This is a genomic window from Wolbachia endosymbiont of Rhagoletis cerasi (assembly GCF_018454475.1).
Taxonomy (GTDB): Bacteria; Pseudomonadota; Alphaproteobacteria; order Rickettsiales; family Anaplasmataceae; genus Wolbachia; species Wolbachia pipientis.
This window is the reverse complement of the sequence record NZ_JADCNC010000003.1, coordinates 1-57671: the sequence shown is the minus strand read 5'-3', so window position 1 is coordinate 57671 and position 57671 is coordinate 1. Positions and strand designations below refer to the sequence as shown.

At 36.4% G+C, this 57671-nt stretch carries 64 protein-coding genes and 1 pseudogene (1 of these 65 running past the window's edge); 38 read left to right on the top strand and 27 right to left on the bottom strand.

Annotation, left to right across the window (positions count from 1 at the left end):
* The 5 genes and pseudogenes from INQ25_RS01120 to INQ25_RS01105 form a co-directional block, all read right to left on the bottom strand.
* Positions 1-344, bottom strand: partial view of a cytoplasmic incompatibility factor CifB gene (locus INQ25_RS01120; protein WP_246484044.1) — the 5' end (the start) only. The gene continues 3106 nt to the left of window position 1, outside the view; 344 of the gene's 3450 nt are visible here — the first part of the coding sequence; the start codon lies at positions 342-344; its stop codon lies off the left edge, out of view.
* A gap of 53 nt (positions 345-397) precedes the next feature.
* Positions 398-1870: a cytoplasmic incompatibility factor CifA gene (locus INQ25_RS01115; RefSeq protein ID WP_213862852.1), complete on the bottom strand. Its 1473-nt coding sequence runs from the start codon at positions 1868-1870 to the stop codon at positions 398-400.
* Positions 1871-1978: 108 nt separating this feature from the next.
* Positions 1979-2149 (bottom strand): annotated as a pseudogene (locus INQ25_RS06915) (pyrimidine dimer DNA glycosylase/endonuclease V); the annotation flags it as partial.
* Positions 2150-2158: 9 nt separating this feature from the next.
* Positions 2159-2692 (bottom strand): pyrimidine dimer DNA glycosylase/endonuclease V, encoded by a 534-nt coding sequence (locus INQ25_RS01110; RefSeq protein WP_182319956.1) that lies wholly within the window; start codon positions 2690-2692, stop codon positions 2159-2161.
* A 22-nt stretch (positions 2693-2714) separates the two neighbouring features.
* The gene (locus INQ25_RS01105) at positions 2715-3611 is read right to left on the bottom strand and encodes an Rpn family recombination-promoting nuclease/putative transposase (RefSeq protein ID WP_213862851.1); all 897 of its coding nucleotides are present in this window, start codon (positions 3609-3611) and stop codon (positions 2715-2717) included.
* 400 nt (positions 3612-4011) lie between these two features.
* On the opposite strand from INQ25_RS01105, the gene INQ25_RS01100 reads away from it, so the two are divergent.
* The 5 genes from INQ25_RS01100 (at position 4012) to wmk (INQ25_RS01080) (ending at position 8749) form a co-directional block, all read left to right on the top strand.
* Complete coding sequence (locus INQ25_RS01100) at positions 4012-4236, top strand: hypothetical protein (RefSeq protein ID WP_213862850.1); 225 nt, start codon at positions 4012-4014, stop codon at positions 4234-4236.
* The gene (gene wmk / locus INQ25_RS01095) at positions 4217-5152 is read left to right on the top strand and encodes a WO male-killing family protein Wmk (RefSeq protein WP_213862849.1); all 936 of its coding nucleotides are present in this window, start codon (positions 4217-4219) and stop codon (positions 5150-5152) included. The genes INQ25_RS01100 and wmk (INQ25_RS01095) overlap by 20 nt, the downstream gene beginning before the upstream one ends.
* Positions 5153-5368: 216 nt before the next feature.
* The gene (locus tag INQ25_RS01090) at positions 5369-6046 is read left to right on the top strand and encodes a JAB domain-containing protein (protein ID WP_213862848.1); all 678 of its coding nucleotides are present in this window, start codon (positions 5369-5371) and stop codon (positions 6044-6046) included.
* Positions 6047-6414: 368 nt separating this feature from the next.
* Positions 6415-7617 carry a hypothetical protein gene (locus INQ25_RS01085; RefSeq protein WP_213862856.1) on the top strand — a complete coding sequence of 401 codons (1203 nt, stop codon included), beginning with the start codon at positions 6415-6417 and terminating at the stop codon, positions 7615-7617.
* Positions 7618-7771: 154 nt separating this feature from the next.
* Positions 7772-8749 carry a WO male-killing family protein Wmk gene (gene wmk / locus INQ25_RS01080; protein WP_213862847.1) on the top strand — a complete coding sequence of 326 codons (978 nt, stop codon included), beginning with the start codon at positions 7772-7774 and terminating at the stop codon, positions 8747-8749.
* A 53-nt stretch (positions 8750-8802) separates the two neighbouring features.
* Here the strand turns inward: wmk (INQ25_RS01080) and INQ25_RS01075 are convergent, their stop codons facing one another.
* From INQ25_RS01075 to INQ25_RS00990, 18 genes are all read right to left on the bottom strand, one after another.
* Entirely contained in the window at positions 8803-9423 is a 621-nt protein-coding gene (locus INQ25_RS01075; RefSeq protein ID WP_213862846.1) for a hypothetical protein, read from the bottom strand.
* Positions 9423-10346, bottom strand: coding sequence for a patatin-like phospholipase family protein (locus tag INQ25_RS01070; RefSeq protein ID WP_213862845.1), 924 nt, complete (start codon positions 10344-10346; stop codon positions 9423-9425). The genes INQ25_RS01075 and INQ25_RS01070 overlap by 1 nt, the downstream gene beginning before the upstream one ends.
* A 15-nt stretch (positions 10347-10361) precedes the next feature.
* On the bottom strand, positions 10362-10583 hold the full coding sequence (locus INQ25_RS01065; RefSeq protein WP_213862844.1) for a hypothetical protein: 222 nt from the start codon (positions 10581-10583) through the stop codon (positions 10362-10364).
* Positions 10584-10647: 64 nt separating this feature from the next.
* Positions 10648-11139 carry an ankyrin repeat domain-containing protein gene (locus INQ25_RS01060; protein ID WP_213862843.1) on the bottom strand — a complete coding sequence of 164 codons (492 nt, stop codon included), beginning with the start codon at positions 11137-11139 and terminating at the stop codon, positions 10648-10650.
* A gap of 35 nt (positions 11140-11174) precedes the next feature.
* Positions 11175-12122: a phage late control D family protein gene (locus INQ25_RS01055; RefSeq protein ID WP_213862842.1), complete on the bottom strand. Its 948-nt coding sequence runs from the start codon at positions 12120-12122 to the stop codon at positions 11175-11177.
* Position 12123: 1 nt separating this feature from the next.
* Positions 12124-12333 (bottom strand): tail protein X, encoded by a 210-nt coding sequence (locus INQ25_RS01050; protein ID WP_213862841.1) that lies wholly within the window; start codon positions 12331-12333, stop codon positions 12124-12126.
* Complete coding sequence (locus INQ25_RS01045; protein WP_213862840.1) at positions 12330-12674, bottom strand: phage tail protein; 345 nt, start codon at positions 12672-12674, stop codon at positions 12330-12332. Before INQ25_RS01045 ends, INQ25_RS01050 begins: the two co-directional genes overlap by 4 nt.
* A complete protein-coding gene (locus INQ25_RS01040) occupies positions 12674-15163 on the bottom strand; it encodes a phage tail tape measure protein (protein WP_458695333.1) in 2490 nt (829 codons plus the stop codon). Before INQ25_RS01040 ends, INQ25_RS01045 begins: the two co-directional genes overlap by 1 nt.
* Positions 15164-15329: 166 nt before the next feature.
* Entirely contained in the window at positions 15330-15587 is a 258-nt protein-coding gene (locus INQ25_RS01035; RefSeq protein WP_213862838.1) for a phage tail assembly protein, read from the bottom strand.
* Positions 15588-15627: 40 nt separating this feature from the next.
* Positions 15628-16134, bottom strand: coding sequence for a phage major tail tube protein (locus tag INQ25_RS01030; RefSeq protein ID WP_213862837.1), 507 nt, complete (start codon positions 16132-16134; stop codon positions 15628-15630).
* Between the two features lie 17 nt (positions 16135-16151).
* Positions 16152-17321: a phage tail sheath subtilisin-like domain-containing protein gene (locus INQ25_RS01025; protein WP_213862836.1), complete on the bottom strand. Its 1170-nt coding sequence runs from the start codon at positions 17319-17321 to the stop codon at positions 16152-16154.
* A 55-nt stretch (positions 17322-17376) separates the two neighbouring features.
* Positions 17377-17940, bottom strand: a complete 564-nt coding sequence (locus INQ25_RS01020) for a hypothetical protein (protein WP_213862835.1) — start codon at positions 17938-17940, stop codon at positions 17377-17379.
* A 6-nt stretch (positions 17941-17946) separates the two neighbouring features.
* Positions 17947-19464, bottom strand: coding sequence for a hypothetical protein (locus INQ25_RS01015; RefSeq protein ID WP_213862834.1), 1518 nt, complete (start codon positions 19462-19464; stop codon positions 17947-17949).
* Positions 19461-19646: a hypothetical protein gene (locus INQ25_RS01010; protein WP_213862833.1), complete on the bottom strand. Its 186-nt coding sequence runs from the start codon at positions 19644-19646 to the stop codon at positions 19461-19463. The genes INQ25_RS01015 and INQ25_RS01010 overlap by 4 nt, the downstream gene beginning before the upstream one ends.
* 60 nt (positions 19647-19706) lie before the next feature.
* Positions 19707-20843: an ankyrin repeat domain-containing protein gene (locus INQ25_RS01005; protein WP_213862832.1), complete on the bottom strand. Its 1137-nt coding sequence runs from the start codon at positions 20841-20843 to the stop codon at positions 19707-19709.
* 82 nt (positions 20844-20925) lie between these two features.
* Positions 20926-22101, bottom strand: coding sequence for a hypothetical protein (locus INQ25_RS01000; protein WP_213862831.1), 1176 nt, complete (start codon positions 22099-22101; stop codon positions 20926-20928).
* A gap of 13 nt (positions 22102-22114) precedes the next feature.
* On the bottom strand, positions 22115-24037 hold the full coding sequence (locus tag INQ25_RS00995; protein ID WP_213862830.1) for a DUF4815 domain-containing protein: 1923 nt from the start codon (positions 24035-24037) through the stop codon (positions 22115-22117).
* A 15-nt stretch (positions 24038-24052) separates the two neighbouring features.
* The gene (locus INQ25_RS00990; protein ID WP_213862829.1) at positions 24053-24715 is read right to left on the bottom strand and encodes a hypothetical protein; all 663 of its coding nucleotides are present in this window, start codon (positions 24713-24715) and stop codon (positions 24053-24055) included.
* A 251-nt stretch (positions 24716-24966) separates the two neighbouring features.
* Between INQ25_RS00990 and INQ25_RS00985 the strand changes: the two genes are divergently transcribed.
* From INQ25_RS00985 to INQ25_RS00955, 7 genes are all read left to right on the top strand, one after another.
* Entirely contained in the window at positions 24967-25464 is a 498-nt protein-coding gene (locus INQ25_RS00985; RefSeq protein ID WP_213862828.1) for a sigma-70 family RNA polymerase sigma factor, read from the top strand.
* Between the two features lie 52 nt (positions 25465-25516).
* Positions 25517-26320 (top strand): ATP-binding protein, encoded by an 804-nt coding sequence (locus tag INQ25_RS00980; protein WP_213862827.1) that lies wholly within the window; start codon positions 25517-25519, stop codon positions 26318-26320.
* 12 nt (positions 26321-26332) lie between these two features.
* Positions 26333-27136, top strand: a complete 804-nt coding sequence (locus tag INQ25_RS00975) for an AAA family ATPase (RefSeq protein WP_213862826.1) — start codon at positions 26333-26335, stop codon at positions 27134-27136.
* Positions 27137-27165: 29 nt separating this feature from the next.
* On the top strand, positions 27166-27666 hold the full coding sequence (locus INQ25_RS00970) for a hypothetical protein (RefSeq protein ID WP_213862825.1): 501 nt from the start codon (positions 27166-27168) through the stop codon (positions 27664-27666).
* Positions 27663-28925: an AAA family ATPase gene (locus INQ25_RS00965; protein ID WP_213862824.1), complete on the top strand. Its 1263-nt coding sequence runs from the start codon at positions 27663-27665 to the stop codon at positions 28923-28925. Before INQ25_RS00970 ends, INQ25_RS00965 begins: the two co-directional genes overlap by 4 nt.
* A 35-nt stretch (positions 28926-28960) precedes the next feature.
* Positions 28961-31114, top strand: coding sequence for an AAA family ATPase (locus tag INQ25_RS00960; protein WP_213862823.1), 2154 nt, complete (start codon positions 28961-28963; stop codon positions 31112-31114).
* 1443 nt (positions 31115-32557) lie between these two features.
* Positions 32558-33409, top strand: coding sequence for a BRO-N domain-containing protein (locus tag INQ25_RS00955; protein WP_213862822.1), 852 nt, complete (start codon positions 32558-32560; stop codon positions 33407-33409).
* A 521-nt stretch (positions 33410-33930) separates the two neighbouring features.
* On the opposite strand, the gene INQ25_RS00950 is transcribed toward INQ25_RS00955, so the two are convergent.
* Complete coding sequence (locus tag INQ25_RS00950) at positions 33931-35037, bottom strand: hypothetical protein (RefSeq protein ID WP_213862821.1); 1107 nt, start codon at positions 35035-35037, stop codon at positions 33931-33933.
* Positions 35003-36235, bottom strand: coding sequence for a hypothetical protein (locus INQ25_RS00945; RefSeq protein WP_213862820.1), 1233 nt, complete (start codon positions 36233-36235; stop codon positions 35003-35005). Before INQ25_RS00945 ends, INQ25_RS00950 begins: the two co-directional genes overlap by 35 nt.
* Before the next feature lie 226 nt (positions 36236-36461).
* Between INQ25_RS00945 and INQ25_RS00940 the strand changes: the two genes are divergently transcribed.
* The 26 genes from INQ25_RS00940 to INQ25_RS00820 all read left to right on the top strand — a co-directional run bounded on the left by INQ25_RS00940 (position 36462) and on the right by INQ25_RS00820 (position 55769).
* Entirely contained in the window at positions 36462-36929 is a 468-nt protein-coding gene (locus INQ25_RS00940) for a crossover junction endodeoxyribonuclease RuvC (protein WP_213862819.1), read from the top strand.
* Between the two features lie 134 nt (positions 36930-37063).
* A complete protein-coding gene (locus tag INQ25_RS00935; protein WP_213862818.1) occupies positions 37064-38290 on the top strand; it encodes a DNA modification methylase in 1227 nt (408 codons plus the stop codon).
* Between the two features lie 7 nt (positions 38291-38297).
* Entirely contained in the window at positions 38298-38795 is a 498-nt protein-coding gene (locus INQ25_RS00930; RefSeq protein ID WP_213862817.1) for a hypothetical protein, read from the top strand.
* A gap of 142 nt (positions 38796-38937) precedes the next feature.
* Positions 38938-40758: a phage terminase large subunit family protein gene (locus INQ25_RS00925; RefSeq protein WP_213862816.1), complete on the top strand. Its 1821-nt coding sequence runs from the start codon at positions 38938-38940 to the stop codon at positions 40756-40758.
* Entirely contained in the window at positions 40758-40973 is a 216-nt protein-coding gene (locus INQ25_RS00920; protein WP_213862815.1) for a gpW family head-tail joining protein, read from the top strand. The genes INQ25_RS00925 and INQ25_RS00920 overlap by 1 nt, the downstream gene beginning before the upstream one ends.
* Complete coding sequence (locus INQ25_RS00915) at positions 40970-41551, top strand: glycoside hydrolase family 25 protein (RefSeq protein WP_246484041.1); 582 nt, start codon at positions 40970-40972, stop codon at positions 41549-41551. The genes INQ25_RS00920 and INQ25_RS00915 overlap by 4 nt, the downstream gene beginning before the upstream one ends.
* Before the next feature lie 99 nt (positions 41552-41650).
* Positions 41651-43069 carry a phage portal protein gene (locus tag INQ25_RS00910; RefSeq protein ID WP_213862855.1) on the top strand — a complete coding sequence of 473 codons (1419 nt, stop codon included), beginning with the start codon at positions 41651-41653 and terminating at the stop codon, positions 43067-43069.
* A complete protein-coding gene (locus INQ25_RS00905; RefSeq protein ID WP_213862814.1) occupies positions 43066-44160 on the top strand; it encodes a S49 family peptidase in 1095 nt (364 codons plus the stop codon). The genes INQ25_RS00910 and INQ25_RS00905 overlap by 4 nt, the downstream gene beginning before the upstream one ends.
* 30 nt (positions 44161-44190) lie before the next feature.
* Positions 44191-44562 (top strand): head decoration protein, encoded by a 372-nt coding sequence (locus INQ25_RS00900; protein WP_213862813.1) that lies wholly within the window; start codon positions 44191-44193, stop codon positions 44560-44562.
* A 38-nt stretch (positions 44563-44600) separates the two neighbouring features.
* On the top strand, positions 44601-45605 hold the full coding sequence (locus INQ25_RS00895) for a major capsid protein (protein WP_213862812.1): 1005 nt from the start codon (positions 44601-44603) through the stop codon (positions 45603-45605).
* Between the two features lie 186 nt (positions 45606-45791).
* Entirely contained in the window at positions 45792-46106 is a 315-nt protein-coding gene (locus INQ25_RS00890) for a head-tail joining protein (protein WP_213862811.1), read from the top strand.
* Entirely contained in the window at positions 46091-46615 is a 525-nt protein-coding gene (locus INQ25_RS00885; protein WP_213862810.1) for a phage tail protein, read from the top strand. Before INQ25_RS00890 ends, INQ25_RS00885 begins: the two co-directional genes overlap by 16 nt.
* Positions 46612-47085, top strand: a complete 474-nt coding sequence (locus tag INQ25_RS00880) for a hypothetical protein (protein WP_213862809.1) — start codon at positions 46612-46614, stop codon at positions 47083-47085. Before INQ25_RS00885 ends, INQ25_RS00880 begins: the two co-directional genes overlap by 4 nt.
* Positions 47072-47536 carry a phage baseplate assembly protein V gene (locus INQ25_RS00875; protein WP_213862808.1) on the top strand — a complete coding sequence of 155 codons (465 nt, stop codon included), beginning with the start codon at positions 47072-47074 and terminating at the stop codon, positions 47534-47536. The genes INQ25_RS00880 and INQ25_RS00875 overlap by 14 nt, the downstream gene beginning before the upstream one ends.
* Before the next feature lie 8 nt (positions 47537-47544).
* Entirely contained in the window at positions 47545-47799 is a 255-nt protein-coding gene (locus tag INQ25_RS00870; RefSeq protein WP_213862807.1) for a PAAR domain-containing protein, read from the top strand.
* A 37-nt stretch (positions 47800-47836) separates the two neighbouring features.
* A complete protein-coding gene (locus INQ25_RS00865) occupies positions 47837-48880 on the top strand; it encodes a PDDEXK nuclease domain-containing protein (protein ID WP_246484040.1) in 1044 nt (347 codons plus the stop codon).
* Positions 48881-48905: 25 nt separating this feature from the next.
* Positions 48906-49241, top strand: coding sequence for a GPW/gp25 family protein (locus tag INQ25_RS00860; protein WP_213862853.1), 336 nt, complete (start codon positions 48906-48908; stop codon positions 49239-49241).
* Positions 49242-49243: 2 nt separating this feature from the next.
* Entirely contained in the window at positions 49244-50035 is a 792-nt protein-coding gene (locus INQ25_RS00855; protein ID WP_213862806.1) for a baseplate assembly protein, read from the top strand.
* Positions 50035-51195, top strand: a complete 1161-nt coding sequence (locus INQ25_RS00850) for a phage tail protein (protein WP_213862805.1) — start codon at positions 50035-50037, stop codon at positions 51193-51195. The genes INQ25_RS00855 and INQ25_RS00850 overlap by 1 nt, the downstream gene beginning before the upstream one ends.
* A 184-nt stretch (positions 51196-51379) precedes the next feature.
* Positions 51380-51982 (top strand): ankyrin repeat domain-containing protein, encoded by a 603-nt coding sequence (locus tag INQ25_RS00845; protein WP_246484039.1) that lies wholly within the window; start codon positions 51380-51382, stop codon positions 51980-51982.
* Entirely contained in the window at positions 51948-52070 is a 123-nt protein-coding gene (locus INQ25_RS06580) for a hypothetical protein (RefSeq protein WP_281410239.1), read from the top strand. Before INQ25_RS00845 ends, INQ25_RS06580 begins: the two co-directional genes overlap by 35 nt.
* 16 nt (positions 52071-52086) lie before the next feature.
* Positions 52087-52656, top strand: coding sequence for an ankyrin repeat domain-containing protein (locus INQ25_RS00840; RefSeq protein ID WP_213862804.1), 570 nt, complete (start codon positions 52087-52089; stop codon positions 52654-52656).
* 185 nt (positions 52657-52841) lie between these two features.
* Positions 52842-53414 carry an ankyrin repeat domain-containing protein gene (locus INQ25_RS00835; RefSeq protein WP_213862803.1) on the top strand — a complete coding sequence of 191 codons (573 nt, stop codon included), beginning with the start codon at positions 52842-52844 and terminating at the stop codon, positions 53412-53414.
* 42 nt (positions 53415-53456) lie between these two features.
* Positions 53457-53891 carry a DUF2924 domain-containing protein gene (locus INQ25_RS00830; protein WP_213862802.1) on the top strand — a complete coding sequence of 145 codons (435 nt, stop codon included), beginning with the start codon at positions 53457-53459 and terminating at the stop codon, positions 53889-53891.
* Complete coding sequence (locus INQ25_RS00825; protein WP_213862801.1) at positions 53885-55387, top strand: recombinase family protein; 1503 nt, start codon at positions 53885-53887, stop codon at positions 55385-55387. The genes INQ25_RS00830 and INQ25_RS00825 overlap by 7 nt, the downstream gene beginning before the upstream one ends.
* Positions 55388-55433: 46 nt before the next feature.
* Complete coding sequence (locus INQ25_RS00820; protein ID WP_213862800.1) at positions 55434-55769, top strand: hypothetical protein; 336 nt, start codon at positions 55434-55436, stop codon at positions 55767-55769.
* 281 nt (positions 55770-56050) lie between these two features.
* Here INQ25_RS00820 and INQ25_RS00815 read toward each other — a convergent pair whose 3' ends face one another.
* Both INQ25_RS00815 and INQ25_RS00810 read right to left on the bottom strand, forming a co-directional pair.
* Positions 56051-56497, bottom strand: coding sequence for an IS1096 element passenger TnpR family protein (locus INQ25_RS00815; protein WP_213862799.1), 447 nt, complete (start codon positions 56495-56497; stop codon positions 56051-56053).
* A 203-nt stretch (positions 56498-56700) separates the two neighbouring features.
* A partial coding sequence (locus INQ25_RS00810; RefSeq protein WP_458695332.1) for a TomO hydrophobic C-terminal domain-containing protein occupies positions 56701-57671 on the bottom strand: 971 nt, incomplete at its 5' end.

Below are 57671 nucleotides of genomic sequence, written 5' to 3'. Positions count from 1 at the left end.
CCATCACTGTTAGGGCGATCAGAAATGCTGTAATACTTGACAACTCGCTGTCCGTCACGACTACGAGTTGAAACAGCAACCTTTAAGTTTCCTGTATTTCTATTCCTACCACCTGTATCAATACCATGATTATCAAAACGAAAATAGACTCTCTCATTTGCAGTTAAGATACCAGCATCATGTGCAGTAGCAAACATACTAAAAAAGAATACAGGAAGGAAACGACCTGCACTCACATGATACAAAAAAGATGGACATTGATCTAAAAAAGATTCAAATCCTTGTCTGAATCCTTCAAGATCTCCATCCACCAAACTCCTAATAAATCCATCACCATTACTCATACAAAATACCCCTTATTTACTACGACCAGAAACACCAAGAGTTCATAAGTGGATTACTTATTACCACTAAGCGTAAAGACGCTTTTTTTCTTATAAGAAGAAACACCACTTACACTAGGAGTTCCAAGCTCAGACTGTGGACCATCATCAACTGGCAAAGTTGTTTCCTTACTACCATGAGCTTTAGATCGTGACCGTAAATTATTCCAAGGACCATCACCTACAGGTGGTAAAATTATTTTCTCTAACTCAGAGAATAATTCTTCCGCAAACAGACCGTAATCTACATTTACTCTTTTACCTTCTCTACCACATAATCTAAGACTTTTTATTATCCTTCCCTTAAAGAACTCAAATCTTTCAGGAAAGCTATTTTTAGCAAATAACATCATATCTAGTATTTCTTTTTTCTCTATTTCTTTTTCCTCATCAGACTTATAAATGTCTTCTCGTTTCCAGTTAACTATCAATTCTGCAAGTACACCCTTTATAGGAATTCTATCATTTGAAGTATCAATAATAGCAGCCTTTTTATATTCACTAAAACTACCACACTGCCAAATCTCCATAATGAGAGATCTAGCTTGAACATTTGATTCAGGATTGTTCAACATTGTATCTGAAAGTGAAGAAAGAAGAATCTCATAGTTTTGCTGTGAGAATATTTTCTCTGAATGATCTCCACGTGCTGAAATTCCTTTATAGCACCAATACTGTACCAAATCATGAACCGTATCAAAAAAACATGAACGTATTAATCTACTAAAAAGAAAATATACCCCTCTATCCTTCTGCAATAATTTCTGTAAAAGAGTATCTTTGTCAGCTATATTCCTTACACAAAAATCTAAAATAGGAGCGTCTTTCTCAACAGATTGAACGCGAGACAGAGCAATAACAGCTTCTGTAAGTTTCTTTTCCTTATCTTCTTCTTTTAAATGATTATAAAAATACTCTACTCCTTCACTCCACTTAAGTTTTACAGCACTGTCAAAACCTTCTACTGCATCATACTTCTTTAATTCCCCAGATTCTCTATCGATCCAGAAATCAAATACAGGACCTTTCCTTCGAATGCCACCCAAAAGCGAGTTTCGTATGTACTCATCAGTTATAGGATTACCTCTACTATCAAGTTCATCAGAAGAAAATCCATTTTTGTAGGATTCAAATGCTTTTTGAAAAAGTGGATGAATTTTATCTACCACACAGTAACTACAAGCCATCTCATATTTGCGAAGTGGATTATCTATTCCACCTATTTTTTCTTCAGTAAACCTTTGACCTAAAGCAGCATTATCCAACCTTACACCTGACCAGCAACCTTCATCTTGGAATACATTGTGCAAAAACTTCAACTTATCACCCTTAAAGTATTTTATGTGCTCCATAAAGTTATCTTGAAGGACTCCCACCCATCTCTTGATAGCTGACTTCCTCCCGGCAGCAACTGCTGGATCTGGATGTTTAATAGCTTCCTGTAATTTTTTGGACATCGTAGCCCGAAGCTCTTTCTGTGTTGGCATTAACCCCTCCTATTAAGTATTTATATAAAAAAGGCATTGTACAGACATTAGAATGGATTGCAATATTAAAATTACTAGAATAGAGGGTTTAATAAAAAAACGTTATGGCTAAAACTTCTTTTCTTGAATTTTCTCAATATAATCAACAGAAAACCCTGTTATTTCAGCAATAACATCAATAGAAACACCCGCCTTGAGTGAATTTTTAGCCACAGCTATTTTAGCCTGTTTTTCGCCCTCTTCCCTGCTTTTTTCATGTCCGATTTGGATGGCTTCTTTATTTATGAGCTATATTAGCTGTGGTATTGTGTAGCAGATTATCCAACCTGGTGCTTCTCTACCTTTTTCCCACTTAGCAAACCTCATCTTTTCTTTTAGGTAATATTCTCTATAGGCTTTTATGGGACTACTACATTTATAGCGATCAGGCAGTGCTTGTATAAAAGTTTGTATATCTGCTGATTGAAAAATTAGCAAATCCTTATTACTATCACACCAATCTATTACTTCCTCTGATTTATGCTTTCTTTTGTATCGCTGTGTATACTCTTTACACAATTCTTTTCCGTACTCTATCAACCAACAAAAGTTCCCTTTCGATTGCCTAGCCCATAAAGAACAAGGATGATTGCTGTGAGTGAGTTTATATGGAACTGCTATATTCTGATCTGTGGTACTGACAAAAGGATTTGGCGCTTTTAATGCGATTGAAAAAACATTACTTAATAACTGAGCAGTTTCTAATGGCATTTTTACTATATGCTTATCACATAACATTTGCGCCGCAATTGCTGGGTTTTCATCTAGTACAAAGATGTTCATCTAGGTGTGAAAAGAGATAAAATCAGGTTAAGTCTTTGACTTCGTCAACTGTAAGACCAGTAGTTTGAGTTATAATATCAATAGAAACTCCTGCTTTAAGTAGGTTTTTTGCGACTTCAATTTCCCTTTCTTTTCTGCCTTTTTCATGTCCGATTTGTATGCCTTCTTCTCTACCTTTTGCAGTAGCATCATCAAGTTTTTGAGCGAGGACAGCCTGTTCATCAAGAATACGTTTTATTTCCTGTTCATAGGCAATAAATTCTTTTTCTGACCAGTTAAATCTATTTAGCTCTTCATAGGCCTTTTTAATTATTACATCACTACCTATTATTTTTTCCAGCTCTTCTTCACTAGTTTCGTCTGCATATCGAAAAAAATAAACCCATTTTTCAACTATATTTTCCAACTGATCTTCCTTATTCTTTGGAAATTTTGGCAACTCAATAAATATAAAATAGAAATCTTTTAGATCATGCTCATTAGTGTCTTCATCTCGAATAGTATGCTTTGATTTGTACTCAGATTTATTAGGAAACAGTACACAATCTGCTATAGCAATGAAGATAATTTCCTTAAGGTTATGATACTGGTCACCTTTATCAGCTTGCCTTGAGTAAGCTTTAGCAGCATAGTATTGGGCACGTTTTTCAAAGCCTTTAGTTTTAGCAACTTGCATCTCGACGATCACTTGCACCCCATTTTCATCTCTACAGAGAACGTCAACAATACTTTGCTTTTTAGCGGCAATATCAGGGTCTTGAATAGTACTTAGAAACTCTATATCCTTTATTTGGTTTTTACCAGTGAAGCCAATGATGTCATTGAGGAAGTGAATAAGTATATCCTTATTTTTTTCAGTACCAAATATTTTTTTGAACGCGACATCATTTCGTACGTCAAGGAACTTAGAAAGAGCCATAGCAAGAGTACCTAAAAAGCATTAATAATTATACACAATTCTGAAGAAATGTTCAAGTTTTTTATTTTTTTAAGTTTTGAATGCATTGATAAAAAAAACGGCTGTCAGAGATCATCTTAGAATAGCATTCTCTACTTTAGACGTCTTTTGTACATCTTTTATCAACTCTTCTGTAAAGCACCTAAAAAGGTCAGCAAATGGATGTCATAAATTTGGAGCTGTAGGAGACATCAAAGATACGCTTTTTGGTGTGAGGGGCCTAATAAAAATACGAGCGTAAAAACTCAATTACCTAACACCGTGAGATTAACCTCCCACACCCTTATTATAAATAACTCAAAAATAGTATTCAATAATTTTTAGTGGAAAATTTTACAATTGAAGTTATATCTGAGTAAGTATGAATACAAAAAAAGTAGTAATGTACACTGGCAAACGAGGAAGCAGACAGGCTTGCGAGAAAGGAAACCAAGAACAGAAAACCATCAAAGCTGCAGCGAGTACAAAGAAATTAATGTTTTTATTCAGATACAAAATTTGTGTAAGCACTTATGATGAGGTATACATGGTTGTTTCCGTGAAAGAAGTGATCGTTAGCAACTGTAATGATAGCAAAGCATATTAATCCTGTAAGATACAAAATAGCGCAAAAAGTAAGAAGCTGGAGGTTAAAAAGAAAATATACCATAAAAGATTTAGCAGACAAAACAGGCATAAAATATTACACGCTGCTAAGATATGAACAAGGGATATGTGGCATTCCAGATGAAGAATTACAAGTTATAGCAAATGCATTATCAGTTAGTTTGAGTGATCTACTTCCTAGACAAAAAGTACTCAAAGAAAATCGTTGTTTTGATAAACAATGGATGTACAATTTCGTAGAAAAATACACAAAAACAAGAGGTCGAGAATTACGCAAGGCAATTTGTGCATTAACCCAATCTATTCGAGCTGAGGAGGAAAGTGCTATAAAATCAGCAAGAATAAGAATGGCGGAGAATATGCTGGAGGAAGGATTTGCTACTGATATAATCTACCGAGCAACAGGCTTATCAACGGATGAATATGATAATAAAGAGGAAAAAGGTTCTAAGCGTCGAAGCAAAAGACAAGAGATGAAAAAGTGGAGAATAATACAAGGATATACGCAAGAGGAATTAGCAAAAGAGCTCGGTGTAGGAGGTACGCAGATACATTACTATGAACAAGGGAGCACCATGTTCGGTGAAAGGTTATGGGAAATAGCAAGAAAATTATCAGTGAATGCTGAAGATCTGGTAACGAAAGAAAACTGCTGTGAAGACGAAGATGGTGAGGGAGAAAAAGAACTATTAAATTGGGTGAGAGAGTCTAAAAAAATTAACAATCAAGAATCAAGAGATGAACTGGATATATGGGTAGAATTTTTATCCCAAAGAAGGCAAATTTACAAAGAAAAGATTGATAAAGTAGAGGGGATCAAAGTAGCAAATAATCTACTTATACTAGGTGTTTCTGTTGATGCTATTTCTTCAATAACTGGCTTACCTGCAGAGTAGCCTTAAACGATACTTATTTTTTTAAAAACACGGATCTATCGCTTAAGGGAATAAACATCTATTAATATCTTTTGTATCTTCATAAAAAAAATAAACAAAAAAAATCGAAAAAATTGACTTGACTCCCGCCAAAATGGATGGCTTTATGCCAATACTGCTAAAAAAAATAGCAGTAAACATTTAAAAATAATTTATTATTAACGAAGGGTATATTTTATGAATAACAAGAATAATAGTGAAAAACTTATAGAAGAAATTGAGAGAGTACTACAAAGCGGAGGAGGAAGTGCTCTATTTGATCGTGAAATAGTGGCAGTACTTCTAGGGGCAGTTCATGACAGGGCCCAAGCTCAAGATGTTACTAAAAATCTAATGGACAATTGCCCAGGAATAGGAGAAATTTTAGGCCGAGAAATCGATGACCTGAAAATGATAGACGGAATGACCGAACATGCAGCCGCAGCAATTGAATGTGTTAAAGAAGCTTACAAGAGGGCACTAAGAGAAGGGTTAAAAAGAGGACCGGTAATGGATAGCCAAGAAAAGCTCATAGAATATGTAAGGGTAAGTATAGGCTTTTCAGCAAAAGAAGCTGTCCAGATAATATATTTGGATACACAGTACCGTTTGATAAGAGACGAAGTGTATTTTGGTACAATAGATGAGGTGCACCTATCTGAAAGGAAAGTGGTAAAAAAGGCATTATCAATGGAGGCAGCATCGATAATATTAGCTCACAACCATCCAGGAGGGAGTTTAGAGCCGTCAGAAGATGATAAAGTTATGACTAGAGAATTAGTGTCAGCGTGTCAAGGTGTGGGAATTGAGCTAGAGGATCACATTATTGTGACAGACAAAGGATATTGCAGCTTTAAGGAAAGAGAGCTGTTATAAAGATGGATGCCAAATTTTTCAGGTTTGGGAAGTTTGGCTACCACTGCTAGTGGCAAACAATACGAAATATGAATATAAAAATCAAGTGGCAAAGTGATTTAAGGAAAGCATATTTCTATAGCTGAGATTTGGAAAAAGACATCACAAGAGTTGCGAAGCATACAAGATCTTTGTATAACTTGTATGTTAAGTTATAATAAAGCAATAAAAGCCTGAACAGATCTGTTCTTTTGTTATAAATAGTTGCAAGCTATACAAGATCTTTTTATAATCTGTATATTAAGTTAATAGTAAAGCAATAAATTGCGCTATAGACTTAGATAATATGCTTAATATAGGAGGCTTATATGGCTAGTAAAAAAATTACAATGGTTCGAAAAGACCCAAATAAAAAGAATCGTAAGTTCAATATTAATCGCAAGTTATTGGGCAAAATATTTAGTGCTCTTGAAGGCGTTGATATACAACAGTCTAACTTTGTGAGCAAAATTAATAATCAGAAGGACATAAAACCTGGAGGTACAATGCCTTCCCCTAGTAGAGATGGTCGCGAAAACCAAATAAACTTTGAAGAAGGACTTGATCGTATTTATGGCACAAAACCAGCAAGTAATCAAGAAGATTATCCAGAAGGTTTAAGTCCATTTGACTCAGAGTTGCAAAAAAGAAAGCTAAGTGCAAGGGAAAGTGAATGGTTGAGTTGGTTTAAAAGTGCAATTGTAACAGCGAACACCCCACGTAAAATGCTCGAAGTTGTAAACAAAGCAATAGATATTGGAATGAAGATGAATGGGTGTCATGGGGGAAGCTGGAGCTTTGCTGAGTATGTGATATTAGGCACACATTTTCACAAGTTCAAAAAAGGTGATCTGAAAAAGATAATACATGAATTAATGAGAAGGGGCGCAGAGTTTCATGACAGGCTATTGCAGAATAAACTGATAGGTGAAACTTATAACGAACTGCAACCAGAGGTTCAGCCACAGATAGATAAACAACTTGAAGAACGGAAAAAAGCTGGTAAAAATGCTGTTCGAGGGGGAAGCGTAATAGATGTGGAAATAGATAACAAAACATCTCTTATAAAATTTTCTGAGGGTAGCACAGTAGAGGTTGCAAAAGCACTAGAAGGTACAGATCTAAACAGTGGACTAGGAAGCAACATAATAAAAATAGGAAGTGGTGAAATAGAAATTAGAAGCGAGGAAGGAGGTAAAAGAAACTATACTGATGTATTAGGTAGCTTTGAAATAACATTTCCTACAAGTATTGGTAGGCTAAGAATCATAGTGTACCATGATGCAAAAAATTACGATCAAGTACAAGTAAGAGCATTAGATAGGGAAATGTTGTTTGAACTACAAGCAAAAGGCGAGGAAGTAGCGAAAAATTGCCTCTTTGGTGGAATGACAGTCGAGGAAGCGGTAAAAAGAGGAAGTTTCACGAGAAGCGGCTTTTTGGGTGAAAAAAAGGCCACAGAAGAAAGAGAGGCAGTTAGTGAAGCATTGTCTTCGTCTTTGTGGATAGATAGGATACGTGGAGGTAGTCAAGAAACCTTTAAGCAACGTTAAACAATAAGGGAGGGAGGTTTTGCTTCCCTTCTTATCTGCAGCCACAAAATTGCAAGCTCTTCCAATAAACATAAGCTAAATTTAATCTTTTGATAAAGTAGCAAAAAGCCTTATAACAGGATATACGTGTTTATTTCCGTAAAACCGCTGAGGCATGCATATCTCCATAAGATACAAAATAGCGCAAAAGATAAGAAGCTGGAGGTTAAAAAGAAAATATACCATAAAAGATTTAGCAGACAAAACAGGCATAAAATATTACACGCTGCTAAGATATGAACAAGGGATATGTGGCATTCCAGATGAAGAATTACAAGTTATAGCAGATGCATTATCAGTTAGTTTGAGGGATCTACTTCCTAGACAAAAAGTACTCAAAGAAAATCGTTGTTTTAATAAACAATGGATGTACAATTTCATAGAAAAATACACAAAAACAAAGGGTCGAGAATTACGCAAGGCAATTTGTGCATTAACCCAATCTATTCGAGCTGAAGAGGAAAGTGATGTAAAAGCAGCAAGAATAAGAATGGCAAGGAATATGCTAAAGGCAGGATTTGCTACTGATATAATCTACCGAGCAACAGGCTTATCAACTGATGAATATGATAATAAAGAGGAAAAAGGTTCTAAGCGTCGAAGCAAAAGACAAGAGATGAAAAAGTGGAGAATAATACAAGGGTATACGCAAGAGGAATTAGCAAAAGAGCTTGGTGTAGGAGGTCCACAGATACATTACTATGAACAAGGGAGCACCATGTTCGGTGAAAGGTTATGGGAAATAGCAAGAAAGTTATCAGTGAATGCTGAAGATCTGGTGCTTAAATCAACAGAAGAAAACTGTTGTGAAGACGAAGATACAGATAGTGAAGGAGAAAAAGAGCTATTAAGTTGGGCGAGAGAGTCTAAAAAAATCAGCAATCAAGAATCACGAGATGAACTGGATGTATGGATAGAATTTTTATCCCAAAGAAGGCAAATTTACAAAGAAAAGATTGATAAAGTAGAGTCAATCAAGGTTGCGAATAATCTACTTATACTAGGTATTTCTATTGATAATATTTCTCAAATAACTAGCTTAACTGCTGAGGAAATTGCGCAACTTACGCTCCCAACGGAATTAAAACCATGATAATTTATATGTTTATATAATATATTATGATATAGATGAAGATAGTTAATCTATTAAGATTTCTCTGAAATTTTGCTTGCAGCTTTTTCTTTTACTGGTTCAACCGATACATCTTGAATTTCTTCTTCAGGCTTGTTTGGTTCAGCTAGAGTTGACTCTTCTTTAGACTCTGCTGCTAATTTACGTTGTTTAATAAATTTCTTTAGTGTCTTGACTGCGATAAAGTTTATACTGAAAACGCATGCAGAAGTTATGGCTAATGTTGGAAGAGGAGCTAAACTGAATGTTGGTAAAATTGCCACAATCGTACTAGCTGTCAGTAAAAATGCTAACTTCTTGCTCCCGATTATCTTGTTTTTCTTAGCTTTTATGGGGTTTAGGCTCTTCAGCTTCCCTTTTAGCTTTTTGAAGCCTTTTTTGAACACGTTGCCCTTTTTCAGCTCTTTTTCTACGGGTTTTGCTTTCTTTGTTTTTAAGCTTTTTATTTTTTCTTTTATTCCTTTTTTATCTTTTTTTACTTTAGAGGTCTTCTCCATCAACTTTAGAGGTTGCTCTATGGAAGGTTTTGGCTTAGCTTCTTGGCCCTGAGTTATAGTTTTACGTTTTTTCGGGGAGACTATACTCTTTAAGCTTTTTTTTGCTTTGTTATATAATTTTTTTATCTTGCTTGGCATTATTTTGAAACGTCAAAGAATTTGTCTATCACTTCCTGGTTGTCCTCTATCATTGCATTTGCCTCTTGCTGAAGACATTTAATATTTTTTGATGTAGTATTATCCATCTCAGCCGACGCTATTGTCAGTTGTGATTGTATTCTTATGTATCTATCACCTATTACTTGATTCATTTGATAATTTACGCAGTCCAGTCCAGAGGCAAATATTACGTGTAATAGTGGCTTTATCCACCCTATTTTTCCCAATCTCTTTGAATTAGTTATACTTTTGGTTGTTCTTCCAGTACCTATTGATAACAGGATAATGTTGTCATTTGGAAATAATCTCTTGCCACTTGCATATGCACATGCTGCCGGGTTATTGGCAAACACCCCTCCATCTATCAACATTCTTTCTTCTTGATTGATTTTTAAGTATTTAGGGGAGAAATAAGTTGGTGCTGCTGTTGTAGCTCTGAGTGCATCTTTTAACTTGATGAAATTCCTGTTTTCTCTCCAACTTTTAAGGAAAAATGGACAGTTGTTGTGTATATCATAACTGGTAAGCAGTAGATTACTTGAAACATCAGCAATAGTACTTTCGCCGAAGTATTTATCGAGCACGCATTCTATGTTTTTATACGAATATTGTGCACCATTTAGCCAAGAAGCTATTGATTTTCTCCATAAAGATGATTTGAAGATGTATGGCCCATACTCCTGGTAAAGCTCAACTAAATCATTTGCAGAGTATTGAGGATTTCCCCGTTCATCTTTCTTACACAATCCAGCAACAACAATGCCACCAGTTGAAGTACCAGCCATCAGATCAAAGATTTCTGCTACCTTTTTTCTTGATCTTTTTTCTATTTCTGCTAGTATTATGGCTGGTATTATTCCTCTTATGCCTCCGCCGTCAACGGACAAGATATATCTAGTCATTGTGAAATTCAGTCGTTATTTGTGTTTGTGAATAGCTTCAAGTTCGTTGACTTCTTCAGTGAGGTTTTTCACTCTCTCTTCAAGTCGATAAACTATTTCTATTAGTCCTTGGTTTTGTTCTACAAATTTATCATGCATGTGAACCCGTAAATCTAGCTTGGCGAGCCACCAAATTGTTGCTACCGTCTGTATTATCATCGTTACTATTACAGTGATTGGTATTTTTTGGTTTTGCATAATGTTAATTTATTATGAAAGCTATTGAAAGCTTTTGTTTCAAATTGTAGAAATGAATTAGTCGTTACTTTTCTGCTCTATAACTTTTTTCTGCCTTGTCAAGAAGATCTATGATTTCTCTGTAAGGCTTTTTACTCCCACTATAAGATGACCTCTTCATTGCTATAGTTTTTGGAGTTGTTCCTTTCCAGCCTCTAACATAAGGGTCAGCTCCTCTTTCCAGTAAAAGTTTTACAACCTCTAATTGGCCACTGTCAGCAGCACTAAGTAGCGCTAAACTAGTATTTATATCTACTCCTTCATCGAGCAGAAATTTGACAACTTCTAAGCATCCTTTCTCTGCGGCATCATATAATGCTCTTTCACTAACTCTTGAATCACCTCTACTCTTTTTTATTAATAATTTCAGAGTGTCTAAGTCACAGTTCTTAGCTGACACTTCCAACATTTTCTGATGATCTTCAGCAGCCTTAGATTTTTGATAGTAATACGTAATAACAATAAATACTATTGCTACTATACACCACAAAAACTTGTTTCTTGATATCTTGCTCATGTTCAGCATTAAATCAGCAATTTACTTATTTTCTCTTAATACTTACTCAAAGACGCTGATAATGTAGTAAGATAACCTGAACTATTTAAAGTATGTTCTGCTTTATCAACCACCCATTCACCATCTATGTCTTGATTGAATCCTACAAGATTAAGTTTTGCTTCTGCAAATAGCTCTGGATTACCTGGTATTGTCATTTCTAAAGTCTCATTATTACGCTGCAGTTGCTTAAATCTGGCTTTTGCTGCACTAATTGCTGATTCTGCATTTGGATAAATTGTCTGTATGGTATAACTTGGTTCACCGCTGCCTACTGTTTCTGATATCTGCTCTCCATTTTCATAGCTATGCCATTTTGCTATCACTGAGTTGTACTTATCACGTACAGTAAAATGCACTTTCCAATTGATTGTATCTTGAGATCTGATAGTTGTTGTTCCTAAAATCTTTCCTGTTGCTGATTTTGCTGCACCTTTGGGAATAAATAATATATATCCTCCTGCTAACTTTGCCATAGCTTCGCGCTCTATAGCTATTCTAGTTAACAAATTTATATCACTTTCTTCAGTCTGATCAATATGTGGTATCAATATATCTTTAAATTCTTCAGCAACTTTGTACCCATATCCATGTTTATTTGCTATTTCTTTGACTAAATCACCCAGTGTAACCTGGTCCCATGCTCTAGATACTTTTTCTTTTAGTGATATCATTAAATTTGTTGCATGTGCTTTAATTGTTAAGATTTGTGGTGGACTCTGTAATGTAATTTCATTGACTGTATATACACCTATGGGTAGCACTCCTGTTTCCCTATATCCTAAAGCTATCTTTAACTCTTTTGGAACTTTTATGTTTTCATCTCTATAATCTACACATATTTCAGCTATATCTTCTATAGTTCCTGATTCATCAGTAATATGCATTGACACTAAGCGGTCTTTTGTTAATTCATACCCTTCAATGACAAACTCTGGTTGCATTTTACCCCCAAATCTTTAAAGTTGATTTCTGCAAGGGTTTCTCAATTACAGGCAACTTAATTTTTAATCCTGCAGGTAAAAAACTACCATATTCTGCAAGTCCAGGGTTTTCTTCTAACACTATTTCCACTGCTCCTGAAATAAACCCGTAGTGCTTCCAGCAAATATGGTCTAAAACATCATTCTCTTTTGTCGAGTAATATATAGTCATGAATAACGCCTTAAACTTAAATTAAACTCAACTTTTTTCGGCAATCCACAAGGGAAAGATGACGTTCGCTTTTCTTCAAAACGAGTAATTACAAATTTTCCTAAAACATTTCCCATGCTATCAACTAAAGTACGAGGTATTTGATTTGCTTCTGCTTCTTTCATGTTCTTTAATTCACTCAGATTATGAAAATAAATTGTTCCTTCTAAATCTATATTTTCTGCCCCTTGACCAATATTCTGTAGTAACTGCTTGCCAATACACTCAACCACACTCCAGCGCTTTTCTTTGCTGTACTTTAAACTCGTTGGGTAAATTTTATATGGGCCAAAGGATAACATTAGTAAATGAGGTCTACGGTATCAAACATAACATCTCTTGATTTTTCCCTTATCCTTTTTATTACTTCATCAGCAAGGCTACGAACATCTTGATTTGGTTCCGCTTTAATATTGATATGATAATTATTAGTGATGTGTTGAGTTTTATTTTGTTCCTTATTCTCAAATTTACTCTTTGTAAAACCTGCCAGATTATCGTTTTCTGTGGACTTTTTCTCCCCAATAAGATTCTTTCTTCTCTCAGAGATTTCTTTCATTATACTGTTACTTAGCAAAGGATTTCCATTGCTGAGAATGCTGCTATTTATGGGAGTATGGACTGCTTTTATTTTAGTAACAACACTTTCTCTTTTTTCAAACTCTTTAAGTGGACTATTTTCAGCAAATTTTCCAAATATACTACCAACAGTATTTCCCATCCATGAGAACATCTCTCCGATGGGTTTTATTATTGATTTTATATATTCCCAAATACTAGAAAAAAAGCTCTTTACCTTTTGCCAATTAGTTATAATAAGTGTTGCCCCAGTGACTAGTCCAGCAATTAAAAGTCCTATAGGGTTGCTGATTACAGCTAGCGTTATTGCCCTGAGTCCTGTTACTATTACCGGTATAACTGATGAGAGTAGAGGAAAGGCTTTTGTTGCTAAGCTCAGAGTTGCAGCTTTTAAAACACTCAGTCCAGTAATTACCGCTGGAATAGCATATGTTGCTAGTGATATTAGTGCAGGCTTCAGTATCCCATGCAAAACAACTGAGAAAGCGAGCATTCCACCTCTAATTAAATTCCATGCATAACCACCACTGACTACTAGAACTTTTAGGCCTATTAGTGCTGTTATGACACTCATTATTCCTGTAGTAATAAATGGACACTTTTCTGCAAACCAAGCTATGGGATTAGTTATTTCTCTTAAAATACTACTTACCCACTTTAAAGGAGGTAGCATTACTGAGCCTAAGTTCATTCCCACCTCTGCTATCGCATTTCTAAGTAGTCGTAAATTATTTGCTGTAGTTGCTGCACGATTGTCAAACTCTTTCTGCATAGACTGTTTAAATTCTTCCTCATCAGCTAAATTCTTTATGGCATCTTTATAGTTCTTTAGGCTTCCAACTAGTAGTGCAATATCATCTTGATATTCTTGACCAAAGAGATTGAGAAGAATTTGTGAACGTTCCTGTTTACCTACCTTTTCCAGAGTTTCAAAAAAATAAAGTAGTGCGTCTTGGCCATTCTTGCTAATCATTTGTGTCATTTCTTCTGCAGTTATTCCCATGTCTTCCAATGCTGCCTTGAACTCTTTACTCTGTCCCTCAGCGGTCTGAAGTTTGCTAAGTAAAGCATTTATTGCAGTAGCAGCTTTTGCCGGCTGTTTGCCTAAACTAATAAAGGCATTTACTAAACTACTTGTTTCCTTAATATCAAGACCAAACTGTTTTGCACTACCACCAACTATAGCTAATGCTTTAACCATATCTCCTGCTTTAGCAGCACTATTATCTGAAAGGTGATTTATAATATTACCTACCCTTTCCATGCCTGCTACTTCAATTCCATAAACATTAGCAAGTTTAGCTATGGAATCACCTGCTTCTTCTGCAGACATATCGAATGCTGTAGACATTTTAGCTACTGTTGTTGTAAATCCTAGTAGCTCTTCCTTGTCAACACCAAGTTGGCCACCACTTGCAGCTATTTGTGCTAACTCTGCAGCCGATAGTGGTATTGTACGGGATAATTCCTTTAATTTCTGGCCAAATTCTGCGGCTCCTTGGTTATGAGCTGCATCATCCTCAGCAAATTTCACTACCTTCTTAACATCAGCCATAGCACTTTCAAAGTCAATTGCAACTTTAATTGGAGCTGCAAGCGTTAATGCAAGCCCAGCCGTCTCCAACATTTGTGATCTAAAGTACGCTTTTCTCCCCAAAAACATGTCCCGTTTTTTGATGGCGGAGTTTAACTTGGTATATTGACTTCTCAGCTTTTCTGCAGAAGCACCAAGTTTATGCTGATCCCTTATCAAGGACTGAATATTTTTTCCGCTTTTCCTTACTTCTTCGCTAAATGCATGTAGAGCACCTCTTTTTTGTAAATAAGCTAATCTTCCTTCTTTTGCTTCTTTTTTAGCTTTATCAAAATCAGCCTCAAAAGTTTTGTCTTTCTTATGTTGTGAATAAGCTTTTTTTGCCTCTGCTGCTAATTTCTTAGCTTCATTAAGCTTAGCCTTTGAGGTTTCGTCTTTCTTCTGTAAGTACGCTTCTTTTGCCTTTGCCACTGACGCATTAGCTTCATCAAAAGCAGCCTTTAAAGTTTTTCCCTTTTGAGCCAAGGACGTTAGTTGCTTTTCTAATTTGTTCCAGGAAACCTTGGAAGTTAAAGCTCCATGCTTTAATTCCTTAAATTTAGATACCGATTTCATCGATGTATCAAGTTGCCTTATTGTACCTCCAAGACGGGAAAGTTGAGCATTACTTCCTGTCATTGCGCTATTAAAGCTACCATCTAGTATGGCACCTATTTTTACTGATAATGTTGACATTTAAACTCTCCCGCAGCTTTGGTCCATAAAATAAATTCGTCTATTTCCATTTCAAGAATATGCTCAATCCCGCCACCTACGACAGAACCGAGCATTAACACATTTAGCCTTAAGTCCTTTGTGTAACCGATGGAAAAAAATCCTTCAATGCTTCCTGTATTTTCATGTAGTCTGCAAAATATAACTCCCAAATTGTTTCTTTTGTTACAGATGCTAGGTTTGCTATTAATCCAACTTCTTTTTCAAAATCACTACTGCCGGCACGTTCCATTGCTAAGCAGTCTCTTACTTTGACTGGTCTAAAAGTTAATTCCGAAACCTCAATTCCTTCTACTGTTATTGGGTTATTAAATTTTACTGTTTTCATACTTTCTCCTAAAAAATAAAATTCTAAAATCTTTTTAAACCTAAATGCCTAAAACTGCTTGTAACAAAGCCATTTGATCAACACCATTAATCTTGCGAATCATATTCTCAGCATCGATTTCGATAAGTTCTCTAGCACCGATAGTAAGTTTGTAATAATGCGCAGCTACGGTACACTTCAGCGTTGCTTTTTCTGCCGGTTTCCAACTGCCAAAATCAAATTCTCTGAATATTCCCCTAAGGTTGATAATTACTCCTTCAATATCATTACTTCCACTGCCTTGTAATCCGCCCCTTAGAGTCAGAGAAACCGAACTCCCATCTATCAAGCCGAATAGCCTAAAAAGCTCTGAATCATATTCGGCAAAAGTAAAATCAGCTTCAAGTTTCTCCATCCCCATATCAATATTTATTGGAATATCCATACCACCAGCTCTATATTCTTCGGTTTTTATGGTAAGTTTTGGCAAGGTTACTTCATCTATTTTTCCTGCATAACCACGACCATCAACGAATACGTTAAAATTCTTTAAAATCTTTGGTAACATCTTTTTTACTCCCTTAACTAACTTGTGCTACTGACTAAGAGTGATTTAAAAGCGATGTGCTCGGCTGGATAGGATGTATCGAATTCAACATTAAAATATACCTTTCCACTTGCAGCATTTTCAGATGTATTTAATTCTGAGTCTTCAGTACACTTTCCGCTGATAATTGCTCCCTGTGCTTTCAGACGTGCAAGGTAAGCATTAACACTTTCTACAACATTATCTTTGTAATTTTTGGTAATATTTCGATCAACTGCCCATAGATGAGCTCGCAGTAGACTATCATTGATTAGATCTGCAGTACGCCTGACCGACAGAAAAGCCCACCTTTCATCGTTTGAACATGTTCTATTTCCCCATAGTCTGTAGCCATTTTGATGAATGATTGTCGTGACTTCATTTTCATTTAAGTAATTTGCTCTACAACTTGTATCACCTAAGGTAAAATCAATAGCCCTACTTGTCCCAACAATACCATTTATCTCTTTATTTGAAGGTGATTGCCAAAAGCCTTGTTCACTATCTACTTTGGCTATTAAACCGGCTACAAATGGGCTTGATGGTTTTTCTTCCCCTTCAAACACTTTAACCCATGGATCAACTACGTAAACTCTGCTACTGCCTACACTTTTTCTCCATTTTATTGCTTCTTCATCATTGGTATTTGGACCATCTGCTACTATTATTGCTCTTAGCTTTTCCGCTATAGGAATTAAAGCGCTGACCACTGGGTTTCCAGCATTTTCAGGTAATTGATGAGTAAACTGAGGTGCAATTAGTATTCTTGGCGCAACATGGACTATACTTTCACTGCTGAGGAATGCTTGAATACCTTGATACTCCCCAGTTTCTTCATCAACTCCTCCAATTACATTGCTGAGCGTCTCTTCTTCTTTTAATTTCTCATCACTATCTTCACCTTCCTCAACTCGAATCACTACTACTGTTGCACCAATCTGGAAAAATATTCCATTTACTGCAAAAGGCAAAGTTCCTTTTTTTCCCAGTTTTGCCGCTTCTTTTAAGCTTCCTGCTATTAATACTGGACCATTAAGTGGAAACTTTTGCCTATCAGCATCAGGTGCAGTACCAATTACTCCTATCACTGATGATTTAGCTGTGCGTACTGCTCTTGCCCCAGAGGTAATCTCAATAACATTTACTCCATGTAAAAACTGTTCTGTCATTTTTCTCCTTGTAATGTTGAATTTTGGAAAGTGGATAGAGAAAAGGTTTCTTTTTTTAACTTTCTAGAACTTTTTGCATTTTTTGCTTAAAATCGTTGAGTAAACTCTGCAGCTCTTCTTTATCCCTGACTTCCTCAATTTTCTTCTTGGCTAAATCTTCAAGTTCTTCGCATTTGATTATTGCTTTTTTCGCTCTTTTTGCCTTCTCTTGAATTAATTCAGCCATTTGGACTATTGAAATTCCTCGAACTTTTGCTAATGGCTCTACGATTTTTAAGTCTTCTTCATCAAACTCGGACCTTTGTGCTGCTAGAATGTTCTCTGCAGCTTGCGTTTGTATCGCATACGATTTAGACTTTTGATGAGAAGCTCCTGCGTATTTGTGAGTATAGTTATTATAATAAGTACGGAGACTAGAAAGTGCAGAAAGCTTCGCATTTTCCAATAATTCCAGCTCAATATCTTCTTTATTCCTTTCAACAATTTTCCCTCCTTGAGTCAGACAATAACTTTTTTGCCAATCGAAATTTCTTGGTGCTTCGTACCAGCCAGTTGGCTTGCTTTTAAGCGTTGTTGTTTCTACTTGTTTGTTATTTTCAAAATGAATATAAATTGGCATTGCGTTTTAATTCCAGATTTTGTGGGTGGCATCTAATCCTGGACATTGCCACGCTCTTAGTGTCCTCTCTACATCTACTTCAAGCCCTGCAGTTAAAAAGTTGTTACGTATGTTATAAATCCCCCACTGGATAAACTGACCATAGATATATACGTCACCTGAAAGCATACCTTCACTAACTTTTCCTCTGCTATCTAGATAAGATGATGTATACAGTAACACTGCAACTGTTTTTCCTGCTGGAATTTCTACATTACCAGATGCAGCAAATCCGCTACTCGAACTCGTGTATTGGTAAACATTTTTCCATGTTATTTTTGAAATCCTCGATTTATTGGTATTATCAGGTGTTCCCACAAATGCTCCTGCTCCTTCATACCCTGAACTCCAAAAAGATGTACCAACAAAGTTTAATGTTCTTGTTATATCACTACTTGTGGTGTTTTTTACAAATATTACTCCAAGTGCAGCATATGGGTAGTAATATATCTGATTACGACTCGTGGAGTCACTGCTTGTATATGACTCTCCGTAAATAAATGTTCCTTTATTTCCCTCTATAAAACTGAGTTGTCTTGGCCGATAAAAACTAACGTAACTTGTATCGTATGTATGGCTACCAGCAAGTAGTTGTAACATGTAGTCGGTTTTTGTTATATCACTGCTCCATTGACCTAATTCAGTTGTGAAAATTCCGTGACCATAGTAATTATTTTTTCTACTGAGCACACCAAACAAGAAAGGTAATGACCCTGGTTCAACCATATTCCTCTTTTTCACTTCTCTCATAATTGATGAACTGCTAGGCACATCATTGATGGAGTTAAATTTGGTTGTGAGTATTCTTAGCTGATTTTCCCTAATTTTTATCTCGTTTGTAAGGGATGCTTTTAATTGCTCATCTCGAGTTTCTATTTCTCCTATAATTGATGAGCCAGGTGGTACATTATTAATAGCACGAAAATCTTCTACTAAACCTTTAAGACCATCTTTATGACTGTTGCTAATACTGTTTATTGCTGCAATATTAGCATCCTTTCTCGTGTCAAGTAGCGATACATATGAATCTGATGACGCTTTTAAAGCATCCAAGGTTTTAGTTTTTAGCGTATTGATTTCATTTACAGACTCTGTCTTTGCTCCAGTTATCGCCGATATTGAATTTTCCTTATTGCTGTTTATCTCATTCAAGTGCGATCTTGCAGCGTTTAGGAGCTCTTTTAACTTCCCATCTGTCATCTGTACAATTTCAGACACTGCACTCTTATCTACTATTGATTCCAATGCTTTAGCAAGATATGCTAGTTGATCTGGTGTACTATTTACTGCTAAATCCTTAAGTCTCTTTTGTAGTGCATCAATTATCCCTTTTATCTCAGTCATTTGCACAACGTTAACGTTGGAAATAGCTTTTTTATCTATTATCAATTCCAATGACTTAGCAAGATATGTAAGCTGCTCTGGTGTGCTGTTTGCTGCTAAATCTTTAATTCTTTGATGCAATGCATCGATTGCTTCTTTCATCCCCAAAAATTCAAAAAAGTTTCAAAATTCAGTCGTTCAAATGCTTTTTTAAGATTGTTATCTCTTTCACTCATATCTTCATCTATTTTTTCTATGGCTCTGCGAATACGTACTACATCTTGAGCGGCAATATTCTCTGGATGTGGCAAAGGATATCCTCTTTTGGTTTGATGATCTGGCATTTCTCCTGGCTTTTAATTTTTGACCTTTAGGCCGTTTTTAGATTTGAATCTCTGTTTTTCTTACATTTCACATGGTTGGGCCCACAATTGGCATTTATCCCAATATTCTGAATATTTTGCCCTTTCTTTTATAAACTCAGGTTTCTCTACAGAAGGATCGTTTTTAAGTGTCTGTTCAATAAGAGTGTTGACTGTTGGTTCAGGGTCAACTTTTCCATTAATAGACTCCCACAATTCTTTACAACAAGCAATCCTTTCAAGTGCTGTTGCTCCATAATTATTTGTCTCATTAATGTTAGCACTGTACTCTAAAAGCAATTTGACAATTCTTTCACCACGTTGCAAAGCAGCCCTATGAAGTGGTGTATTGCCATTTCTATCTTTAGCATTTACATCAGCACCATGTTTCAAAAGAAGTTCTGCAGCTTCACATCCTTCTTCTGAAGCACTTTCCAGTCCATCGTTAACAACTACATGAAGTGGTGTTTCTCCTCTTTTATTTCTAGCGTTAACATTAGCCTTTGCTTCTAACAGGAGCTTTATAGCTTCTACTTGTCCAGATCCAGCAGCTATATAAAGTGGCGTACCATTATCCCGATCTTCAATTTCAGTGTTAGCACCATAATCCAAAAGCATCTTGACAATCCTTAGGTACCTATCAATACGGCTACCAGTAATAGCTTCATGTAGTGGCGTTTTCCTATGACCAGTATAATCGCTAGTTACAGCATTAACATCAGCACCCCTTTCTAACAATAGTTTTACAACTTCTTCTTTTCCAAGGCTGGAAGCATGATGAAGTGGTGTATCGCCATAGTAATCTTTACTGTTTATCTTAGCATTACATTCTAATAGTAACTCAGCAACTTCTTTGTTACCCTTAAATGCAGCCTGATGAAGTGGCGTATCCTTAAATACATCACCGCTTACAGCATTAACATTAGCACCTTCCTCAATTAACAACTTAGCAATTTCTACACAGTTCAGCATAGCAGCAAAATGAAGCAAAGTTATCTTATCACGGGTTGGCCCAACTATACTAAATTGTCCCATTGATTCGAATGTTTGGTTACTAATTCTAACGCAAGCAATATCAAGGTTTTTCTCTAGAATAGTTCTTATTTGGTCGACTTTCTCGTATTCTCTCAGGTTTTTACTTGCGATAATACTGATAGCTTTTTGAAGATCTTTTTTCATGTACCACTCACTTTTTATTAAAAGTATATATGCTGATAGGTTAATTTCCAACAAATTTTACTTTCCAACTTTATTTTGCGTTTTACGTTATAGTCACTCTTAAATTTTTCACTTTTGGACGATAAATAACTGTTCCACTCAAGACTAATTTTACCCTTGTCTCATTGGCATTAAAGTTCGTCAGTACGTGAGTTCTCTCTACCCAATTTTCTCCAATTGGTTTTCCTGCTGTTAAATCTACTAACTGCCATTCCACGCTTTTCTGCACATATGCTTTAACGTCTGCAGTGCCAGGTATCAGCGCATCATAGGTAATTGTTATCTTAGTGTTGGATCCTGCTGTAATGCTCCTAGTTACATAATCTCCGGACTCTGAAATATTTCCTAGAACTAGCTGTAGCCCAGGGTAAAGAACTGGACTTTTTTTCCCCGATCCTTTGAGCGCTACTTTTACCGTTAATTCTCCACTTATTCTTGCGCGCAAAGCTAACGGCAAATTATCAGACAGAAAATTTTCTTCTCCCTCCTCATCTGTTAAGATAAATTCTACATTAGTATCAAAACCCACTTTCTCCACGTTGGTTAGAGCGATTAAGTCTGATGTATTATTCGCAGTAACCTTTCCAAGATCAATAACGTGAGAACTTTCAGTGAACTTTGCTGCTAAAAGTCGAAAGGTAAGGTCAAAGTTCTGGTGCGGTGTCCAAGTACTTGCATTGCTTGATGAAAGTAATACTCCTACTTGATAAGGTTGACTGGTTACCCAACGGCTATTTACTGCATCATACTTGCCAAGTTCTGCTACTTTGACCGCATTTTCCCCGTCATCGGTAAGTAAAACTATCGCATATTCCTGTCCTCCATGGCAAAACACTGGCGACCAAGTAATACGTGTTGCTGTGCCATCTATTTTTATATCTTTTGGCTCAATATAGCTTTCAGCAATAACAGTCTGTGAGGGCATTCCCACTGCTGTTTCTCTAATCTGGACAACAACACGTTTTTTGCCGTTATTTATAAACCATAAGTCTGTACCTCCTATATGCCTACTTTCATTCAAGGTAAATGTTTGCGCTAAAGGATCAACTCGTCTTGCTGCTATAACTCTTCTTCTTTCTTCTATGGTAATAGTTTTTTTGCCAGTATAAGTTGTTTCTCCATAACTTCCTTTATCCCCGTAAAATTGCACCAATTTAGTACCGGCTGGAATATTTGCTGGGATTTTTATTTTTCCACTTATTCGTCCTTGATTGTTCACTTTTTTTCTACTTTTAATTTAAGGGTTGAATGCTGATGCCATCGAATTTTATTTCTTTAAGTTTCTCACCAACCGAAAATCCTTCGATCTCAAAATCTTGTACTGCTTCTCTCATAAATTCAGCTTCATATGAATTACTTGACAATAGCTCTGTTGTTTCTCTAGTATTAAATTCTCTTGTCACTGGACTTGACCAATTGGTCTTTATCTCGGTCCAGTGATCGATGTTTTTGTTCATGGTAACTTTTGCCGGTACTGGATCAAATGCCTGATATGGATTGATCTTTACCTCACCAGTCTGTAAAAGCTGCTCCAATACTGGCTCAAGTTCATACGGCAATAAATAAGGTTCTTTGCCTCTTTCAACATCAATAATTTCCACGTCTATCGGTAAAATTAGTTCCTTATTTACTATTGCTGCAGATTGTCTTATTCCCTGATCACGCATATCATCATCAAAGAAGGGATCAACAAATACTCCTTTTTTGGCTGTCGGATCCCTTGAATTTGCATCATTACGCAGACGTTCTTCGGCAACTAATGCATAAAGATCATTTATTCCTTTTTTCATTGCTTCCAATTCATTCATCGGTACAGCATGGATAGCATTATTCACTATCTTTATTTTCCCCTCTTCCCCTTTTTTCCACGTCTGATGAATATAGCAAAGCAGCAATTGTCCGCTAGGGGCTTTAGGCATCGATGGTCGCCATGGATGGGCAATTCCTTTTATTCTTCTTACCACTCCTTTTGCATCTATGGTAATTAAATCAAAGCGGGGCATTTTCCAAGTGTAATCAACTGAAACTAAACTGCCATCCACTGCTCCTCTTATTTTACACCCTTGTTCATCCACATCTTCAGGGCTTACATGAGTGCGAAAGCGGTAGGTTATCAGGTAACTGCTTCCTGGTGCTGGTTCTTTGCCGGGTAATGACCAATCAACATTTCCTCCACTGAGCTTGTAATCTGCACTATTTTCATAGATGACATCACCTTGCTTAACTTGAATAATCTCCTGAACTGCAGAGTCAGGTATCGGATCAACAACTCCAGAGTATGAACCATGCGTCATGGTAATAGTTTTCTGAACAGTTATATCTATCCTTTTTATCTCACTAACCGGAAAATCATGAACTTTAAGCTCCATTACTCTTTGGTTATTTGGCTGAAAGGTGTGAAATTCTGATTTAACTGCTTTTATATCTGGGTCTTCATCAAAAGAAACTCGAATACTGTGGGGTAATTCAATTTCATAGCCATCAACATGAGCTTTTCCCTCGTTAATCACAAAAATGTTTGCCCCTTTTTCGCCCTCTTCCCTCTGCAAAAACATTACTTCTAGGCCATTTACTACGTAGGAACCATTTGCCTCCTTGTCATAACGGGCAAGTGCAGTGGTTACTATGTTTGCTTGTGGTGGCGGTGAATGCTCTACCAACACTCCGTTTTCAATGTTATAAATTGGATAAAACTCTCCTTCAGAAAAACGTGGAAAAAAACCTTGAGCTTGATAACCCCAAATGGTGGAAACTTTAAGCCTTGCAGCTCCAACTTCTTGATAATTACGCGTACCAACTGCAGGATCACGAAGATTTTCATCCTCAAGTTCTGTGATGGTAGATTCTACATAATAAACACCTATGCGAACTGTAGTATTAAGTGGAATAGTAAATTCTTCTTTTTCGACTTTTCTAACCGCTCCACGAAGATAGATTTTTCCTCCTTCAAGTGTAACTTTTTCCCCATCTATGATACAATTGCTTCCCGTTATAACATCACCATCGCGGAATATCGCATCACCTATGCCTTTGAGCCTCAAAAGGGCATAATCTTGAATCTCATTTAATTCTGCTGACTGCAAACCTCTTCCTGCTAAGAATAAACTTTTCTCGTATTCTTTGTCAGAGCGATTATAATAGCTATTTAAAGTCATCTTTTTCCCCTTTTGCTAAAATGTAACGACAAAGGCAAAAGTCTCTCTTGTGGCAACAGTTCTGATAAGTGGTACCGTGTGTTCTAAAACTAACAAAATCCCCGGGTCTTCTATATCTTGTAGTTCAAAATATCTCTGTCCAGGCGGTAATTCTTTTTTCACTTTTGTACCAACCATAACCCCTAGTTCCCTTATCACTTGATTTGCTGCGTCCGTGAAATCGAAAGTAAATTTGAGATAAAGATTATTGGTTGGTACATTAGAGGATTTAAACCTTCCGGAGGGAGTAATAAGCTCTCCATTCTCATCACCTGTGCAGAAGAGAACCTCATCAACAACACGACGTCCAACTTCCTTGAGTAATGTTGTAGAAGTAATGAGTTCTGGTGGTGTGTCTTGAGTATACTCTATGGTAACTGCATCATCTGCTGCAATCGCGCCATTTGCCGTACGTTTAATTACACCAGCAACTGTATAATCAATACTTGGCTGATAAGCTGTAACAACCTTCACATCTTTGACGGGATGGTAATTAAGCTTATCATCGGTGAAAGAAATTTTTTCGACTCTATGGCTACTTCCCCAATTTCCATCACCACTGCCCCAAGCAAGATGTATCGGTTGCTCTTTTATACTTGCTGCTATTGCTGCTCTTCCTGATTGTGTAAGAATTGACACCTGTGATGAGTTTGAAAGGCTTATATAATATATATTCAGGATTTGGAAAATTTTTGTCCAAAAAAAATGAATTTTTGCCTAATTTTTTGTTGCAGTATTATTTAAAAATCGAACTGTATTATTCTCGAAGAAAAGTAATTGAATATCAGTAGTTTAAAAATTGCATCTGTATTATTTATTTTTGCTCCTGTCCTACAAAGTGTACCTATAAGTTCTCATCCTTAAAGCATTAATTGTTTTAGGGAAAAGTTATGAAACTAAAAACTGGTGTTGACCCTATAGTTGTTCAAAATATACGGTATCAAGCTAAGAGATTAAAACTTTTTGAATGCTTTGCTCATGAAACTCATGAAGATCTTGAGCAAGAACTTTTCTGTGAAGTTTGGACTTATCTTGATAGATATGACAAAAGTAAAGGTAGCTTTAACACTTTTGTAGCAAGATTAACTGAACGTCGTGCCAACAACTTATTAGAGAAACAACTATGTATAAAACGCAATATTAATAACTACATCAATATTGAGAAAACAGAACTATTTGAAGATGAAGTAGCGAAACGTACTGATGTAGATTACATGATTTCAACGCTACCAAGAAAGATGCAAAAGATATGCGAGCAACTCAAGCACTTTAACTTATATGAAGTTGCTAAGATGAACAACATATCAAGAACTACTTTAAATACTATGGTAAGAAAAATACGTATAAAACTCTCTTCCATCTACTACAAGGGCAAAAAGAAAAATTGAACATAAATTTTACCTTTCCTGAATATATAACATATAACATTGAGGTGAATAAATGACTTTTAAAATTTTAAACAATAATGAAAGACTGAAAACAACTACAGGCATAAAAGTAGTAATCTTTGGTCCTTACGGTATTGGTAAAACCAGCCTCTTAAAGACTATAAGTGAACCAACACTTTGTCTTGACTTTGAAGCAGGTCTGCTTGCTGTTCAAGATTGGCAGGGAGATTCCATTAGTGTTCGCACTTGGAGTCAAGCTCGGGATATTGCCTGCCTAATTGGTGGTCCGAACCCTGCACTAAAATCTGATCAAGCGTATAGCCAAAGACACTATGAGCACGTATCAAGTAAGTACAATGAAGAGTTTTCTAAATATCGATGTATTTTCATTGATAGCATCACTGTAGCATCACGTCTTTGTCTCTTATGGGCAAAAATGCAACCTGAAGCTTTTTCTGAGAGAAGTGGAAAGCAAGACATGAGAGCTGCTTACGGAATACTTGCGCAAGAGATGATGGCTTGGCTCAATCAGTTTCAGCACATTCCAAATAAAGATATCATTACCGTTGGTACTTTAGGTCAGTATCTTGATGATTGCAATCGTCCAACCTGGCTGCCTCAATGTGAAGGGGCTAAAACTGCCAGTGAAATTCCTGGAATTGTTGATGAAGTAATCAGCATGGTTGGACTCAAGAAAGATGATGGCACAGAGGTACGTTCATTTGTCTGTCAGACGATTAATTCCTGGGGATACCCTGCTAAAGATCGCAGTGGATGCTTGGATATGGTTGAAGAACCGCATCTGGGAAAATTACTTGCGAAAATTAAAGCTAAAGCCTTTTCTACTGCTGCTTAATGGAGAATAACTATGCTACAAAACATTTTCACTATTGGTCAAAAAATCCCTTTTTTCAGTGTAAAAGAGTATTTAAGTGACAAAGCACCAATCCCGGAAGATATTATCTACCCGAGGATATTAACCCCAAGAGGTTTATTGGTATTTGGTGGCCCACCTAAAATCGGTAAAAGTGATTTTCTAATTTCGTGGTTAATGCACATGGCTGCTGGCGTTTCATTCCTTGGCATGATTCCCAGTCAGCCTATGAAAGTTCTCTGTCTGCAGACTGAAATTGATGATGGGTATTTAAAAGAGCGTCTACAAGAGTTAAAACTTGATAAAGAGCTTTTGGATATTGGTGCAAACAACTTCATGATCACGCCAAGAGTACAACTATCGTTTAGTAGTGAAGAGATAGATGAAATAAAAAACTCTCTAGAGGACAAATGTTTTAAGCCTAATATTATTGCCATCGATCCTCTACGAAATATCTTTAATTCAGGTAATGAGAACGATAACAGTGCTATGTTGTTCTTCCTGCAAAAAACGCTTGAAAGACTGAGAAATGTTATTAATCCAGACGCTGGGATAATTTTGACTCATCACACAAAAAAATTGTCCAAAAAGATGCTAGAAGAAGATCCATTTCAAGGTTTAAGTGGTGCTGGATCTTTAAGAGGGTTCTATACCACAGGAATGGTGATGTTCCGAAAGGATGAAGAAAATGACGATGAAAAAACCGCATGTCAAATAGTTTTTGAGTTACGCAATGGAAAACGTGTTCTGCGCAAGGCTGTCGATAAGATAGATGGCCGCTGGCAGTTAATGGAATAACTGATTTCAACTTTATTATGGGAGTATTTATGTTACAGAATTTAACTGATTTTAACACTGCAAAGTCGCAAAGTAATTTAATACCTAAAGGTACAACGGTAAAAGTCAAAATGGCTATTAAACCTGGAGGTTATGAATGCTGGCTTACTAAAAGTCCCACTACTGGTAGTATCTATTTAAACGCAGAATTTACCGTCATTGAAGGGCCATATGCAAGGCAAAAGATTTATCAAGCAATTGGGATAAAAAGTGGCAAAGCAAACGTTGAAAGAGAAGATGTCTGGGGAGAATCTGGGCGTGCTATGATTAGAAGTATTTTGGAGTCTGCTCGCAATATTCATCAAAATGACACTTCAGAAAAAGCAACACTTGCTCGTAAACTTAGCTCCATTGCTGATTTAAATGGCCTAGAATTTACCGCAAAAGTTGGCATTGAGACCGATAGTAGATATGGAGACAGGAATAGAATTGCTGCAGCTATTACTCCTGAACAAAGTAACGACATTAAATCTGACTGGGTGCCGTTTTGAAGTACGACGAAGAGAAGCTGTGGGTTGCTGTTATTGAACAGGCTATTTTGGATGTAACAGGAAAGAATAGAGAGCTTAGAGAAGAAGCTTATTCATGGATCCACAGCACAGAATCTTTCAGAACTGTTTGCGAGCTCGCTAACTTGGACTCTGAACGTTTAAAAAGTATGTTGAGTAAAATTATTGGAAAAAAGGGAGATTTTATGGATTTTTCATCTCAAAAAGAAATAAAAGAATTTTTAATTGATAATATTAAGGAATGTGTATCTTACTTACTTCCTGGCGGAGAATTTTATCAAGATAGGTTCTATCTGGGAAATTTAGGTAAAGATAAGATAATAGTTGAAATAAAAGGAGAGAAAGCAGGAAATTGGAACGACATTTATAAAGAAAAGAAGGGAGACATACTCAGTCTTTGGACTTTTGTTGAAGGTAACATAGATTCTGCCAAAAAGTGGTTGAACACTAAAGCTGAAAAAAATTCCACGTTGCAAGAAAACGGAGAAAAAGTATTTTCTGTAAGACATTACTTAAATGATAAATCACCAATGCCAAAAGATATAATAGGCCCAAGAATCTTAACTCCAGGTGGTCTTTTAGTTATAGGTGGTACTCCAAAAATCGGCAAAAGTAATTTTTTACTTTCTTTATTAGTGCATATGGCCGGAGGAATATCATTTCTTGGCATGAAACCTGAAAGACCACTGAAAGTATTCTACCTACAGAATGAAATGGAATACGATTATATCAGAGAACGTTTGCAGCAACTGAAAGTTAACCAAAAGATTCTTGATATAGCAACAGAAAACTTAGCTATTACTCCAAAAACAAAATTAGCTTTGAACCTTGAAGGCATAGAAAGAATAAAAAGTATTATAGAAGAAAAATTTAACCCAAAAACAGTTAATCTTATTGTGATAGATTCTCTCTATAATATACGTGATTATGGAAATAGCAGAGCCATGCTTTCTTTTTTGCAAGATGGAACTGAAAAATTACGTTCTATAACGAGTCCCATGGCTGGCATCATCCTTACGCATCATACTAAAAAAGTATCTACAGCCATGTTAGAAAAGAATCCATTTCAATCTTTAAGTGGTGCAGGAGTTTTAAGAAATTTCTACACGTCTGGCATTGTAATGTTTAAACCTAAAGAGCATAAAAATACCTTAAAAGTAATGTACGAGCTCAGAAACGGAAAACCTATACCAACAAAATTCGTTAAGAACGTTAACGGACGCTGGATAGCTACAGCTTAACCAAATTTCTAAACTTTAAATATATTGGAGATTTTATGGATATCTATTGTGATTTTAATACCGCAACTCCACTAAAGAATGGACATTATAAGCCATTAGAGGAGAAAGAACAGTTAAAAGATCAACTTTTGCTAAATATCAGATCTTGTCTTTTATACCTATTACCAAGGGGAACTTTTCGTGGTGATAAGTTTTATATAGGCAATGTACAAGGTGATAAAGGAAAGAGTCTAGTAGTAGAATTAAGTGGCAGTGAAGCTGGCCTATGGCATGATTTTGCAACAAAAGAAGGTGGTGATATCATTGACCTTTGGGCAGAAGTACATAGAAAAAGCACTAGAACAGAGTTTCCTGAAGTAATGGCTTCTATAGCTCAGTGGCTTGGAAAAAAACACACTAATTACAAAGAGCAGAAAAGCATCAAATATCTAGAACAATTTTTGACTTGCAGTTGGAATTACTACGATGAAGACAATCAGATTATTGTTAAGGTTTATCGTTATGATCCACCTGAAGGAAAAGAATATCGCCCATTTGATGTTAAAACATTGAATTATGCTGCACCAGAAATAAGGCCACTCTACAACATTCCAGGAATTTTAAAGTCTGATAAAGTTGTTCTGGTTGAAGGAGAAAAATGTGCAGAAGCGCTGATAGAACAAGGGATTGCAGCCACAACAACAATGTCTGGAGCAAACGCAGATGTCAAAAAGACTGATTGGTCACAACTAAAAGGTAAACATATTATTATTTGGCCAGATAATGATGAATCAGGTAAGAAGTATGCTGAAAATGCTACAAAAAAGCTTTTGGATGTTGGAGTTGCATCACTTGCTGTGCTTGAGATTCCGCAAGGTAAACCTGAGAAATGGGATGCTGCTGATTGTGTAGAGGAAGGCATAGATGTCAAAGAGTTTTTAGCTTCAACTCCGTTACTTACTATTGATACTCCAGCTACTGATACTTCAAATATGAAAAGTTTAGAAAGATCTACAAAACAGCCACTTAACATTTTAGATTGGAGTGCAGAGCGCTTTGTAGGTCCGGTACCAGAGCAAAAGTTTCTTGTTGAAGGTCTATTTCCTTTAGGTGTTACTTCAATAATAGCAGCAATGGGAGATACAGGCAAAGGTATGCTTCTTCTTGACCTAGCGCTTAAGGTTGCAAGTGATAAGGATCAGATGTGTGGCTTTGGTTCACTTGTTACTGAACACGGAACAGTAGTAATTTTTTCAGCAGAGGATGATGCAGGTGAGATACACCGCCGCTTGAAACGACTTGACCCTAAGTGTGAAAGGTTGAAACATAAAGATAAATTATTTATTGTACCACTGCCAAACGTTAGAGGATCACTTACAATACTCAGAAATGTTCGTGGTAAAATCGTCGAAGTTTCTCCTGAATTCGAATCCATAATGAAACAGCTCGAGGAAATTAAAGATCTGAAATTGATAGTATTTGATCCACTTGCTTCATTTATCCATGCAGATATAAATGCTGATCCTGCTGTAGGGGATTATCTAATGTGCTTATTATCTGATTTAGCATGTAGTACTGGAGCTTCGATAATTACTGCTCATCACATGAGAAAGCCAAAAGGAGAAAAACCAATATTAACTGCTGAACAAGCACGCGATGCAATTAGAGGTACCTCTGCTCTTGTTAATGGTGTTAGATGTTCCTATGCTTTTTGGACAGTGGAAGATACAGCTAAGCCAGAGATCTTTAGGTCAATGGGGGAGATTCCAAGACAAAATGCTTTATTTTATGGGGCGGTTGTTAAGGCAAATGGGTTAGCTGATCGCACTGTACGTACTTACCTAAGAAATCAAGAAACAGGGCTACTAGAAGATATAACAGCACAATTGAAAGTTAAAAACATTAGCGATAAAAGTCTTAAGATATATCTTATCGATGCAATTAAACGATCTGCTATTGCAGGGCATCCATTTACTCATACAGGAAGTGCAGGAGTATATAAACAACGGCATAGACTGCCTGAAATTTTTCACAATATGGGAAGAGATAAATTAGAACGTATGATACAGGAACTTTTACAGGTAAAACAGTTAGTAAAAGGAATGTCTAAAGGTTCAAGAGAGGATAAGTGGCTTGACGTTACAACAGGACCCTTTGCTTGTGGTATAGGAAAATTCACCCCTGGAGCTGAAGATCTTAACTGCAAATAAAACTTCTGTAGGTAAATTCTTTACAGCTATTTTTAATAGATCTCTTATTCAAATACTTGTTCTGTAGGCTTTGTTGCATTGCTCCTAACCATACTTTTCTATATATGGATATATACAATATTCAGTTGCTAGTTTACGTTGAATGCTACAATAGATAGATATATAGTAGAATGGAGAAACAACCAGAAATAGCTAAAACCATACCAGATGGGCTATTGGTTTTTCAACAGCTATGCAAGAATATTTTTACAAACAGACATTAATCTCTTAAAAATTGATATCTATTATAGGTAGCATTATATTCCTAATTCCTAGGTTATCAGCTAAATAGTTAGAAATCAAGGAAGCTAGACTCTGCATAAAACCTAGGCTTTTTGACCTACATTCCTAAAAGTATTCCTAGCAACTACGCACCTAAAGTTAGCCAATATGGCTGATTTTGCTATTCCTAAAACCCTTATATATTATATATATATAATAACAATAGTAATAAATATAAATTAATAAATATATAAACTACAAATAAATAAAACTTATCAAAAAGAAAGAAGAGCAAAAAGACCACTACAAAACTTATTAGGATATTTAAATTGAATAAGAAAGAACAAATGGCTCATAATTGCGTTTTAAGACGATCCTGTGACTTCAGGGTACAATTATACCACCAAGACCTAAATTACTCATGTAGGGTAGCTTAAAACTCGATTACGAGGCATTTCTAAACTATTTTTTACCCCAAACTTTTATTTACTACAAGAAAGCCTAAAACCAGTCTATCATGTTTTTTTGTTGGTTGCAAAGAAAATTTTTCAAACCTAAAGAACAAATGGTTAGTAGACTTTTTGAAACGTTATTTTTGCAACAGCCAACTTATGTCACTTCTATCATAGAGAGGGTAACAAAATACTCCTACCCTTTAAAACGCTTTAGGAGGTCCTTACAACACTATTTGTAATTTAGATATAAAAGTTCGTCTTTTTTAAATTAACGCGTGTAGCCTCCCTAAAAACTCGAATAAAAGGCATCTTTAGTAACCCAACTATTGCAAAGTAAACTTACTAGTAAGTTTAACACATTTTTTACACTTTGCAAAGAAAATTCTTCAAAAAAGATTGAACGACTTGTGAAGGGGTTAATGGAGACTTTATGAAAATACAACAACTTTTATTGCAAACCTCTGAGCAATTGATTGCAAAATTCTCAGTAATGAAATCAGCAAATTGTAGATGAAGCTCAAGGAAAAAAGTTACTGCCATAGAAGAAGAAACAGAAGCTACAGAACTCTTAACCCGCTTAATAGTTCAAAATGGAGACAAAGATCGAAATTTATTTATTTACGTCTCTAATTTTATCACGTATAATGGAGATAAAACTTCCACTATTTATTAGTAATAAAAAGCAACTTAGTTTATATTTGGTTTTTAGAATAAACTTATTTTCAATATGATTGACACTTTAACTTTAAAAGAAGGAGATATTGAAACTACTGCTTTTGATAATAGCAATTTTACTAGAGTATTACACGATGGAGAATGGTGGTACGTAATAACAGAAGTAATAGCTTTTCTGACAGGTAGTAAGAACCCATCTGACTATCTAAAAAAGATAAAAAGCAGAGATATAGGGCTTTCTGAAGGATGGGGACAATTTGTCACCCCCCTTGAAATTAAAACAAAAGGTGGTAAACAGAATGTTAATTGTACAAATGTTGAGGGGTTGTTTCGTATTTTGCAGTCTATTCCTTCCAAAAGAGTTGAACAATTTAAACGTTGGCTTGCAAAAGTCGGGTATGAAAGGCTACAAGAATATGAAAACCCTGAGCTTGCACTCAAACGAATCTATGCCGATTATGCTGCAAAAGGGTACCCTCAGGAATGGATACAAAAGAGAATAGAATCGATAGCTGTCAGAAATCAACTAACAAAAGAATGGGGTAACAGAAATATATCTGACCACAATAATAAGTATATTGAAGGTAGGGAATACGCAATATTGACAGACGTAATTTCTGAGGGAACGTTTGGAGTAAAAACAAAGCATCATAAGGAAATAAAAGGCTTGAGGAAACAACCACTAAGAGACCATATGACACCAATTGAATTAATTTTTAACATGCTAGGAGAACAGGCTACCATTGATGAAATAAAAGATAAAGATGCACAGGGCTATAATAAAAATTTAGAAGCGGCAAAGGAAGGAGGCAAGAACGCAGGCACAGCAAGAGAGGCATTTGAAAAAGCGAGAGGTGTGAAAGTCGTTTCTTCAGATAACTTTTTAAAGAGGATTAAAGATTAAAGTTCTCACTATGAGAAACCTCTGAATTTTATGGTTTAAAACGTTTTAGAAGGCTATTATAGCGTTATTGATGATTTAGATAGGTTTTGTATGTTTTTACCAAAAACTCATGTAATCTCTTCTCAGATCAAGTAAAAAGTTGTTTCCAAAATGGAAAGAACTCAAATAGTGAAGATTTCTGTTGTAAAAGACATAATGCTCTTTTTAATTTCTTAGCTGTCTTAAAATTATTTTAACTTTTTTTCAGAAAATCCCGGAAAAAGTAGTAAGAAATCCGGTATATATTAGTATAGAGACATTGAGTGTAGATGTGCTTCAAACACAAAAGTCGGCAAACAAAAAGATTGAAGAAAGCAAAAGAAATTTAGGCTTTTACGTAATTGAGAATTTGTATTTTTTTAGATAAGGCAAAAACTGTGTTTTAAAGCTAGATGCGACTTTAGAGTCAACCAAAGCTTAAAACTCAATTACATGAATTTTACTTTTTCCATTATAACATCTTTTACTTCTCGTCAACACAGTTAACGAACTACCACAGTAAAAGGGTTAATACGGTAACCATAATCTCTACGCGATGATCCAGGCCAACCAACTGTTTGAATCACATCATTACGTTCGATGTTTAGTCCTAACTTTTTAGCTAAGGTGGTTTTTATTGTCCTTTGGATTGTGTTTAGTGGTTTTCTGATGTGATGTTCTGGATCTGCTTCTTGATCAAGATTTAGATGTTTTTCTATTTGAGCTATGCTAAGCAACGTGTGTTTTTCAGGAGGCAATTCTTTTTTACAGTCATTCAAAAATTGTTCAAATAATATGCGAAAAACTTTCATACATGCTACAGCTTTCTTATTCAGAATCTCTATATTGTTTACGTAAAGTGAGCCTTCTACCAATTGTAACTCTAGTAATTCTTTCTCTCTAGCAGGTTCAATTTGCTCAAGTGAAGTATGTAAAATTTGCATTGAAGTATTTGGTATTAACTCTGGTACTCCTCTTTGTACTGCTTCTTGAAATATTTCAATTAAAGTCCTACGCTGACAGAAAAGGTCAACCATTTCTACTATAGGCAAATCAAGAGGTATGTCTGGTATGTTTTTTCTCAGTATTACTAATACGGTTGGATTGACTCTTAGCCTATCTATGGTTAAGAATGTTGGATTGGTGCAAAAATCAAGAACAATGAGATTTACAAATTTACCTTGTCCACCAACATGATAAACTCCTCTTTCCACCTTTTGCCACATGAAATGCGTATTACTTAGCTGACCTTCAAACCAATGCATGATTTTCTCTGGGTTTAAATATACAGATAAGCGATGAAATCTTTGCTTCTTATAGGTGTTAGGCAAAATATCACGGTTGCAATTTTCACAAATTATATTATCGCATGCTTCATCAAAGTCCTCATCAATGAAAATCTCATTGTTACAGTATGGATCAACTATATTTGGCCAATCTAATTTATCTTGTCTATGAGAGCAGATAATATAGGACCTCTCTTGCATCTTAATTAATTCAAGATCTGACAAATACTTTGCTGCTTTGATATAATTTTGATTTGAATTAACCCAGGAACTACCAGAACTAAAAATGTCAGAAATTTGCTCTTGGCAAGATTGTAAGACCATAAGACTGTTTCATATATGCTTTAAAATCTTCTCTTTCTTTTTTATTCAATGGATGTTCGGAATAATAAATTGCTATATACTCACCACTGGACTTAAAAAATAATCCTATCTTTTTGCCTTGAAATATTATCTTCATCAATTCAATAGATTTTAGTATATCACCAATAGAAGGGTGTAAAATATAGAGCTCAGATGCAATAGGATCATGTGGTATAACGGTTAAAGTAATGCAAGTGTTGCTATATTTAAAACGATTTGACTGAAATTTTAACTCAAAAGTGAATATATTTGAATCAGAGCCATCAACACAAACTTTAATGAATTTATATACTTGCTCTGCAAAGTTTTTATCCTGCACATTTACAAAAACACATTCAGAGCTAAAATAACGACTTGCAATGCTATTTGCTATCTCTGTAGCTTGATCAATATTTTTGGCAGTAAGATCTACTTGAGTACCATTAACTAGAAAATCCAAAATCATCCAATCTGGCTTATGACCATGAATAACCTTGTTTGAGTTGAGTAGTAAATCTATACCACTAGCTCTACGCACTAATACATACAAACGATTTTGATGGTAGAAGAAACCTTGTAATTGATTTTCAAAACCGTCATTTCGTTTAATGTCGTCTTCTTCCAATATCTGCACTATGGTTTCCTGAGAGATGAAGTCTTTAAATGGAACATTTGGTTGTCGTGGTGTCTCTTGTAGAGCAAATGATACAGAACCTTTTCTTTGTATTTTTTCAAAGTGATAGACAGACTTTAAAAGGTTGTGATCTACATGAAACAATAGAAATAACAAAGACTTTTTGTCGTATTTATTGTTACCTTTTAGAAGGTAGGATTTCATGAGCTCTTCAGTCAATGCAGATTTTGCAATTTCACTGACAGTAGCTTCAAGTTTTGCACGTTCAAAACAGCTAATCAGATAATAAATAACTAGAGAGTCTAAATGTTTAGCAATCATTTTACGTTTATATTGTATGGATGTGTTATCGTAGTGTTCATCATCAAAGAGTTGACCATTTAGTTTGTCTTTAAAGCAGTGTTGAAAGATAATACTTAACTGCCTACCAGAAAGTGAATTCATCCAGGAATAACGCACTTCTGTATTGTGAAAACGCTCAAGTAAGTAGTTAACTGGTACTTCTAAATCATCTTCCCAGAATTTACGGTTTGGATAAATTTGCATAAAAGATTAAATAATACCGTGCAGCATAATATGGTATTTACATTGTTAAGATAGAAATCTGAAAGTCTTGACCAAGAATTATACAATGGGTGTTTACTGATTTTTAACCAAGTTTTTTTCTAAAAAGTTTGTTTATGAAGAAGATTTTTTGGACAAAAATTTTTCAAATCCTGAATATATATTATATAGGTATTTTACACTCTAGCGAAACAAATTCTGAATATAAATGTCCGTTTTAACACTCGACCTCGGCAAACAAACCGGCTGGGCAATTTTGATAGATGGGGTAATTCAAAGTGGGAGCGAAAGTTTTCATGGTAATCGTTTTAGCGGAGGTGGCATGTGCTTTTTGAGTTTCCGTAATTGGCTTAACTCTTTAGAACATAAGTTCACTGCAGTGTATTTTGAGGAAGTAAGAAGACATTTAGGTACTGATGCAGCTCATTGCTATGGTGGTTTTTATGCCGTTCTGACTGCTTGGTGTGAGGAAAACAACATTCCCTACAAAGGTGTGCCGGTGAAGACGATAAAGCGCTTTATAACAGGTAAAGGCAATGCAAGTAAGGGTGAAGTTATTGAAGCTATAAAGGGCAAAGGTTTTTTTCCTCAAGACGATAATGAAGCAGATGCTTTGGCATTGATGTTCTATGTTAATAATTTTAGTAAAGATTTTAATATGCTAGATAGCGCATAGGAAGTGGGTCCTTCCCGCCAGCCAGGCTGATTTGGGAGCGAAACCCCAGGCCTTCTCCAGCGTCAGACGTATTTTGATTATTAACTTTTTAACAAGTTATTAAGAATTTAAACATAGCAATTTAATACACTAATATGAACTTAGCAACACACTACTATCCTATTGAAAATCTTGTCGAATATGAGCGTAATCCTCGCAAGAACGACGATGTAGTAAACAGAATGTGTGCCTCTATTCGGGAATTTGGTTTTCGTATCCCAATAGTTGCAAAAAGCGATGGCACTGTGGTTGATGGTCATTTAAGGCTTAAAGCAGCAAGAAAACTGGGTATGGAGAGTATTCCAGTGGTGCTCAGTGATAACTTAAGTGAAGCCCAAACCAAAGCTTTTCGGTTACTAGCAAATCAATCAGCTAACTGGGCAAAGTGGGACGATGATCTTTTGAAGTTGGAAATTCAAGAGTTAGAAGACTTGGAGTTTGACCTTAAAATGACTGGATTTGAGCTGGAAAAGGTTCAACGTTTTCTCGACAACATTGATGGAGAGGTAGAAAGAGGAGAAAAAGAGGGAGTGGAATTGGTTGATAAAAAGTCAGTAGTGTCGAAACCAGGGGATCTATGGATTTTAGGTGGTCATCGAATCTACTGTGGTGATAGTTGTCTGGTTGAATCATTTAAAGCGGTATTAGACGATAAAATGGCAGATATTACCGTATGTGACCCTCCGTATAACGTAGCATATGGTGACAGTCAGGAAAGAGAAGATAAAAAAATACTAAACGATGATCAAGGTGAAAATTACGAATTGTTCCTTTATGACATTTGTACTCATGTTTTAGCATACACCAAAGGGGCAATTTACATTTGTGCATCATCATCCGAGCTGGCAACGCTGCAAAAGGTATTTGAAGAAGCAGGTGGTCGTTGGTCGACATTTATAATTTGGGCAAAGAATCATTTTACGCTAGGAAGATCTGATTATCAAAGACAATACGAAACAATACTCTACGGTTGGAAAAATGGCAATAAACGTGAGTGGCATGGGGGACGCAATCAGAGTGATCTCTGGTTTTACGATAAGCCAACGTACAACTCACTGCACCCAACGATGAAACCAGTGGAGTTAATGGAGAGAGCGATAGTAAACAGCAGTAGACCAGGAGACATAGTTCTTGATCCATTTAGCGGGTCTGGAAGTACATTAATTGCCTGTGAGAGGACAGGAAGAATCTGTAGAACCATAGAACTTGATTCCGCCTTCGTAGATGTAACGATAAAGCGTTGGCAAGTATACACGGGAAGAGAAGCGATACTTTCCAATACTGGCAAGACTTTTGCGCAAATTCAAGAAGAAAAACGGTAAAAAAGGGGTGAAAGAGGGAAAAATAACGCAGACGGAATGGGCAAGAGAACTGGGAGTTTCAAAGCAATATGTCTGTTATTTAGTAAAGAAAGGAATAGTTGAGCTGGAGGATGGTTTGATTGACCGAGAACAAGCAAATAGAGCAATAGAAGCAATACGAGATCCAAGTCAACCACTGAGGAGAAAAGGTAGAGAAGAAGGGGAAAAAAGAGGAAATAATGAACTTTCCACGATGTTGCTTAAAACTCGGATTAAAAACGAGATGGAGCGGGGAAAACTGCTCGAGGCAAAAGCAAAAGCTGAAATTGGTGAACTTATCTCAGTAGAAGAAGTAAAGACTGAAGCATTTAATGTTGCAAGAGTGGTTCGTAACAATCTTTTGAATATCCCAGACAGAGTATCAGCATTACTGGCATCGATGAACGACACAGAAAAGATCCATGAAACATTAACTGAGGAAATCAGAACAGCTTTAGAAGAGTTAGTGGAAAATACATTTCAATGATACTAAGGAAGCACTTGATAGGTTTAATAAGTCTAATTCACATATTAGTTGCAATACTGATTTTAAGTAAGGCATCAGCAGATACTTATTGCAGACAAAAAATACCTCTTTTTCTCCTTAAAAGTGCAACAATTGCAGCATTATGATATACAGCAGTAGTTTTTATGCAGGGCTAAGGCCAGATCCACCACTAAAAGTATCAGAGTGGGCAGATAAGAACCGTCAGCTTTCGACGATAGCATCATCAGAACCAGGAAAATGGAGGACAGAGAGAACACCCTACCTTAGAGAAGTAATGGATTCACTTTCTTCGTCTTCACCGGCTGAAAAAGTGGTATTCATGAAAGGAGCACAAATTGGCGGAACAGAAGCAGGAAACAACTGGATCGGCTACATTATCGACCAAACACCAGGTCCAATGTTGGTAGTACAGCCAACAGTAGAAATGGGCAAGCGTTGGTCAAAGGGAAGATTTGCGCCGCTCATTGAAGATACGCCATGTTTAAGGAGTAAAATAAAAGATCCAAGGTCGAGAGATTCAGGCAACACTGTACAAAGTAAGGAATTTCCGGGAGGAACGGTAGTAGTAACAGGTGCCAATAGTCCAGTGGGTTTGCGTTCAATGCCGGTAAGATATCTTTTTTTAGATGAAGTAGATGCATATCCAGGAGATTCAGGAGGAGAAGGGGATCCAGTTCTTCTCAGTATCGCGCGAACTAATACATTTACGCGGCGAAAAATATTCTTGGTTTCAACACCAACGGTTCACGGAATAAGCAGAATAGAGAAGGAATTTGAGAATTCAGACAAACGATACTTTTTTGTACCTTGTCCACATTGTGATCACTATCAGGTGCTGAAATGGCCACAGATAAAGTGGAAAGATAAAGATCCCTCAACAGCCCACTACGTTTGCATAGAGTGTAGGGGAGAAATAAAAAATCATCAGAAAACAGAGATGTTAGCTAGAGGTGAATGGAGGCCTACTAATCCAATAAAAGGTGAAAAAAAAGGATTCCACCTTTCAAGCTTGTATAGCCCAGTTGGTTGGTATAGTTGGAAACAAGCAGTGGAAGATTTTCTGCATGCAAAGGAAAATGAACAATTACTGAAAGTTTGGATAAATACAACACTCGGAGAAACCTGGGTAGATAAAGGAGAAGTACCAGACTGGAAGCAACTATTTGAGCGTCGAGAAAATTTTCCGATAGGCATGGTGCCAAAAAGTGGAAAAATAGTATTGACGGCAGGGGTTGATGTACAAAAAGATCGTTTAGAAGTAGAAGTGGTAGCGTGGGGAAGAAACCGAGAAAGTTGGTCAATAGACTACCAGGTATTTGAAGGAGATCCAGGAGGGGAAGAAGTATGGGGAAAACTTTCGGAATTATTAAATCATCATTTTATCGGTGAAAATGGGCTTGAATACATGATAAGTATGATGGCGGTTGATGCTGGGTATGCAACACAAGAGGTATACAACTGGGTAAGAGGTCACCAAGGGTCAGGGAGAGTAATGGCAGTAAAAGGGGCAAACAAAGCGCTAGTGCCACTTAGCAGCCCAAGTAGAGTAGATGTAACAGTTAGCGGACAAAAGCTAAAGAGAGGAATGAAGCTGTGGCCAGTTGGGGTATCGATATTAAAGTCCGAGCTTTTCCAATTACTTAATGTTTTAACAGAAGGGGCGCCGGGGTATTGTCATTTTCCCGAATATCCACCTGAATATTTTAAGCAACTTACTGCAGAACAACTAATTACCAAGGTAGTAAAAGGGTATACCAAACAAGAGTGGCAAAAGATAAGAGACCGAAATGAAGTACTAGATTGCAGAGTTTACGCAAGAGCAGCATCAATAGCACTGGGAATAGATAGATGGCCAGAGAGTAAGTGGGAGAGTTTAGTAGGAGAAAAAGCTAGAAAGTCAAAAAGAGTGAGAAGAAGTCAATGGTTGAATGAGAAAAGTTGATGTACAACCAAGAATATTTAACTCAAGTAGAAGAAGCGATAAAGAAGCTACAGAGCGGAGAGAGAGTAGTATCGATTGCATATGGTGACCATGTGGTTAGGTATGGAGAAGTTCAGATAAAAGATCTATTGGACTTAAGACAACGCATTAAATCTGAATTGAAAGTCGCAGTGAAGAGAAAAATTGTTATTTCAACGAATAAAGGAGTGGTATGAGAAGTTGCATGGTAGAAAATGGATACCCAGATTTTCTAGAGCATTTGAGGTATATGATAGCTACCGCTACACCAGGTATGCTTATAAATGCAGTGATAGATTTGTCGCACTGGAATCAGGACATAGATTTTAGATTAACAAAAGAAGATGGCATATTAGGTATAATTCACAAAGCAACCCAAGGACTAAAATATGTAGATGGTGAGTATGCAAAAAGAAGAAAAGTCGCTGAGGAAGAAGAAATTCTCTGGGGAGCATACCATTTTGGAGTGGGAGAAAACGGAAAAGACCAAGCTGAGCATTTTTTAGAAACAGTTGGTGATACTTCTGAAGTATTGCTAGCTCTTGATATAGAAGAAAATAAAGATGGAGAAAGTATAACACCAAAACAAGCTGAAGACTTTGTTAATCGAGTTTATGTAGTAACGGGACGTTTGCCGTTAATTTATGGGAATGCGTATTTTCTAAAAGATTTTGCAACGCCGATTTTAACTGAATGTCCACTATGGCTAGCAAAATGGCAAGCAGAGCCAACACTACCAATAGGATGGAAAAAATGGACTTTATGCCGATGGTAAAACAGGTCCTAAACCAAATTCAGTAGAAGGAATAGGACCATGCGATAGGAACAAATTCAACGGAACATTAGAAGAATTAAAAGATTTTTGGATATCATGATGTTATTGAAATCATTCAAGCAATTATTCCGCAAGCCAAAAATCAAGAGCTCAGCATGGGATGCGTCAGGTTCAGGAAGAAGGGTAATGTATTGGCAAGGAGAAGCAGGAAGCATAAACAATTTGCTATCTCAAAGCCTTGAACACCTGCGTAGTCGTTCACGTGATATGGTGAGAAAGAACTCCTATGCGGCAAACATCATCGATACGATAGTGAGTAATTGCGTTGGGACAGGAATAAAGCCGCAATCAAAAGCAAAGAATGCAGAGTTTCGGAAAAAAGTGCAAGAATTATGGCTGAGATGGACAGATGAAGCAGACAGTAGCGGAATGAGTGATTTTTATGGGTTACAAGCTTTGGTCTGTAGGAGCATGATAGAGGGAGGGGAATGTTTTGTACGGCTGAGAACGAGAAAACGAGAAGATGGACTTTGTGTGCCGTTGCAACTGCAAGTACTTGAATCAGAGCATTTAGACAATAAGAGCAATCAAACCCTTGCCAACGGTAATGTAATTAGAAACGGGATTGAGTTTAATAGACTGGGGCAAAGAGAAGCGTACTACCTATTTAGAGAACATCCAGGAGAAGGCTCGTTTGGCGAATCGGTGAGAGTGCCAGCAAATGATGTTTTACATATCTATAGACCACTAAGACCTGGGCAGATTCGAGGAGTACCGTGGCTTTCTACAGTACTGTTAAAGCTCTATGAACTTGATCAATATGATGATGCAGAATTAGTGAGAAAAAAGACTGCTGCAATGTTTGCTGGATTTATTACGAGACTCGATCCAGAAGCAAATATTTTAGGAGAAGGTGAAGCAAATGAGCATGGAGTAGCGCTGTCAGGCTTAGAACCTGGGACTATGCAATTACTTGATCCAGGAGAAGATATCAAATTTTCGGAACCATCTGATGTTGGAGGAAGTTATGAAGCATTTATGAAACAGCAGCTCAGGGCAATAGCAGTAGGCACAGGGATAACGTATGAGCAACTAACAGGAGATTTAACAGGTGTTAATTATTCATCAATCCGAGCAGGGTTAATAGAGTTTCGGCGGAGGTGCGGAATGTTACAGCATAACATAATGGTATTTCAGTTTTGCCGTCCAGTATGGGATAGGTGGTTAGAATTAGCAATACTATCTGGAGAACTCGATATAGGAGAAGAATGGACAAAAAAAGGGGCAAAAGAGGTAAAATGGATAGCGCAAGGGTTTGATTGGGTAGACCCACTAAAAGACCAGCAAGCACAGCAAATGGCGGTAAGAAATGGGTTTAAGAGCAGGTCAGAGGTGGTATCAGAGCTGGGTTACGATATAGAAGAAATAGACCAAGAAATTGCAGAAGATCAAAGGCGTGCGAGTGAATTGGGATTAAATTTTGATTCTGACGTTACTACTAATCAAGAAGTGATATGAGACAACAAATAAACAAACCAATGATGGTAGAGCCAAGAAGTTTTGAGTTACTGTCATTACAAGCAGGAAAGCAGCCAATTTTTAAAAACATAAAACATGCAGTAAAAAATAGTGAAAGTGGAATAAAAGTAATACCAATACATGGAATCTTGACGAAGAATTCAGAAGCTTTTGACGATATTTTAGGGATGACATCATATGAGAAGATACGTGAAGAGATAGAAGAAGCTTTAATAAATGAAGAAGTAGAAACAATAATTTTGGACATAGACAGCCCCGGAGGGGAAGTAAACGGTTTATTCGACCTTTCTGACTTTATTTACGAAGCAAGGGCATTGAAAAAGATCGTAGCAATAGCAAATGATGATGCGTATTCCGCAGCGTATGCAATTGCATCAAGTGCTGAAAAGGTGTATGTAAGCAGAACATCAGGAGTTGGAAGCATAGGGGTAATAGCAAGTCACATTGATCAAAGTGGATTTGATGAAAAACAGGGAATAAAATATACAACAGTATTTGCTGGAAATCGAAAAAACGATTTAAATCCACATGAGCCAATAACATCAGAAAGTATGGAAAGCTTAAAAGAAGAGGTAAATCGCCTATATGAGATGTTTGTCCAGCTCATAGCACGAAACAGAAATTTGTCCATGGAAAGAATCAAATCAACCGAAGCAGGGTTATATTTTGGAGAAAAAGCAATAGAAATAGGACTTGCTGATGGAATTACAATTTTTTCGGAGCTTAAATTTATTAACAAAAACAGGAGTATTACTATGACAGAACAAACTATAGCTAATTTTAAAGAACAAGCGATAAATTCCAAAGAGGATCTAATTGAGCAAGGTAAACGTCTTGGTTATGAAAAGTGCCGTGCTGAAGTTCATGAGATAGTACGTCTATGTAATTTATCAAAAATGCCGGAAAAAATAACAGAATTTATCGAACAGGATGTAAATGCAAAGCAAGCCCAAGAGATATTAATGTCGATACTGGCGGAGAGAACGAAAAAGACAGAGATAATGAGTACAATACCGCAAAATACACCGGAAGACTTGATGATGGAAGTAGCAAGGAGTCGTGCAGTATAACAAAAGTAGAAAATAAAGGAGAAAAGCAAAATGAGTACTATAACAGAACAAAATAACCTTGGTGATCTTCTGAAATACGAAGTTTCTAATCTATATTCAAGAGACCAAATAACGGTAGCAAAAGGGCAAAACCTTAGCTTGGGTACTGTAGTTGGCTGTAATGTTGAAGATAACGTAATTAAAATTATCAACCCAACAGCAACAGATGGCACACAAACAGCGATAGGTGTAATAGTAAGTGATGTAAATGCAATAGAAAACACCAAAGCAGTAATCATTACACGTATAGCAATGTTAGCAGATCATGCAGTGGTGTGGCCAGCAAATATCACTGAAGAGCAAAAAGCTGCAGCAATAAAGCAACTTGAAGCACGGGGTATCATCATCCGCAAAGGTGTCTAAACTCAACTTAAATTAATAGGGAAAACAAGGGGAAAAACATGCAAAATCCATTTACAAATCCAGCATTTAGTATGACAGCATTAACAAATGCAATGAACATATTGCCGATAAATTATGGTCGAACAGAAAATTTGAATTTATTTCCAAGTAGGTCAGTAAGATTTCGTCATATTACGATAGAAGAACACCAAGGAGTTCTCAGTTTATTACCAACACAATCTCCAGGAGCACCAGCAACAGTGGGAAAACGAGGAAAACGAAAAGTAAGAACATTCACAATTCCACATATTCCTCATGATGATGTAGTGCTGCCAGAGGAAGTACAGGGAATAAGAGCATTTGGATCAGAGAGTGAGCTTAAAGCGTTGGCAGATGTGATAACTGATCATTTGCAGCTAATGAGAAATAAACATGCAATAACGTTGGAGCATTTGCGAATGGGAGCGCTGAAAGGGATTATTCTGGACGCAGATGGCAGTGAATTATTAAATCTGTACAACGAATTTGAAATAACACCAAAAGTAGTAAATTTTGCCCTAGGAACTGCGACAACTGATGTAAAGCGTAAGTGTCTGGAAGTATTGCGCCATGTTGAGGACAACTTAAGTGGTGAATATATGACTGGGATTCATGCGCTGGTAAGTCCTGAGTTTTTTGATGCACTAACTTCTCATGCTAAAGTAAAAGAAGCATATGAGAGATGGCAAGAAGGAGCAGCACTTCGAAATGATATGAGATCAGGATTTACGTTCTGTGGAATAACGTTTGAGGAATATAGAGGGCAAGCAACTGATCCTGAAGGAACCGTAAGAAGATTTATAGAAAGAGATACAGGACACTGTTTTCCACTAGGAACAGCGAGTACGTTTACGACATATTTTGCACCAGCAGACTTTAATGAAACGGTAAATACTCTTGGACAGCCACTATATGCAAAACAAGAGCCAAGGAGGTTTGATAGAGGAACTGACCTTCACACCCAATCCAACCCTTTGCCGATGTGCCACCGTCCGGGGATATTAGTAAAAATCGTTGCAGCATAGAGGAGCCAAAAAGGAGAGAATGACTTTCCTCCTAATAGCCACTTTCTTAGCGTGCTTCTTAAGTTACTATATAAAGGCAAGGTATGCAAATGGTTTTTGTAGACAGAGCAACTACAAGAAAGGAGGTACAAAAAAGGATTGCTCTGCCTACACAAGCTTTAGAAGTTTAGTAAGTATAAAGGAAGAATGCAAGAAAACATTAAAAGATTATTTGCAGATTGTTTTACACATCTAGGGCAGCAAGCGTTGTATGAATCAAAGGATAAGTCATACAAGGTACAGATATTAAAGCAACAGCCAGATAAATTATACGGGATTGGTGAAGGACAATTTGTAGGGGAGATGTTGATTTTGGAGGTGAGTGTCTTTGATGTATTGCAACCAATGGTGGGGGATATTTTTGTTATAGGTGATTGCAAATACAAAATACATACGCCACCACTTAGGGACAAATCTGGAATGATCTGGAGAATCGAAGCGTCTGGATGTCTATTAATATAGAAGTTACCGATAATATTAATAAGGTAATTGAAAGTATAAATGCTGAAAGGAAAAAAGTGGAAAAAGCGACGGAGAGGGCATTAAACAAAACAGCACTATGGTTAAAAACGCAAGCTGCTAAGGAAATCAGTGAGGAAAAGAAGATAAAATTAAGTTTGATAAGAAAGAGATTAAGAATTTTTAAGGCGAAAACTAGCAGATTAGACGTGTTAATTAGAGCGAATCTCTATGACATTAGAGCATCGACAATTGGCAAAACACAAAAAACAAGAAGAGGATCGAAAGTAGGAAAGCACCAATTTATAGGAGGATTTGCAGCAGTTATGCCAAAAGGAAATAGCGGTATGTTTAAGCGTGAAGGAAGAACAGCATTGCCAATAAAGGAAGTTAAATTGCCACTAGAACCAGAAGCATCAAAAGTAATAAGAGATCTTGTTAATTATGAGGTTGAAAGGATGTTTGGAAAGTTCTTTGAACGTGAATTGAACTATATTACAAGAAATGTATGAATTTTAAAGATTTGCATAATGCAATCTGCACTACGCTGAAGAGAGAAATATCGTCTATACAGACATGTGAAATTTATCCAGCAATAAGGAAAGAATTAGTAGCACCAGCGTTATTTGTAGAGCTTGTGAGTTTAGAATCGGGAAAAGATCCTGGAACAGAGGAATTGGCGCTGAGAGCAAGATTTGAGGCGAGAGTGGTAGTTGATGGAACAGTCGAGGATTCCTCGGTGGTTGTAAGGTCACTGGCAGCGGAAATTGCAAGGGTAGTGAATAAGAATACTTGGAACGTGAAAAATATTGCACCTGGAGAGTTTTTATCAGCAGGAGGAGATGATTTTAGGCCAGAGTTGGATGCATATCTAGTGTGGATGGTTGAATGGGTGCATGAAATCCATGTATGGAAGTCAGTGTGGTCAGAAACTGGTATCATACCACATACAATAAGTGTTGGCGAAAATGTTAGAGCATAATTTTGCAATTTCAGAGCTGAATAGGAAGTTAGCGAATATTATTCGTATAGGTCTAGTTAAAGAAGTAGACTATGAAAAAGCGAGAGTGCGGGTAAAAATAGGAGAATTTATAACCGATTGGCTTCCGTGGGTAACGGCAAGAGCAGGAGAAGATAGAAGTTGGTTTGTGCCGAATATTGATGAGCAAGTAATAGTATTATCGCCATTTGGGGAATTATCTTTGGGAGTAGTATTACCAGCAATATATCAGGAGAAATATCCGCCTCCAGAGAATAAAAAGGAAATAAGTAGTGTGGTATTTAAAGATGGGACAAAGTTATTGTACGACAAGGAAAAGCATCATTTTGAAGTTGACGTAGTAGATAAAATAACATTGCAAGTTGGGAAATCAAGTATAGAAATAACAAAGGAAGGAATAAAACTTAAGGCACAAAGAATAAATCTAAATTAGGAAAAGGAATGAATAAATCAGTTATATGCCTAGGAGATCACTGCGGGGAAGCGTTGCCGCATTTTTGTATAAGTGGAAGCAGTGATGTATTTGCGAATAGTAGACCAATTTGTAGGCAAGGAGATAGTTTTAGTGAAAATAAGGTAATGGCACAAGGGTCGAAAGCAGTGTTTGCAAATGGTCATGGTATAGGAAGAGTTGGGGATTCAGTATCTTGTGGTTTTAAGGTAATAAGTGGAAGTAGTAATGTTTTTTCAGAATAAAAATAAACCATGTGCTATACTTACCAAAAGTAAAATTATGAACATGGATATAACTACTAGCCTATTAGGAGACGTTAGTAATTTAATAGATAGAGCAAAGAATCATCTTTCTGTTCAATTCAATTCTACTCTAGTATTGTTAAACTGGGAAATTGGCTCCAGAATTGATCAAGATATCCTAAAGCACAAACGTGCAGATTATGGGAAGCAAATCATCTCCCAACTTGCAAAAGAACTTCAGATGAAATATGGACGTGGATTTGATAGAGCCTCATTATTTCGGATGGTGCAATTTTCCAAATTCTTTCCCGATCAAGAAATTGTCGCGACACTGTCACAACAATTGAGTTGGTCACATTTTGTAGAAATTATCGCAATTTCTGATGAGCTGAAGCGTAATTATTATATAGAAATGTGTCGTATTGAAAGATGGAGTGTTAGAGCACTACGTAGTAGAATCGATACCATGTTGTATGAACGTACAGCACTAGCAAAAAAGCCTGAGGACTTCATAAGACAAAGCATCAAACAGTTACGTGAAGAAAATACGTTAGCCCCCGAATTCATTTTTCACGATCCATACTTCCTTAACTTTGTGGAATTGCCATCAAGTCATAGTGAGACTGATCTAGAAAATACGATTTTGGATGAATTGGTAAAATTTTTACAAGAGTTTGGTAATGATTTTTGTTTTGTGACACGTCAAAAAAGGATGAGTACCGAAAGAATTGATAGGTATTTAGACTTGCTATTTTTTCATAGGGGATTAAGGCGCCTTATTGCAATAGAACTAAAAATTGGTCGATTTGAACCAGCTTATAAAGGACAGATGGAATGGTACTTAAATTGGTTAGATAAAAATGAACGAAAACCAGATGAAGAAAAACCCCTAGGGATTATTTTGTGTGCTGATAAGGATCAAGAAGATATAGAATACCTGGAGCTTGAAGGATCTAATATTCATGTTGCACAGTATTTAACACAGTTGCCTCCTAAGGAAATCCTTGAGGAGAAGTTGAGAAAAGCTATCTCTATAGCTCGTGAAAAATACGCAAGTACTAAGAAGAAAATGATTAAATAGATATAACACAAAAGGCAACGTGTTTATGCGAGGAATGGACGTTAATACTGGGAAAGAGCTTGAAGGAATAGAACATTTAAAGCAATCAATAGTTAATATTTTAACCACGCCGATAGGCAGCAGAATAATGAGGAGGGAGCATGGCTCAAGGTTATCTGAGTTAATTGATCGGCCAATAAATAGAGATTTTACGTTAGAAATTTATGCGGCAACAGCGAAAGCACTACAAAAGTGGGAAACAAGGTTCAAACTCGAAAAGGTAAAAATCACAGAAGTAAAAGAAGGGAAAGTCACAATTTCTTTGGATGGGATTTATCTACCAAATGGGAAAAATATTCATTTTGAAGGAATTGTAGTATAAAGATGGAGCAGCCAAATATTATCGAACCACTGAACTTTGAAGAGATTTTTGCTCGGATGAAGGAAGAGTTAGTGAAGCGTGATGCAAGTTTTACAGCATTAGTAGAATCTGATCCAGCAATGAAGGTTCTGGAAGTAGCAGCCTGGAGGGAATTGTTACTAAGACAAAGAATAAATGAAGCAGTAAAGAATAATTTACTGAAATTTGCAAGGGGAGAAGATCTTGATAATTTGGCTGAGTTTTATGGTGTAGAAAGGGAAAAGGGGGAAGATGACGAACGATTTAGAAAAAGAATTAAAGCAAAGATATTTGGCTGGAGCACAGGAGGAAATTATCGGTATTATGCATTATCAGCAGATACGAGAGTTAAAGATGCATTAGTAGAATCACCTGTACCAGGAAAAGTACAAATTTCGATCTTATCAACACAATTATCCACAACTGGCATACCGCCAAAAGAATTACTAGAAATTGTCAGAAATCAGCTAAACAAGGAGGATGTGAGGATTTTAACAGATACGATTGAAGTGGTAAGTTGCAATATTACGGAAATAGATATTCACAGCAGAATGAGCATAAGTTCTGTAATATCAAAGGAGGAAATTAAGGAACAGTTCATTAAGAAGTTTGAAGCAAGTAGAAGGCTGGGATGGAGTGTAACAAGATCATGGATTATAGCGAATTTGTTCGTAGAAGGAGTGGAAAACGTGGAATTAATCGAGCCAAGAGAGGATGTTATTGTAGCAGGAAATGAGTGTGCTGCCTTAAGAAATTTAAAGATTGAGTTGAATTAATGTTACTGCCACCAAATGCAACAAAACAAGAGCAAGCATTAGTAGAGGCTATTGATTACAAAGTAGATCCAAGTTGTATCAGAGGGTTTAAATTTAACCTAAAAGAAGAAGTATTGCCGTGGTTGGTTGAAGAATACGGGTTAGAAGAAATTCTACGCTGGGCAAAAGATAAAAGAAGAGCGATAAAAGAAGGAATAAAATTTCAGCGTTTAAGAGGAACACCAGCGTCACTGAAAATAGCATTAAAATGGGCAAGTATAGATGATATTACAATTATTGAAGAGCCACCCGGTAAACACTTTTTTGAATTACAAATAGGGATAAGAGACGTACCAAATGATTTCTTTGTTGATGCAGTAGTAGAACTAGCAAAACTATCACTACCTGCAAGATCGAGGCTAATGAGGCTTTTCAATGACCACTATAATATTGGCAGATTTATTTTAGACGAAAGTTTTTTTGGCAGCTTATTATCAGACTACTCTGGTACAAAGATCGAAAAAGATGGACCAGTGTTATCATTTGGAAGAGTAAATTTTTTCAGGTCTAGTGGTCCAGTTATTAGGATTATAGAAAATTATCTACGCGATCATTATGAACGAGCTTTAAGCAATGACATATATCGCTTGGATGTAGCAATACTTGGAGAAACAGAGCCTCACACAAAGAATTATAACGGTATTTATGAAAGAAGTCATCTGTGGTATAACTTCAAAGCGCTATATCCGCTACCACAGAGCTTATTACCGGCAATTAAGTTTGCTAAAGCGCAGGTAGTATTATCGGACAGTTGGAGTTTAGGAGAAATAAACGCATGTTTTCCGGTTACTAGTATAGAAGAGGAAGGGGATAAATTTTTACTAGGAAGTGATAAACTATCTGAACAACTGTGGAATTTAAAATATAAACCAATTTTAGAAAGGTTTAGCGTTACTCACCACTACAAGGTAGAAGATTTTACCAATCAAAAAGTTATAAGATATGGTGTGGCAGAGCACTATGTTCATTTTGAAAACAATTTAGATTTAGAGCAAAAGGATGCAATACACGAGTTAGAAAGTTACATTTTAGTGTTTTACCCAGGTGTTCTAACATGGCACGAACATCGTCACTTGAACAGAAGTTGGGAAGAGAAACAAGTAATATGTTTAATGCATTAAGCATATATATTTATATCTTCATATGCTATATTAGTATTTAGTTAAAAAAGGTGTACTACACGAAAAAAGACTTGCCTTTTTATGCTAAAACACGCATAACTTAAATAGTAGCAAGTAAACAAAAAAAATTGGTCTTGCACTAAAGAAAGCCAAATTGGCGTATGTTTTTATAGTGAGGTATGAAATGAGGTTTAGCAAGGAAAAGAGAGAAGCTTTTAATAAGTCATTTTATGAATTATTAGAGAACTCATTTAAGAATATTAATGAAAAAAACGAAAAAGGTGAAACAATACTGCACAAGGCAGCAAGAATGTCGACAAGAAAAAAAGTAAGTTTTCTAGTCAAGAAAGGAGCGGAAGTCAATGCGAGAGATAACAGGGGTTTTACACCGCTCCATTGGGCAGTATCGGCGAAACGTCTAGAGAACGTGAAAGAGCTGATAAGATCAGGAGCGGAAGTAAATGCTACTGAAGGAATGAGCAAATATACGCCACTGCATCTTGCGTGTATGGTATGGGCAGAAAGGATAATAAAAGAGCTAGTAAAAGCAGGAGCGGCCGTTAATCAGCCAGATAAGTTTGGTAATACACCGATGTATTGGCTAATGGACAATGAAAAGAATAAAGAGGTGAAGAAATTCCTGGAAAAGCAAGGAGGTGTAGTAAGAGATAGACCAGAGATATGCGATGAAATAGTGGAGTCGGTTGGAGAAATGGTAGATGTATGGAGTAGAACCGAAGTTAAAAGGGAAGGTGGTAAGTTTAGAAGAAATAAGAAAAAGAGATGAGTCGCTAATAATAGAAGATTTTAACAAAGTAATAAGCAGGGTGGTGGGCAAGATGAACACTATGATTAAAGAATTTGATGAAAGATAGATAGTTGAGGTATATTATGGTAAAGTTTAACAAAGAAACAAAAAATGCTTTTGATAAGTTACTGAAAGCAATATCAGAAGAAAACATAAATGGAAAAGATTCAGGTGGTTGTACGGCATTGCACCGAGCAGCACAAGTGTCAAACCCAGAAGTAATAAAGTTATTAATAGAAAAAGGTGCAGGTATAAACGATAGAAACAATAGAGGCGAGACACCGTTGCACCTAGCAGCATTTTTAGGAAATAGAAAGAATGTGAAAGCACTGATAGAGAAAGGAGCCGAGGTAAATGCAAAGTCGAACAACAAAGCAGTACCACTACACTTAGCCTGTTTAGCAGGGAGGAAAGGAACAATAGAAGAGTTAATGAAGGCGGGAGGAGATCTTGATACAGTAGATAAATTTGGATGTAGTCCACTAAACTATGCGAAGATTTACCAGAAGGTAACGAATTTTCTAGAGAAAAGGGGAGTGAATATGAGAGATGTGGCGGTGATGTATGGAGAAGCAAACAAGGCAATAGAGGAGATAATGGAGAAACGAAACGTAAATGAATTACAACTGCAGGAGGTAGATTTAACAGATTAAACATATAGATTTATATCTTAATATAATATGCTGAAAAAATGTGTATATTTTGTAAAAAAAAACTTGCTTTTTATGCTAAAACAGCCCTAAGTGAAAAAGTAGCTAGTAAACAAACAAGATTTGCTAAGCGCTGAAGTGAGCCAAATTGGAGCCACTTTATATTACATTAATAGCTGAGGAAAGTTATGGTAAAATTTAGTAAGAAAGAAAGAGAAGAATTTAATAAGTCGTGGAAAGAAGTATTAGATAACTCAATAGAAAATATTAATAAAAAAGACACAAAAGGGAGGACGATACTACATTACGCGGTGGGAATGCCAGATCCGAAAAAAGTGAAATTATTAATCAAAAAGGGAGCAGATGTAGATGCAGCAGATGCCGGGAAATATAGACCACTACACCTAGCAGTCATGGGGCAACGTGTAGAAAATACAAAGGAGCTGATAAAGGCAGGAGCAGATATAAACGCAGTGGAACGAAGTAGCAAATTTGCCCCGTTACACCTTGCCTGCATGGTAAGTGAAATAAAAATAGTAGAAGAGCTAGTAAAAGCGGGAGGGAATGTGGAACAAAAGGATAAATTTGGCAAGACCCCAATGGATTATGCGAGAAATAATAAAGAGATAAAAGAAGTGTTAGAAAACATAAAAATCGCAAATAAACAGAGGGAATTTATAGAAAGAATAAGAGTTGTATCGGAAAGTACGGCAGCAGGTGTAAAGGAAGAGCTAGAAACTGTGGATGAGAAAGTGCTATAGCGTTTAAAAATTCAGAAGGGCTGTGTTTGAAAAGGTGATTATATGGAAAAAAAAGTAGAAAAAGAGGTAAAATATTTAGAGAAAAAACCACTAGCAGAACTGAAAAAAATATGGAAGAAGGTATTTGAGGAAGAAGCACCTAGACACTCAAAGAAATACCTGATACCAAGATTGGCGTATAGGTTGCAGGAGAAAGCGTATGGAGAAATATCAAGAAAAGGAGCAAAAAGACTAGAATACCTGGCAGATCGGCTAGAGCAGGGAAAAAGGATAAGTAGCGATAAACTGCCAGTAGAGGGAACGGAGTTGATACTAGAAAGAGGTGAGGAAACGCACGCGGTAATGGTAACAGATAAGGGTTTAATCTACAGAGAAGAATTTTTTACGTCACTATCAGCAGTAGCAGGGAAAATAATGGGAATGAGCTATAATGGGCCACTCCTATTTGGAATGAGAGATAAGGAGAAAAGATGCTAAAAGAAGTAAGATGTGCGATATATACGAGAAAATCAAATGAGGATGGACTAGAACAAAAGTTTAATAGCTTGGACGCACAAAGGGTAGCATGTGAAAAGTATATAAAGAGTCGAGAAGGGTGGGTAGCATTGGCAAAAAAGTACGATGATGGAGGCTATTCAGGAAGTAATTTAAACAGACCAGCGATAAAGGAGTTATTTGATGATGTAAAAGCCGGAGAGATAGACTGTGTGGTAGTGTATACGCTAGATAGGTTATCAAGAGAAACAAAAGACTGCATAGAAGTAACGTCATTTTTTAGAAGGCACCGGATAAGTTTTGTAGCAGTAACACAGATATTTGATAACAATACACCAATGGGAAAATTTGTGCAAACAGTGCTATCAGGGGCGGCACAACTAGAAAGAGAAATGATAGTAGAGAGAGTAAAAAATAAAATAGCAACATCGAAAGAACAAGGGTTATGGATGGGAGGGAATGTGCCGTTAGGATATGATGTAAAGGAGAAGGAATTAATAATAAATGAAAAAGAAGCAAAAGTAATAAAGCACATATTTGAAAGATATATGGAGCTGAAGTCAATGGCAGGATTAGCAAGAGAGTTAAATAGCCAAGGGTACCGAACGAAAGCAAAATCAGATATCTTTAAAAAGGCCACGGTAAGGAGAATAATAACAAATCCAGTATATATGGGAAAAACAAGACATTATGAAAAACAGTATGAGGGAAAGCATGAAGCAATAATAGAAGAAGAAAAATGGCAAAAAGCGCAAGAATTGATAAAGAATCAACCGTATCGAGGCAAAAAATATGAAGAGGCGCTACTAAAGGGGATGATAAGATGCAGATGCTGCAAAGTAAACATGACGCTGACATACTCAAAAAAAGAAAATAAAAGGTATCGATATTATATATGCAATAACCATTTAAGAGGAAAAGATTGTGGATCAATAAATCGAACCGTAGTAGCCGGAGAAGTGGAAAAAGAAGTAATGAAGAGAGCGGAATGCTTATATGAGAATTGGGAAAAAGGGGCAAAAAAAGAGAAATGGGAAAATTTAAGTTTCAGAGAACAGAAAGAAGCAGTGAAAAAATTAATAAAGGTAGTGTGGGTAAGAGAGGAAGGAGTAGAAGTATGTTCTGAATCAGAGGAGACATTTATAGCAATGAATTTGAAGAAGAAAGGAAACAAATGCACAGTAGTGGAACCAGAAGGAAAAACAAACAATGCGCTACTGAAAGCGGTGGTGAGAGCCCATCTTTGGAAACGGCAGCTAGAAGAAGAAAAATATGCAAGTGTGAAGGAACTGAGTATCAAAATTAATATAGGTACAAGACGTATACAACAAATTTTAAGATTAAATTATTTGGCTCCAAAAATTAAGGAAGACATAGTAAATGGGAGGCAGCCAAGTAGTTTGAGGTTAGTTGATTTAAGGGAAATACCAATGCTGTGGAGTGAGCAATTGGAAAAGTTTTACAAGTTAGCGTCTTAAATTACACACACTAAATACAACAAATTTTAATAGAGAGAAAAACATTATGAAAAAGATAGGGAAAGCTATTGCTGAAAAGCTTAAAAATAAAAAAGGTACCACTACCGCAAAAGAAGCTGATATGGAGATGCCTGCAGATGTTGAGGAAGTTAAAGTTGAAATAAAAAAGCAAACCAATACAGTTGATAAAGCTACAGAAACTGACACTAAATTATGTAATATAAATAGTGAAGATCTTCAACCTATATGTGAAAGTAGCGAAAAAGCGCAAAATGATTCAGTAGAAACCACTGTAGAACCAACTTCCGTCGATAGAGCTGACAGCCCATCTTCCGCTGAATCTAACCACATTAAAACCATTGCCCTTCTCTGGCTTTTTTGATTGTTTCGTTTACTTCTGCCTTATTACAAACTTGCCCAGGCTTAAAAATATCTTCAATTAACATACCTTTCCTCAGCCTGTAAAGATATTACGTACAATACATAGTACAAATAAAAGCTAATGCAAGCATAATTTTTCCAACTTTTGTTTTTTTACTCCCATAAACTTCGCTGACATTGATGCTGCTATGTTTAATTAGCTACAACTGCCAGATTAACAACATTGTACCTATTTTAGTATCACTGTTATCAAAATATAAAGAGGTTGTTTACCTGCTGTGGTTACTCCTCATCGTCATAGTCAGGATATTGAGGAGGAGCTTCTCCTTGCTTTTTAGTAACTTTTGGATATCTTTTTCCAACTTCTGCTTCAATGATACCACAACATTCTACTAAGAACTCCCAATTATCACCATAATCAAAAAGAAAAACCATTTTTTTATCTGACTCAAAAACCTTATAGATATAAGAATTTCTGACGCTTTTTTCATTAGGCATAACAGTCAGACTAGAATCAGTATCATAAAATAAAGTGTATACTTCATTGCTTTTATAAATATCATTTATGTTACTATAAAAACCAAATGAATGATCCAATCCAAAATCAAAAGCACCTATGATAGCCTCTGCAAACTTATAAAGGCTTGATGTACCTTTCAATGCTATTTCACGATAGATTTTCTTGTTCAGAGAGACTTTAAATAGGTATACTTTTTCTTTATCATCCACCTAATTTACCTTTAACTTATATAAATTAACCAATAGCAAAAAAAATAACACAAGTCAAGCTCGATGCATAAACCTCAAATAACTAGCGGCAATAACGTTATCTAGTGGAGAAAGCTGCCTCTCTCCACTCAACTTCAGGATCTTAAAAAGCTATTTGAAAAATCTCTAAAACTTAACCTCTATCCTTGTCAACTTGGGCTATTTTAAACTTCCACAACTGCAGGATTAACACCATTTTTAACTTCAACATTACTAAGTGCTGTATTTGCCTTATACGAACAGTAACATCCTACTGCAAGAAAAATCGATGCAGCTACAGCAAATGTAATACATATCGCTAAATAAGGTATTGTTAAACTCACACCAACAGCACACACCCCAGACAATATAAAAAAAGTAGAGGCATAATTACCTTGCCTTATACTCTGAGTGTTTGCTTCTGAGAATTTTTTGTTTTTACCATTCAACTCTTTAGTTTTTGCAGCCAATTCTCGCTGCGCACTACCCCGCTCCTGTAAAGCCCTTTGATTTACAACACCTAGGTCTCGCTCTTTTTCTCTGAGTTGATATTTCACACCCTCAAGTTCATTAGTTTTTGCAGCCAATTCTCGCTGTGCACTATCCCGCTCCTGTAAAGTCCTTTGATTTACAACACCTAGGTCTCGCTCTTTTTCTCTGAGTTGACATTTCACATCCTCAAGTTCATTAGTTTTTGCAGCTAATTCTCGCTGCGCACTACTTAACTGTTGACTCTCTGCTTCAGCAGGGCTAGCCACTCCACTAATTTCTTTACCACTCCAATTAGTACCCCAGGAAAAACAACTGCCATCATCTGAATCAGTATCCAGAGAAGCATGCCTATCTGTCACACTATCCTGATTAGATTGTTGACTTTTTAGCTTATCAAGTGCATCTTTCAGCTTCAAAGCAAGTGTATTAGGATGTACAGCCTTCGACTGATTTTCGAAAAAGGTACAATGTTCCCTAGCTTCGTTGCTACTATCCACTGAAACTCCATTACTAATTTTGTCCAATCCTAAATCAAGATAAAAAAGCTTTGTAAGACTACCATTAGCTAAGGCTTCTATACCTTCATCACCAATCTTGTTGCTTTCCAAATAAAGAGAAATAAGACCTATAAAATTACCATTAGCTAAAGCTTTTGCACCTTCAT

Bases quoted from the DNA above. Each gene is read 5' to 3' on its own strand.
- INQ25_RS01115 (WP_213862852.1), bottom strand. From the start codon at position 1,870: ATGCCAACACAGAAAGAGCTTCGGGCTACGATGTCCAAAAAATTACAG.
- INQ25_RS01110 (WP_182319956.1), bottom strand. From the start codon at position 2,692: ATGAACATCTTTGTACTAGATGAAAACCCAGCAATTGCGGCGCAAATG.
- INQ25_RS01105 (WP_213862851.1), bottom strand. From the start codon at position 3,611: ATGGCTCTTTCTAAGTTCCTTGACGTACGAAATGATGTCGCGTTCAAA.
- INQ25_RS01100 (WP_213862850.1), top strand. From the start codon at position 4,012: ATGAATACAAAAAAAGTAGTAATGTACACTGGCAAACGAGGAAGCAGA.
- wmk (WP_213862849.1), top strand. From the start codon at position 4,217: ATGATAGCAAAGCATATTAATCCTGTAAGATACAAAATAGCGCAAAAA.
- INQ25_RS01090 (WP_213862848.1), top strand. From the start codon at position 5,369: ATGAATAACAAGAATAATAGTGAAAAACTTATAGAAGAAATTGAGAGA.
- INQ25_RS01085 (WP_213862856.1), top strand. From the start codon at position 6,415: ATGGTTCGAAAAGACCCAAATAAAAAGAATCGTAAGTTCAATATTAAT.
- wmk (WP_213862847.1), top strand. From the start codon at position 7,772: ATGCATATCTCCATAAGATACAAAATAGCGCAAAAGATAAGAAGCTGG.
- INQ25_RS01075 (WP_213862846.1), bottom strand. From the start codon at position 9,423: ATGCCAAGCAAGATAAAAAAATTATATAACAAAGCAAAAAAAAGCTTA.
- INQ25_RS01070 (WP_213862845.1), bottom strand. From the start codon at position 10,346: ATGACTAGATATATCTTGTCCGTTGACGGCGGAGGCATAAGAGGAATA.
- INQ25_RS01065 (WP_213862844.1), bottom strand. From the start codon at position 10,583: ATGCAAAACCAAAAAATACCAATCACTGTAATAGTAACGATGATAATA.
- INQ25_RS01060 (WP_213862843.1), bottom strand. From the start codon at position 11,139: ATGAGCAAGATATCAAGAAACAAGTTTTTGTGGTGTATAGTAGCAATA.
- INQ25_RS01055 (WP_213862842.1), bottom strand. From the start codon at position 12,122: ATGCAACCAGAGTTTGTCATTGAAGGGTATGAATTAACAAAAGACCGC.
- INQ25_RS01050 (WP_213862841.1), bottom strand. From the start codon at position 12,333: ATGACTATATATTACTCGACAAAAGAGAATGATGTTTTAGACCATATT.
- INQ25_RS01045 (WP_213862840.1), bottom strand. From the start codon at position 12,674: ATGTTATCCTTTGGCCCATATAAAATTTACCCAACGAGTTTAAAGTAC.
- INQ25_RS01040 (WP_458695333.1), bottom strand. From the start codon at position 15,163: ATGACAGGAAGTAATGCTCAACTTTCCCGTCTTGGAGGTACAATAAGG.
- INQ25_RS01035 (WP_213862838.1), bottom strand. From the start codon at position 15,587: ATGAAAACAGTAAAATTTAATAACCCAATAACAGTAGAAGGAATTGAG.
- INQ25_RS01030 (WP_213862837.1), bottom strand. From the start codon at position 16,134: ATGTTACCAAAGATTTTAAAGAATTTTAACGTATTCGTTGATGGTCGT.
- INQ25_RS01025 (WP_213862836.1), bottom strand. From the start codon at position 17,321: ATGACAGAACAGTTTTTACATGGAGTAAATGTTATTGAGATTACCTCT.
- INQ25_RS01020 (WP_213862835.1), bottom strand. From the start codon at position 17,940: ATGCCAATTTATATTCATTTTGAAAATAACAAACAAGTAGAAACAACA.
- INQ25_RS01015 (WP_213862834.1), bottom strand. From the start codon at position 19,464: ATGAAAGAAGCAATCGATGCATTGCATCAAAGAATTAAAGATTTAGCA.
- INQ25_RS01010 (WP_213862833.1), bottom strand. From the start codon at position 19,646: ATGCCAGATCATCAAACCAAAAGAGGATATCCTTTGCCACATCCAGAG.
- INQ25_RS01005 (WP_213862832.1), bottom strand. From the start codon at position 20,843: ATGAAAAAAGATCTTCAAAAAGCTATCAGTATTATCGCAAGTAAAAAC.
- INQ25_RS00995 (WP_213862830.1), bottom strand. From the start codon at position 24,037: ATGACTTTAAATAGCTATTATAATCGCTCTGACAAAGAATACGAGAAA.
- INQ25_RS00985 (WP_213862828.1), top strand. From the start codon at position 24,967: ATGAAACTAAAAACTGGTGTTGACCCTATAGTTGTTCAAAATATACGG.
- INQ25_RS00980 (WP_213862827.1), top strand. From the start codon at position 25,517: ATGACTTTTAAAATTTTAAACAATAATGAAAGACTGAAAACAACTACA.
- INQ25_RS00975 (WP_213862826.1), top strand. From the start codon at position 26,333: ATGCTACAAAACATTTTCACTATTGGTCAAAAAATCCCTTTTTTCAGT.
- INQ25_RS00970 (WP_213862825.1), top strand. From the start codon at position 27,166: ATGTTACAGAATTTAACTGATTTTAACACTGCAAAGTCGCAAAGTAAT.
- INQ25_RS00960 (WP_213862823.1), top strand. From the start codon at position 28,961: ATGGATATCTATTGTGATTTTAATACCGCAACTCCACTAAAGAATGGA.
- INQ25_RS00955 (WP_213862822.1), top strand. From the start codon at position 32,558: ATGATTGACACTTTAACTTTAAAAGAAGGAGATATTGAAACTACTGCT.
- INQ25_RS00950 (WP_213862821.1), bottom strand. From the start codon at position 35,037: ATGGTCTTACAATCTTGCCAAGAGCAAATTTCTGACATTTTTAGTTCT.
- INQ25_RS00945 (WP_213862820.1), bottom strand. From the start codon at position 36,235: ATGCAAATTTATCCAAACCGTAAATTCTGGGAAGATGATTTAGAAGTA.
- INQ25_RS00940 (WP_213862819.1), top strand. From the start codon at position 36,462: ATGTCCGTTTTAACACTCGACCTCGGCAAACAAACCGGCTGGGCAATT.
- INQ25_RS00935 (WP_213862818.1), top strand. From the start codon at position 37,064: ATGAACTTAGCAACACACTACTATCCTATTGAAAATCTTGTCGAATAT.
- INQ25_RS00925 (WP_213862816.1), top strand. From the start codon at position 38,938: ATGATATACAGCAGTAGTTTTTATGCAGGGCTAAGGCCAGATCCACCA.
- INQ25_RS00920 (WP_213862815.1), top strand. From the start codon at position 40,758: ATGTACAACCAAGAATATTTAACTCAAGTAGAAGAAGCGATAAAGAAG.
- INQ25_RS00915 (WP_246484041.1), top strand. From the start codon at position 40,970: ATGAGAAGTTGCATGGTAGAAAATGGATACCCAGATTTTCTAGAGCAT.
- INQ25_RS00910 (WP_213862855.1), top strand. From the start codon at position 41,651: ATGTTATTGAAATCATTCAAGCAATTATTCCGCAAGCCAAAAATCAAG.
- INQ25_RS00905 (WP_213862814.1), top strand. From the start codon at position 43,066: ATGAGACAACAAATAAACAAACCAATGATGGTAGAGCCAAGAAGTTTT.
- INQ25_RS00900 (WP_213862813.1), top strand. From the start codon at position 44,191: ATGAGTACTATAACAGAACAAAATAACCTTGGTGATCTTCTGAAATAC.
- INQ25_RS00895 (WP_213862812.1), top strand. From the start codon at position 44,601: ATGCAAAATCCATTTACAAATCCAGCATTTAGTATGACAGCATTAACA.
- INQ25_RS00890 (WP_213862811.1), top strand. From the start codon at position 45,792: ATGCAAGAAAACATTAAAAGATTATTTGCAGATTGTTTTACACATCTA.
- INQ25_RS00885 (WP_213862810.1), top strand. From the start codon at position 46,091: ATGTCTATTAATATAGAAGTTACCGATAATATTAATAAGGTAATTGAA.
- INQ25_RS00880 (WP_213862809.1), top strand. From the start codon at position 46,612: ATGAATTTTAAAGATTTGCATAATGCAATCTGCACTACGCTGAAGAGA.
- INQ25_RS00875 (WP_213862808.1), top strand. From the start codon at position 47,072: ATGTTAGAGCATAATTTTGCAATTTCAGAGCTGAATAGGAAGTTAGCG.
- INQ25_RS00870 (WP_213862807.1), top strand. From the start codon at position 47,545: ATGAATAAATCAGTTATATGCCTAGGAGATCACTGCGGGGAAGCGTTG.
- INQ25_RS00865 (WP_246484040.1), top strand. From the start codon at position 47,837: ATGAACATGGATATAACTACTAGCCTATTAGGAGACGTTAGTAATTTA.
- INQ25_RS00860 (WP_213862853.1), top strand. From the start codon at position 48,906: ATGCGAGGAATGGACGTTAATACTGGGAAAGAGCTTGAAGGAATAGAA.
- INQ25_RS00855 (WP_213862806.1), top strand. From the start codon at position 49,244: ATGGAGCAGCCAAATATTATCGAACCACTGAACTTTGAAGAGATTTTT.
- INQ25_RS00850 (WP_213862805.1), top strand. From the start codon at position 50,035: ATGTTACTGCCACCAAATGCAACAAAACAAGAGCAAGCATTAGTAGAG.
- INQ25_RS00845 (WP_246484039.1), top strand. From the start codon at position 51,380: ATGAGGTTTAGCAAGGAAAAGAGAGAAGCTTTTAATAAGTCATTTTAT.
- INQ25_RS00840 (WP_213862804.1), top strand. From the start codon at position 52,087: ATGGTAAAGTTTAACAAAGAAACAAAAAATGCTTTTGATAAGTTACTG.
- INQ25_RS00835 (WP_213862803.1), top strand. From the start codon at position 52,842: ATGGTAAAATTTAGTAAGAAAGAAAGAGAAGAATTTAATAAGTCGTGG.
- INQ25_RS00830 (WP_213862802.1), top strand. From the start codon at position 53,457: ATGGAAAAAAAAGTAGAAAAAGAGGTAAAATATTTAGAGAAAAAACCA.
- INQ25_RS00825 (WP_213862801.1), top strand. From the start codon at position 53,885: ATGCTAAAAGAAGTAAGATGTGCGATATATACGAGAAAATCAAATGAG.
- INQ25_RS00820 (WP_213862800.1), top strand. From the start codon at position 55,434: ATGAAAAAGATAGGGAAAGCTATTGCTGAAAAGCTTAAAAATAAAAAA.